41 protein-coding genes and 1 pseudogene (1 of these 42 running past the window's edge) are annotated in these 57671 nt (G+C 46.6%); 12 read left to right on the top strand and 30 right to left on the bottom strand.

Annotated features, from left to right (window positions below):
- From ilvD to BN1234_RS11375, 7 genes are all read right to left on the bottom strand, one after another.
- A protein-coding gene (ilvD, locus tag BN1234_RS11405) for a dihydroxy-acid dehydratase (protein WP_054956787.1) crosses the window boundary here: on the bottom strand, positions 1 to 1158 show its 5' portion. It extends 594 nt beyond the left edge of the window; 1158 of the gene's 1752 nt are visible here — the first part of the coding sequence; it begins with the start codon at positions 1156 to 1158; its stop codon lies beyond the left edge, outside the window.
- The gene (locus BN1234_RS11400) at positions 1155 to 2501 is read right to left on the bottom strand and encodes an aspartate aminotransferase family protein (protein WP_054956786.1); all 1347 of its coding nucleotides are present in this window, start codon (positions 2499 to 2501) and stop codon (positions 1155 to 1157) included. The genes ilvD and BN1234_RS11400 overlap by 4 nt, the downstream gene beginning before the upstream one ends.
- Complete coding sequence (locus tag BN1234_RS11395) at positions 2498 to 3997, bottom strand: M81 family metallopeptidase (RefSeq protein ID WP_054956785.1); 1500 nt, start codon at positions 3995 to 3997, stop codon at positions 2498 to 2500. The genes BN1234_RS11400 and BN1234_RS11395 overlap by 4 nt, the downstream gene beginning before the upstream one ends.
- Positions 3994 to 5319 (bottom strand): GH39 family glycosyl hydrolase, encoded by a 1326-nt coding sequence (locus BN1234_RS11390; protein WP_054956784.1) that lies wholly within the window; start codon positions 5317 to 5319, stop codon positions 3994 to 3996. The genes BN1234_RS11395 and BN1234_RS11390 overlap by 4 nt, the downstream gene beginning before the upstream one ends.
- Entirely contained in the window at positions 5312 to 6961 is a 1650-nt protein-coding gene (locus BN1234_RS11385; RefSeq protein ID WP_082423169.1) for a response regulator, read from the bottom strand. Before BN1234_RS11385 ends, BN1234_RS11390 begins: the two co-directional genes overlap by 8 nt.
- Positions 6936 to 8702 (bottom strand): sensor histidine kinase, encoded by a 1767-nt coding sequence (locus tag BN1234_RS22240; protein ID WP_054956782.1) that lies wholly within the window; start codon positions 8700 to 8702, stop codon positions 6936 to 6938. Before BN1234_RS22240 ends, BN1234_RS11385 begins: the two co-directional genes overlap by 26 nt.
- A 120-nt stretch (positions 8703 to 8822) precedes the next feature.
- Positions 8823 to 10541: an extracellular solute-binding protein gene (locus BN1234_RS11375; protein ID WP_054956781.1), complete on the bottom strand. Its 1719-nt coding sequence runs from the start codon at positions 10539 to 10541 to the stop codon at positions 8823 to 8825.
- Positions 10542 to 10767: 226 nt separating this feature from the next.
- Between BN1234_RS11375 and BN1234_RS11370 the strand changes: the two genes are divergently transcribed.
- Both BN1234_RS11370 and BN1234_RS11365 read left to right on the top strand, forming a co-directional pair.
- Positions 10768 to 11727, top strand: coding sequence for an ABC transporter permease (locus BN1234_RS11370; protein ID WP_054956780.1), 960 nt, complete (start codon positions 10768 to 10770; stop codon positions 11725 to 11727).
- Positions 11728 to 11742: 15 nt separating this feature from the next.
- Positions 11743 to 12621, top strand: a complete 879-nt coding sequence (locus tag BN1234_RS11365; protein ID WP_054956779.1) for a carbohydrate ABC transporter permease — start codon at positions 11743 to 11745, stop codon at positions 12619 to 12621.
- Between the two features lie 326 nt (positions 12622 to 12947).
- Here the strand turns inward: BN1234_RS11365 and BN1234_RS11360 are convergent, their stop codons facing one another.
- From BN1234_RS11360 to BN1234_RS11345, 4 genes and pseudogenes are all read right to left on the bottom strand, one after another.
- Positions 12948 to 16181 carry a CehA/McbA family metallohydrolase gene (locus BN1234_RS11360; protein ID WP_054956778.1) on the bottom strand — a complete coding sequence of 1078 codons (3234 nt, stop codon included), beginning with the start codon at positions 16179 to 16181 and terminating at the stop codon, positions 12948 to 12950.
- Between the two features lie 323 nt (positions 16182 to 16504).
- Positions 16505 to 17920, bottom strand: coding sequence for an alpha-L-fucosidase (locus BN1234_RS11355; protein ID WP_054956777.1), 1416 nt, complete (start codon positions 17918 to 17920; stop codon positions 16505 to 16507).
- A 256-nt stretch (positions 17921 to 18176) separates the two neighbouring features.
- Positions 18177 to 18689 (bottom strand): annotated as a pseudogene (locus tag BN1234_RS11350) (formylglycine-generating enzyme family protein); the annotation flags it as partial.
- A 205-nt stretch (positions 18690 to 18894) separates the two neighbouring features.
- Positions 18895 to 19725 (bottom strand): MerR family transcriptional regulator, encoded by an 831-nt coding sequence (locus BN1234_RS11345; protein WP_054956776.1) that lies wholly within the window; start codon positions 19723 to 19725, stop codon positions 18895 to 18897.
- A 233-nt stretch (positions 19726 to 19958) separates the two neighbouring features.
- Between BN1234_RS11345 and BN1234_RS11340 the strand changes: the two genes are divergently transcribed.
- On the top strand, positions 19959 to 21923 hold the full coding sequence (locus BN1234_RS11340; RefSeq protein ID WP_211751802.1) for an FAD-dependent oxidoreductase: 1965 nt from the start codon (positions 19959 to 19961) through the stop codon (positions 21921 to 21923).
- Positions 21924 to 22029: 106 nt separating this feature from the next.
- On the opposite strand, the gene BN1234_RS11335 is transcribed toward BN1234_RS11340, so the two are convergent.
- Together BN1234_RS11335 and BN1234_RS11330 are read right to left on the bottom strand one after the other, a co-directional pair.
- Positions 22030 to 24750, bottom strand: a complete 2721-nt coding sequence (locus BN1234_RS11335; protein ID WP_170308028.1) for a glycoside hydrolase family 2 protein — start codon at positions 24748 to 24750, stop codon at positions 22030 to 22032.
- A gap of 288 nt (positions 24751 to 25038) precedes the next feature.
- Positions 25039 to 25944, bottom strand: a complete 906-nt coding sequence (locus BN1234_RS11330; protein WP_306455060.1) for an ArsR/SmtB family transcription factor — start codon at positions 25942 to 25944, stop codon at positions 25039 to 25041.
- Between the two features lie 283 nt (positions 25945 to 26227).
- On the opposite strand from BN1234_RS11330, the gene BN1234_RS11325 reads away from it, so the two are divergent.
- Positions 26228 to 27208, top strand: coding sequence for an Ldh family oxidoreductase (locus BN1234_RS11325; RefSeq protein ID WP_054956773.1), 981 nt, complete (start codon positions 26228 to 26230; stop codon positions 27206 to 27208).
- Between the two features lie 103 nt (positions 27209 to 27311).
- Here BN1234_RS11325 and BN1234_RS11320 read toward each other — a convergent pair whose 3' ends face one another.
- Positions 27312 to 28121 (bottom strand): nucleotidyltransferase domain-containing protein, encoded by an 810-nt coding sequence (locus tag BN1234_RS11320; RefSeq protein WP_054956772.1) that lies wholly within the window; start codon positions 28119 to 28121, stop codon positions 27312 to 27314.
- Positions 28122 to 28335: 214 nt separating this feature from the next.
- Between BN1234_RS11320 and BN1234_RS11315 the strand changes: the two genes are divergently transcribed.
- On the top strand, positions 28336 to 29718 hold the full coding sequence (locus BN1234_RS11315) for a WG repeat-containing protein (protein WP_054956771.1): 1383 nt from the start codon (positions 28336 to 28338) through the stop codon (positions 29716 to 29718).
- Between the two features lie 280 nt (positions 29719 to 29998).
- Entirely contained in the window at positions 29999 to 30814 is an 816-nt protein-coding gene (locus BN1234_RS11310; RefSeq protein ID WP_082423168.1) for an AraC family transcriptional regulator, read from the top strand.
- A 93-nt stretch (positions 30815 to 30907) separates the two neighbouring features.
- On the opposite strand, the gene BN1234_RS11305 is transcribed toward BN1234_RS11310, so the two are convergent.
- The 3 genes from BN1234_RS11305 to BN1234_RS11295 all read right to left on the bottom strand — a co-directional run bounded on the left by BN1234_RS11305 (position 30908) and on the right by BN1234_RS11295 (position 34447).
- Positions 30908 to 31489, bottom strand: coding sequence for a histidine phosphatase family protein (locus BN1234_RS11305; protein ID WP_054956769.1), 582 nt, complete (start codon positions 31487 to 31489; stop codon positions 30908 to 30910).
- 56 nt (positions 31490 to 31545) lie between these two features.
- Positions 31546 to 32958, bottom strand: coding sequence for an MBL fold metallo-hydrolase (locus tag BN1234_RS11300; RefSeq protein ID WP_054956768.1), 1413 nt, complete (start codon positions 32956 to 32958; stop codon positions 31546 to 31548).
- Positions 32959 to 33040: 82 nt separating this feature from the next.
- On the bottom strand, positions 33041 to 34447 hold the full coding sequence (locus BN1234_RS11295; protein WP_054956767.1) for an FAD-dependent oxidoreductase: 1407 nt from the start codon (positions 34445 to 34447) through the stop codon (positions 33041 to 33043).
- Between the two features lie 280 nt (positions 34448 to 34727).
- On the opposite strand from BN1234_RS11295, the gene BN1234_RS11290 reads away from it, so the two are divergent.
- The 6 genes from BN1234_RS11290 (at position 34728) to BN1234_RS11270 (ending at position 40907) form a co-directional block, all read left to right on the top strand.
- Positions 34728 to 36347 (top strand): extracellular solute-binding protein, encoded by a 1620-nt coding sequence (locus BN1234_RS11290; RefSeq protein ID WP_054956766.1) that lies wholly within the window; start codon positions 34728 to 34730, stop codon positions 36345 to 36347.
- Between the two features lie 75 nt (positions 36348 to 36422).
- A complete protein-coding gene (locus BN1234_RS11285) occupies positions 36423 to 37388 on the top strand; it encodes an ABC transporter permease (RefSeq protein WP_054956765.1) in 966 nt (321 codons plus the stop codon).
- A gap of 29 nt (positions 37389 to 37417) precedes the next feature.
- Complete coding sequence (locus BN1234_RS11280) at positions 37418 to 38326, top strand: carbohydrate ABC transporter permease (protein ID WP_054956800.1); 909 nt, start codon at positions 37418 to 37420, stop codon at positions 38324 to 38326.
- A 140-nt stretch (positions 38327 to 38466) separates the two neighbouring features.
- Positions 38467 to 38709 carry a 4Fe-4S cluster-binding domain-containing protein gene (locus BN1234_RS22755; protein WP_245640153.1) on the top strand — a complete coding sequence of 81 codons (243 nt, stop codon included), beginning with the start codon at positions 38467 to 38469 and terminating at the stop codon, positions 38707 to 38709.
- 33 nt (positions 38710 to 38742) lie between these two features.
- Positions 38743 to 39171, top strand: a complete 429-nt coding sequence (locus BN1234_RS22750; RefSeq protein WP_370733907.1) for a radical SAM protein — start codon at positions 38743 to 38745, stop codon at positions 39169 to 39171.
- A gap of 179 nt (positions 39172 to 39350) precedes the next feature.
- The gene (locus tag BN1234_RS11270; protein WP_054956764.1) at positions 39351 to 40907 is read left to right on the top strand and encodes a flavocytochrome c; all 1557 of its coding nucleotides are present in this window, start codon (positions 39351 to 39353) and stop codon (positions 40905 to 40907) included.
- Between the two features lie 314 nt (positions 40908 to 41221).
- Here the strand turns inward: BN1234_RS11270 and BN1234_RS23195 are convergent, their stop codons facing one another.
- The 13 genes from BN1234_RS23195 to BN1234_RS11215 form a co-directional block, all read right to left on the bottom strand.
- Entirely contained in the window at positions 41222 to 41329 is a 108-nt protein-coding gene (locus tag BN1234_RS23195) for a DUF8617 domain-containing protein (protein ID WP_503121320.1), read from the bottom strand.
- Between the two features lie 476 nt (positions 41330 to 41805).
- Positions 41806 to 43479 carry a DUF262 domain-containing protein gene (locus tag BN1234_RS11265; RefSeq protein WP_245640151.1) on the bottom strand — a complete coding sequence of 558 codons (1674 nt, stop codon included), beginning with the start codon at positions 43477 to 43479 and terminating at the stop codon, positions 41806 to 41808.
- Between the two features lie 241 nt (positions 43480 to 43720).
- A complete protein-coding gene (locus BN1234_RS11260) occupies positions 43721 to 44050 on the bottom strand; it encodes a nucleoside triphosphate pyrophosphohydrolase (RefSeq protein ID WP_054956762.1) in 330 nt (109 codons plus the stop codon).
- 48 nt (positions 44051 to 44098) lie between these two features.
- Positions 44099 to 45121 carry a restriction endonuclease gene (locus tag BN1234_RS11255; RefSeq protein ID WP_082423166.1) on the bottom strand — a complete coding sequence of 341 codons (1023 nt, stop codon included), beginning with the start codon at positions 45119 to 45121 and terminating at the stop codon, positions 44099 to 44101.
- Positions 45122 to 45461: 340 nt separating this feature from the next.
- Positions 45462 to 45575, bottom strand: a complete 114-nt coding sequence (locus BN1234_RS23190) for a PIM7 family immunity protein (protein WP_503121319.1) — start codon at positions 45573 to 45575, stop codon at positions 45462 to 45464.
- 86 nt (positions 45576 to 45661) lie between these two features.
- Positions 45662 to 45841, bottom strand: a complete 180-nt coding sequence (locus BN1234_RS11250; RefSeq protein WP_245640150.1) for a hypothetical protein — start codon at positions 45839 to 45841, stop codon at positions 45662 to 45664.
- 407 nt (positions 45842 to 46248) lie between these two features.
- Positions 46249 to 48144, bottom strand: a complete 1896-nt coding sequence (gene drmB / locus BN1234_RS11245; RefSeq protein ID WP_054956761.1) for an MrfA Zn-binding domain-containing protein — start codon at positions 48142 to 48144, stop codon at positions 46249 to 46251.
- Entirely contained in the window at positions 48141 to 51632 is a 3492-nt protein-coding gene (locus BN1234_RS11240) for a helicase-related protein (RefSeq protein ID WP_054956760.1), read from the bottom strand. The genes drmB and BN1234_RS11240 overlap by 4 nt, the downstream gene beginning before the upstream one ends.
- Positions 51633 to 51653: 21 nt before the next feature.
- On the bottom strand, positions 51654 to 52919 hold the full coding sequence (locus BN1234_RS11235) for a DISARM anti-phage system protein DrmE domain-containing protein (protein ID WP_156337199.1): 1266 nt from the start codon (positions 52917 to 52919) through the stop codon (positions 51654 to 51656).
- Between the two features lie 252 nt (positions 52920 to 53171).
- Positions 53172 to 54155 (bottom strand): hypothetical protein, encoded by a 984-nt coding sequence (locus BN1234_RS11230; RefSeq protein WP_054956758.1) that lies wholly within the window; start codon positions 54153 to 54155, stop codon positions 53172 to 53174.
- 344 nt (positions 54156 to 54499) lie between these two features.
- On the bottom strand, positions 54500 to 55147 hold the full coding sequence (locus BN1234_RS11225) for an iron-sulfur binding domain-containing protein (RefSeq protein WP_054956757.1): 648 nt from the start codon (positions 55145 to 55147) through the stop codon (positions 54500 to 54502).
- A gap of 170 nt (positions 55148 to 55317) precedes the next feature.
- A complete protein-coding gene (locus BN1234_RS11220) occupies positions 55318 to 57159 on the bottom strand; it encodes an AIPR family protein (protein ID WP_054956756.1) in 1842 nt (613 codons plus the stop codon).
- A gap of 15 nt (positions 57160 to 57174) precedes the next feature.
- Positions 57175 to 57671 (bottom strand): PD-(D/E)XK motif protein (locus tag BN1234_RS11215; RefSeq protein WP_156337198.1); only part of this gene is annotated, 497 nt, incomplete at its 5' end.

Here is a 57671-nt window from a genome sequence, read left to right as displayed (position 1 = left end):
CTCCTGCTTGAGTGGCTTACGGAGCGGATAAATGACATCCCGACGGTTCAGCTTGTAGTTAGCCAGAAACATTTCGGCATAATTTCGCATTTCGTTCGTCCGCATCTCTTTCAGGTTTTCACCGACCGTCCGTCCCGTGACCGTCAAAGCGTCCAGATGTAAAAACTCCTGTATTTCATCCATTACAAACGGTACGCCTCCGGCATACCAGAACAGCTCGGTTGGGTATTTCCCGGCCGTTTTCGTATCCACCAGCACCGGAATTTTCCGGTGAATCTCATCGAATTGTTGAGGTGAGAGCGTGATTCCGATCTCCTTCGCAATGGCGATTAAATGCATGACCGCATTAAGCGAACCGCCGATGGCGGAGTGAACCATGATCGCATTTTCAAAGGCTTCCTTGGTCAAAATATGCTCCGGCCGAATGCCTGCCTGCGCCAGCTTCATCACCTGCTGACCCGCTGCCCGGGCTGCCTTGCGGATTTCCGCATTCGTCGCCGGGATCAGTGCAGTCCAGGGCAGTGCAAGACCAAGCGCTTCCGAGATGACCTGCATCGTTGCCGCGGTACCCATGTACTGGCAGGCTCCGCAGGTTGGGCAGCAGGCTCGCTGAAAGGCAAGAAACTGCTCCTTCGTCATCTGATGCCGCTCCATCTCCACGCTCATATGCCACAGCTCTTCATTCGATTTCATGCACGGTCCCGCCCCCATGGCGCCTCCCGGTACATGAACAGCCGGAATATTCAGCCTGGCGATTGCCATCAGATGAGCGGGGACAGCCTTGTCGCCGGCCGATGTCAGCACCATGGCGTCAAATGGTGTTGCCAAGGCGTGAATCTCCACCATGGAAGCGATCATATCGCGGGAGAGAAGGGAATAATGCATGCCATCATGGGCCTGGGCCACCCCGTCGCAGATATCGGTGGTCGTATAAACAGCCGGCTTGCCTCCCTGCTGAAACACCCCTTTTTCCATCTCGCCGACGAGTTCATTCAGATGATAGGAGCTTGGATGGCTCGCCCCGTGCGTGCTTTCTACAAGCACCTGGATCCGGTCCAGATCCTCCACGGTCCAGTCCATGGACATGCGGAGCGCATCCCCTTCAAAGCTGATTTTTCTGACCTTTTGACTGGCCCGTTCCTTATCCAGTGTACTCATCTCCGGCTCCCTTCCTGCACACCACGGCGGGATGCCAATGCCTGAAGGGCACGGTCCGCCGCTTCCAGCGTTTCCCTAATCTCTTCCTCACTGTGGGCCGTTGAAACGTACCACAGTCCATTCGGACGAATCAGTACACCCTCCTCAAGCATCTGCTCCGCAAATTCGAAGTAAAGCGCGGAATCCCGCTCCGAAAATTCAGCAAAGGAAGACACGTCTTCCCGATCAATAAACATCATGTGGAATACCGGACCGAGCTGGTTAACGACTCCCTGAAGGCCATGGCTGCGCAGCCGTTCCCGAATTCCCTCGGCAAGGGTTGCGGCTGCCTGCTCCATCTTAACGAATGCCTCGCCTTGATTCTCGCCCAGAATATCTAGGGTTGCCAGTGCCGCCGATACCGCGATTCCATTACCGTTAAGCGTTCCAAGATGGCTCACCTGACCGCCCTCGATCAGGTCCATCAGCTGACTAGAGCCCGCTACCGCGCTGAGTGCGATGCCTCCAGCCATAGCCTTGCCCATGGTCATCAGATCCGGCTTGATTCCGAAACGCTCATGAGCGCCGCCCAGCCCGAGACGGAAGCCTGTAATGACCTCATCAAATATAAGTACAATACCCAATTCCGCTGTCAGCTCACGCATCCGTTCCAAGTACCCCGGCTGCGGGGTAAGGCAGCCGTTGTTGCACATCACCGGCTCGGTAATAACCGCTGCGATTTCATCCGCCTGCTCGCGGAGCGCCTTTTCAAGTGCCTCCGGATCGTTCCAGGGCAGCAGGATGATTTCCTGCAGGCTGATCTCGCTTTGTCCCCCGGTGCCCGGCAGCACTTCCTGGTCTCCGGCTCCGCCTTCAGTTTCGGCTTTCATATCCGCGCTTGGGAAGGCGGTGAATATCGTGTCCGACCAGCCGTGGTAATGGCCATGAAAGCGGACGATCTTCTTCCTGCCTGTATAAGCGCGGGCAAGCCGAAGAGCCAGCATGACGGCTTCTGTACCCGATCCGCTGAATGCTACCTTTTCGGCACAGGGCAGAATTTCAATCAGCCTTTCAGCCAAATCGATCTCCCCCTGATGCTGCAGACCAAAAGTAAATCCGCGCTGCATGGCCTCATTCACCGCTGTCACGAGCCCGGGATGCGCGTGGCCCAAAATCAGCGGGCCATAGCCGAGCAAATAGTCGATATAGGTATTGCCGTCGACATCCGTCACCCGTGCTCCCTGCCCCCGTTCCGCAAACAGCGGCACAGGCTTCATCGAAGCCCGCAGCGAGCTGGATACGCCGCCGGCAAGCGCCGCGGCAGACTGTTTGAATTTCTGTTCGGAGTGTGTATATGTTTTCATCTCGGGTTCCTCCAATCAAAGTCATCATCAAAAGGATAAAAAGGACGCTGAACCGCCCTGTAATTCAGCTGTTTCAGATTAGCGGGGCTTCTTCCCGGTGTATCCAGAATATAAATGCGGTCGGACAGCTTTTCGTATTCCGCGCGGAACTGATTGGCCGATTTGACCAAAACGATGTCCGCTTCCTCCGGCATTAGCCCCATGCTGCGGTACATCGCAGGATCACCCGAGAAGGTCGGCCGCTCCGAGACAAGCACAGACAGTTTTCCTGTCTCGATAACAGCACAGCGGCCCATAAACGCTTCAGTTCCGCTTGCGTAGCCTCCTCCAAGCATGAAGCGTCCGTCGCCAATCCGCCGCACAACTCCCGTCAACGGGACTTGCAATCCGTCAGGACACAGGGAGTAGCCAAGCTGGAATGATGCTTCCGATCCGACACCCGCCGTGACCGCCGTCTCGACAGCAGCGGGGTCTACGACCAGGTGAAGGCAGCGGTGCTTGTCAGGAACTCCTAACCGGATCAGTTCAGACAGCACATAGCCGCTGTCACCGGATGATCCCGCTCCCGGACTGTCGGCCGAGTCTGACAGAATCATCGGCAAATCCCCATCCCGCCTGGCATCCGCCATGGCCGCGATTTCCGGCATCGTATACAGCCGAATATCAAATTCATGGCGCTTCTGCCAGAACAGCTCCGCAATCCGTTCCGCTTCCGCTTCCGCCCGTTCTGCATCCCAGCCCACCGTTACGACTGTACAGCCGAGCTCTTCGACATCCAGCCAGGGCTGTACGGGAAACAGTGAGGTGACAAGAGAGTCCCCGTACTCCTCCCCCTGGTCCGCTGCTTTCCATAAATCCGCAAACGGCCCGTAAGTCGTCTGGCTGTTCTCTGCCGGCACAATCATCGGGATTTTCCGCATTCTCACCACCGGCCTACTCTCCCTCCCCAGAATCGAGAAGAGGAGACGGGCTGCACGTTTTCCGGTTTCCGCAAAATCCGTATGAGGATAGGTGCGGAAGCCGACCAGCCCATCCACATTGTCCGTCATCGCCTGCGTGATATTGGCGTGCAAATCCAGCGAAATGACAAAAGGAAGGTCGCCGATCACACTGCGGATCATCCGGATCAGATGTCCTTCCACATCGTCACATTCCTCCGCCGCCATCGCCCCGTGAAGAGCAAAATAAACACCATCCACACCGGAGGCAGCAGCTTCCCGCAAGCGCTCCAAAAGAATCGATGTTAGCTCTTCAACCCCTTGTTTGCTGAATCGTCCGGAAGAGATGGCGTTGGCGGCCATGACCGGTACCAGCCCGGCGCCTCTCTCCCTTGCCTCCTTGATAAAGCCCTGCAGCTCACTCTCTGTCCGCTGCTCCAGAAGGTCCGGGCCATATAAAAGACTGTGCTTGCGAAAGTCATCCATATCGCTCATCCGGCAGCTGAACGTATTACTCTCCTGGATGATGGAGCCGATCAGGATTTTCGGACTTTTCATGAGCCGAGCCTCAGCAAGAGAACCGAGTAAGGGTCCAGATGAAGGGTTCGGTTAAGCGACTCAGGCGTTTCCTCAGCCACCAGGCTCAGCTCATGTCCTTCGTCGATTGCGTAAATCTGCAGCGTCCGGCTTCCGGTGTTCTCCAGGAATCCATCCAAGGTAAGTTCGAGCTCTCTTTGCTCGGAATGAAAATTACTGATCAACACTGCAGCATTGCCTTCACGGTCGCCGGCAGCAAGTGCCGCCACACCGTTCATCTCCCCGGAAACCTCACAGTGCATCCGGTGCGGGAATTCACGCAGCAGCTCATAAGCCTGGAAGACAAAATAGGTTTTCTGCGGTACTCCGTGGTAATCGAACATGCCGCAGAAAAGCGCAGTTGGCTGTGCATCATAATAATTCGCCTGATCCACAGGCAAATCCTGAAGCGAGATAAGCACCTGCGCGACGAAGGAAGCGCCCTCCGCATTTTTTTGCCGGTCAAACGTTTCCTTCCGCAAATACTCATTGCCTTTATCCCAGATCGTTGCAAAATCCGCGGTTAAATAGTTCCATTCATTTAAGTGGCTTTCAGTTTCCGAATACCCGTACTCATTCAGCAGGGAACGAATATGATGGGCATGGCGGGCAATTTTGTCCGGATCAGCCGTATAGGTATGCCAGGAGAAGAAGTCCAGCGGGAGTTTTCTCGCACGGCAGTATTCCAGAAACTCAGGGACAAAATCAGCGGTAGGCCTTGCAACCGCAGGTCCGCCGATCTTTAAGGACGGATTGTAAGCTTTAATGGCTGTCGAGGCGGTTTCATACAACGCGTAGTACTGCTCATGCGTACCCGACCACATTTTGACGCTGTAATCCGGTTCGTTCCATATCTCCCAATACTCGATGCCATAGTGGAACCCGTCCGCCCAGCCTTCATTGTAATGGCGGATAATGCCGATGCAGATTTCAGCCCATTTGCTGTAATCCTCCGGCGGATGAACAAAATATTTCTTCTTCGTATGCTCAATGCTTTCACCCAGCCGGTATACGATCTGCGCCCCGGTCTCTTTCACCGTCCGCAGATATTCGTCACTCTGCGAAAAGTTGTAGCTGGCCGGATCTGACGGATCCTTGCTGAAATCCGGAAAAATAATATGAATGTCCACTTCCCGGGGATGCGGCCAGTTCGGGTCATGAAGACGGACAAGCGGAATGCCCGCCGACTTGAAATAATCCGAGACATCGACCAGAGAACCGTAGGTTACAGGGCCGTTATTGACTCCGTGAAGCGGTTTTATTCTCTCCGTTAGACGTTCGGGATACAGCTTGATATCAGACATGTGTACTCCTCCTGATTTCCTGTGCGTGACTTCCATCGCGATATTCTTGAGGGGTTAAACCAAATTCCTTTTTGAAAACTTTAATAAAATAAGCCGCATTCAGATACCCGATCTGATTGGCGATTTCATAAACCTTCATGTCCGTGTTCTTAAGCAAATGCACCGCCCGCTCCATTCGGACGCGAAGCAGATATTCCTTCAGTCCTTCGCCAGTCTCCAGCTTATAGACCTTCGAAAGATACACCGGATGCATATCCACCTGGGCTGCCAGCGTCTGAAGCGACACATCCTCCGCCAGTCGGACATGGATATGCTCTTGAACCTGCTTGATCAGCGCGGCCCGGGCATCGATAATTTCATCCTTGTTAGAACAGGAAAGCCGCCGGCATACCTCCAAAGCCCATCTCTTCAAGGCGGCCACAGACCCGGCCGGTTCAGCCGGGTGAAGAAACCGCGGCTCTCCCTCACAGTCCAGCACCTCGGTCAGAGTTTTTCCGGCGGAATGTGCATAGTGGTAGCAGGCGGCAAGAACCGTATGATAAATTTCAGACATAATATCCGAGTGGATCAGCTGCACAGGCCCCGACTCCAGCTCTTTAAAAATCGCATCCAGCCGGGATACCGCTTCATCCCACAGTCCCGCTTCAAATAAATGCGCTAGGGACGGAGGCGCCTGCAGAGAAAACAGCGCCTTGAATTCCGGCTCCGGCTGGGCCAGAATCGATGACAGCAGAAGGCCGGAGTCATCGCCGATTCTTCTCCTGAGCGTCTGTACAGCGGACTCGTATGCCGTCCTCAAATCGGCCGGGAAATTGTCACAGCGGCCGTAAACAATCGAAATGCTTTTGCCCAAATAATATTGAACATGATGCTGAAGCTGACTCAGCAGGCGGGATACCGAATCGGCCGGACTGCTTCCGGCATGACCCGGATTCACCCGGACAAGCATGACAAGGTAATCATGCACATCCTTGCACGTCCACAGGTCAAAAAATGCACCTACAATTTCCTCCGCCATGTTGAAGATCGCGTATTCCATCAGATAGCGGTCGCGCGCTTCAGGCACATAATCCTCCAGCCGGATGATGACGGGATATACACCGTCCCCTTTACCGTAGGGAAGATTAAGCACCGGAATTTTCTCCTCCATTTCACGGAGATTCGTCCGTCCTTCCAGCACATTGCGGAGCAGCTCCGAACGTAAGGCAGGAATATGCTGTTTAAGATAATCCCTCGTCCGCTGCTGCGAGCTGACAGCCATCCATTCTTCCCGAAGCTCAGTCGTGATGTTATGTATCGCCTGAATAAGCGCTTCATCGCGTACCGGCTTCAGAAGATATTCTGCAACCTGTAATTTAAACGCCTCACGGGCATATTCGAACTCGGCGTGCCCGGTCAGCAGGATAAACCGGCTTCGTTTGGAACGTCTTCTCAGCTCCTTAAGCAGTTCCAGGCCATCCATGCCCGGCATCCGGATATCTGATATGACGATATCGACAAATTGGGATTCGGTCAGGGCCAGCGCTTCCCTCGCAGAATAAGCGCACAGCACCTCTTCAATGTTCAGTTCCTCCCACGGCATGGTGTGGGTAATGGCATCCACTACGGAAGGCTCGTCATCCACAATCAAGATTCTGAACATGCCTCATCTCCTCCTTTACTCGAAAAATCACGGTAACAACCGTGCCTTCCCCGGGAACGGAGGACACACGAAGCCCCGAGCCCTCCTCGAACATCAGCTTGAGCCGTTGATTCACATTCCACAAACCGAAGGAAGCGTTCTCAAGATTGTCCGTCTGCTCCAGTCTTTCCGATAGTCTCGTCAGTGTATTGGCATCCATTCCGTTGCCGTTGTCGCTGATCTGTATCCGGTACTCTTCGCCAAGATCCTCACCGAGAATGGCGATATGACCTGGGCCGTCCTTAGGCTCCAGGCCATGAATAATCGCATTTTCCACGATAGGCTGCAGCAGCAGACGCGGAATTTCCAGGGTTTTGACCGATTCCGGCACATCAATCTCGTATGAGAACCTTTTGGTCCGGAGATTTTGAATCTCCAGATAGTTGATAATAACCTCGATTTCCTCCCGGAGGTAAGCCTCGGGTTTGGCGATTCGGGTTGTATACCGGAAATATTCGCCCAGATTCAGAGCCATGGCCACTACCGCTTCCTCATCGCCCAGCCGCGCCATATTTTTAATATAAAACAGACAGTTATACAAAAAATGAGGGTTGATCTGGGACTGCAGCTGCTTAAGAACCGCCTCGCGGGACCGCAGCCTTTCCTCGTAAACCTTCTCCAGCAGCTCCTGGATTTCGTAGGCCATATCATTAAACCTCCGATAGAGGAAGGAAAATTCCCCGACACCGACCTTGCTTATCCGGGAGGAATAATCCCCTCTTTTAATCCCATACATGCTTCGCATCAGCTCACGGATGGGGACCTGGATCTGCCGGTATAAAATATAAGCGGCGAGAACGCCGAAGCCCAGCACCACAAACGAAAACAGGTAGAACTGGTTTCGGGATTCCGTCACCGGCTCCAGAATCTTTTCGACCGGGATGGAATCGATCAAATACCAGTTCATCCCGTACAGCGGCATCATGCTGATCCGGTACTGCTGATCGTTAAACCTTGTGGATATATGAGCTTCCTCGTCCTTCAGCTCCTGGCTCTCTAGATAGACAGCAATGTCTTTCCTGAACTGTTCGTCAAGTGTCCGGTTGCCGATAATACCGAGTTCCCGGTTATACAGGAGCGGCTCTCCCTGTCCATCTGCCTTGTACCGGTCCAGCATGCTCTGCATGTGCTGCACGGCAAAGGAGGTTTTCACGACGAGCCGTGCTTTTTCCGGATTGTCGTACGCCGATTCGGGGCTGACGGAATACCATACAAAAGTACCAGCACCCTCCTCTTCCTCCTGTTTATATTGCCAGCCCCTCCTTATTTCCCCGAGCAGCTCGGCGTCATCATAACGCAGAATGCGGCTGGAGGTAGATATGACCTCTCCCGCCAAGCGGGAGTATACGCTGATCTCCGTCCGCCATCCATGAACGCCCGACTGCAGCGAAATATGGTCCAGAATCATATTCGTCCACTTGTTGCGGTCAAACCGATTCCCCGACTGCTTCAGATATTCCAGTTCACGGATAGCAGGATCATGGCTTGTCAAAAGAGAGTTAGTCGAGATCTGGTTTACTTTTTCCTCCAGCTCATTTTTCAGAAACCTCAGCTTGTTCAGATGATCGGCCTCAATTTCCTTCTCGATCACCTTTACTGTATTCCGGTTGTAGACGGTGAACAGCACCATCATCAGAAGAATGAGACTCAGAATGAGTACCACAACCTTGGTGAACACCGTTAGTCGACGTTTAATGCCCATTGCTACCACGCCCTTGCAGCAGTATTAAAAGAATTTTTTAAAAACATTCCCTACCCTGCATGGCTATTCCTGTAAGCCCGGGCATAAATGAGCCGGAATACCTTCATTTTCCCATCTTTGTTACTGGGTAACGCTGGTATACCATTCATTAACTTCCTTCGTAATCTGCTCACCGCCCTGCTTATTCCACTCCTCAACGAATTTGTCGAAGGAGTCCAGTGACTCGCCGCCAAATACGATTTTGCTGTAAGTTTCCATCTCGAGCTTCTTCAGATAGTCCCACTTGCTTTCCATTGTTTTCGTTTTACCGCCGGTAAACGCCGTTTTGACGGAATGCTCTCTCGAGTTCCATACATTCGTCGCGGACTGGAGCTCAATCGGTGGAACGAAGCCGCCCCAGATCTTTTCGTATGGTGTTTCCGCCTTGCCCGATTCGGCAATCTTCACGAGAGCCTGAACGTTCTGGGAAGGAATACGCGGACCCTGATCCAGCAGACCGTAGAAGAATACGCGTACGCCGCCGCCTGGAACCTTTTCAAGGTCATAGGTAACCTTGCCGTCCACCATATCCCAGTCATAGCCCTTGGCCCAGCCATTTTCAAACTCGCTTCCCGGCTTCGGATCTGCAACGTTATCGAACATGTAATTTGCATAGTGGAAGAAAATCTCCGGATTCTTCATATCTTTATTGATAAACAATGCGCCATTGTATGGATGGCGGCCATAGTGCATGCTTTTTCCGTCCGGTCCTGTCGGCAGAGTAAAGGTCGTCAGCTCCGCTCCCGGATTATTCTTGGTCAGATCTCCCATTGGCCATGCCTCAGACCAGTAAGGTCCTGCAAAAGTTCCTCCGCTGCCTGCTGACATAAATGCACCTGCCTTCTCGGCGTTCCAGATGCCTGCCTCCTGCGGGATATAGCCTTTCTCAACCCATTCCTTCAGCTTCTGAAGGCCCTGCTTGATCTCCGGCTGAACGGAACCGTACGCGATGGTTCCATCGTCTTTCTTAATCCAGAATGACGGCATGGAGCCATAGGCACCGAACACCCAGCCAAGGCCAAACGAATCGCCGTATGAATCCTTCAGACCTGTTGAGACACCGTACGTATTTTTCTGTCCGTCTCCATCAGGATCGCCGTTAGTAAAGGCATCCAGCATTTTTTCATATTCATCAAGTGTCTTTGGCGGATCCAGATTCAGCTTCTTCATCCAGTCTCCGCGGACCCAGAGGACAGGATCATTGTTGTAGTCGTAATCAAGATTCGGAATGCCGTACCGCTTTCCGTCCCTCGTAAATTCATGCCATACAGATGGATCTTCACTCATAGCCTTCTTCCATGTTTCTCCTGCATACTTGTCAAAAAGCTCGCCAACCTCCATAAACTTGCCTGAGTCGATCAGCATTTGGGCTTCCTGGCCGCTTGCAAACAGCACGTCCGGCATTTTTTCATTCGAAGACAGGGCCAGTTTCAGCTTGGTGGCATAGGCTCCATTCGAATCTTTCACGGACCACAGATTCTTGATCTCAATGCCCAGATTGTCTTTTACCCAGCGGTAATGAACATTGTCGTCAATAGTTTCCCCATTCTTAAACTGTACAGCCCCGGCCATGCGGCGTACTGTCGTGATGGTGACAGGCGGATCGAATTTGCCGTTGACGGGTTTTAGCCCCTCATCTGGTGCCTCGGCCTTTGCTGGTTCGGTCTTTCCTTCTTCGGCTTTTACTGGTTCGGCCGTTTTTCCAGTATCGCCCCCTCCTCCCGAACAGCCGACAACGGTAACGAAGACCAGAAGCATTGTCATTGCTATTACAAGAAATCTGCGAACATGGTTTGCCATTTGCCTTCCCTCATTTCCTAAATAAATTTATCTCTTATCCTAAACTCATTTATCCTTAGAAGAAATAATCCATTATTAACAACCGATACGCTTTTATTAATATGCGGTGTGCTCTTTCTGAAATGGTTAATAAAACGGTATTCCATGTTAATGATCCGTTATTTGGATGCCCTGGAACCCATGCTAGAATTATGGATAACTCTAACAAGTGAAGGATGGTTATGCCATGGACGTGCATGTTGAAAGTGTTCCCGCGACCCCAGCCATCGTAAAAAAAAGGCAGCGCCTGCTTCGTCACCGCAAAGTGACCTGGGCGTTCCATCTCATGCTGCTGCCCGCGGTAGTACTGGCTCTACTGTTCAATTATTTGCCGATGTTCGGCTCTGTTATGGCCTTTCAAAATTTCAAGCCCTGGACGGGGTTCATCAATTCCGAATGGGTGGGCCTGGAGCATTTTGCCGCCATCTTTGAACGCAAGGACAGCACCCAGGTGATTATGAATACGCTGCTGATCGCTGTTCTCAAGATTGTATTCATCATTATTGTCCCGGTCGTTTTTGCCCTGATGCTCAATGAGGTCCGGAAATCCGTATTCAAGCGTACGATTCAGACCTTCGTCTATCTCCCGCATTTCTTGTCATGGGTGATCTTGGGCGGTATTCTGGTGGATCTGCTGTCTCCTCAGGGAGGATTGGTCAATCGCATTATGACGGAATGGTTCGGTCTGAACCCGGTCTTCTTTCTGGGCGACGGCGACTGGTTTCGCTTTACTGCTGTCCTCAGTCATATCTGGAAGGAGTTCGGCTACGGAACGATTATTTATCTGGCCGCCCTCGCCGGCATCAATCCCAATCTGTATGAGGCGGCCGAGGTCGACGGCGCGAACCGCTGGCAGCAAACGCTCTTTATCACACTTCCTGCCCTCGTTCCGATCATTGTGGTTTGCGCAACTCTCGAGCTCAGCAACATCCTGAGCGGGGGATTTGACCAGATTTACAATCTGTACAATCCGATGGTATACGACAAAGGCGACATCATCGATACCTTCGTCTACCGGGTCGGCATCCTGGATCAGCAGCTCAGCTTTTCAGCGGCGATTGGCATGTTTAAATCCGTAGTCAGCCTTGTTCTGGTCGTTCTGGTTTACCGTATCGCCCACAAGGTTGCAAACTATCGAATCTTCTAGGAGGAGGCGCACCTGATGTACTATAAAACAAGATCCTACCGCACGTTCAGCGTGTTCAACTATGCTCTTCTGGCGTTCATCGGCTTTATCTGCCTGCTGCCCCTCGTCCATACGCTGGCTGTCTCATTAAGCGGAAAAGCGCCGGCCAATGCCAATCTGATCGGGCTGCTGCCTGTTGATTTTACCTTTGATGCCTACAAAAAAACACTCAACAACCCGGACTTTCTGCGCTCTCTCGTCGTAGCCGTGCAGCGGACCGTAATCGGTACAGCTTTTGGGATGCTGGTTGTCTTCCTGGCAGCCTACCCGCTGTCCAAGCATAATTCCTCCTTCCGTACGCGACCGTTCTACGCCTGGTTTTTCATCATTACACTGCTGTTCAGCGGGGGCATGATTCCGACCTATATCGTCGTACAGAAGCTGGGCCTTATGAACTCTCTTTGGGCTCTTATACTGCCGTCTGCAATCAACGTATGGCTGCTCGTCCTTATGATGAGCTTTTTCCGCGGCATTCCCCGTGAGCTGGAGGAAGCATCACTCATCGACGGAGCCGGTCATTTCAGGATATTATTTCAGATCTTTTTGCCGATTTCCCTGCCTGCGGTGGCTACGCTGTCCCTGTTTACGATGGTAACCCATTGGAACTCCTGGTTCGACGGGCTGATCTATCTGTCACAGTCGGATAAATACCCATTGTCGACCTTCCTTCAGACGATATTAGTTCAGATTGATGCGACCCAGCTGTCTTCCTCTGGACGTGATCTGGAAAACATCTCGAACAAAACGGTCAAGTCGGCTCAAATCTTCATTGGTGCGCTGCCTATTCTGCTTGTGTATCCCTTCCTGCAAAAGTACTTTGTCAAAGGCATCGTGCTGGGCGCTGTAAAGGAATAAGATGTTTTGTTCTTTTGTGTGAGACGCTCCGCGGACGAAACATCCCTCCAATCGCTCTTGCCCCCGAATTTCCTGAATCATTATCTAACGGGAGAAATTCGGGGACAAAGCTTATGCTTCCGATGTAGCTTTCCTTTGGAAAGCTTTTAGCGATCGCTTCGCTTTTCCAGGATCGCTTCGTCCTCTACGCTGCTTCGTGCAGGTACCACTATAAAAACAAACAGGGCACTCAAGGTTCATCCTTGGGTACCCTGTTTTATTCAGTGAACATTTATCCATACGTTTAAAGCATCTGTGCTTTCGGGGGAAAATCCCTTTAGCTTGAGTTATTCTTCCTCTTGCTCTACAGCCGAATAGTCTTCATGAGATTCGAGCCCTTGCTCGCCGCCCTTACCTTTGCCGGTGCCTGTGCCTTTCGTTCGGTTAACACGAACGGTATAGCTTTTCACAGTCTGTCCGTCCCGTGCTGTTACATCAATTCTAATATTGTTTATGCCAGGATTCAGCTTGACAGGATCCGAGATCTGACCGTCCACAAGTTCAGTACCATTCACTGCAATCTTCGCCTTGATGTCGGAAGCCAATGCAGTGATGCGTACGCTGTTAACGGACGTAGTTACTTCTGTATCATACTCGGTCACATTTGGATGAAAAGCAAGGGATAATTCCCCTTGGCTCAGTGATAAAGCTGACAGATCGGCATTTTTCATGCTCTCGGTATCCAGGGAGATCAGATAACGATAGTCCCGCGCCGTGCCGTCTTCTGCGGTTACGGTAAATTTCAGTATTCCTTGCTTCGCCGTTCCGCTAACCAGCTCTTTAAAGCTCAAATCGGATACCTGTGCATTTTCCCGGGTGACAATCTGCAAATTCTCCACCTGGAAAGCATCCCCGATGATGCCCAGTGTTCCTATCCCAAAGCGGGGCTGACCCTCAAACATTTCCTCTCCGTCATAAGCTAGCGATTCCACGAGCACCGAATTCGGAGTGCCTGCTTCGATCCAAATGGGATTCGAGTAAGCGAAGCCCGTGCCTGTCAAAGGCCCGATGCCTGAACTGTTCTCATTGGATTTCTCGCTGAATACCTCGAGCCTGTAAAACTCCCGGTCCTTCACCGGTATCTCCAGGCTTTTAAGATATAGATTCTTTCCCTGGCCAGTCAGATCTTCCTCAAATACAATTTCACGTTTATCGTAATCCGCCATATCGCCTGTCACCGGATATTTGATGACCTGGACACGGGTCAGGCTGGAGTTGGGATCCATGGCCTCGATGTTCATGACAGCCTTGCCGGACTCATTAATCCGCAATGTCCCGCCCATATCGATGCCATCCAGACTGAACCGGATCTCCGGCCCATTAGTACCGAAATAACTGCCAGTGCGCAGCAGCTCCAGTACATTCTCCTCCGTCAATCCTTCCATGCGGCCTTTACTGTAAGTATCCCCTGCCTTATCCCGGGTATGTGCATCGGTATTCGTTATGCCGTAATACTTGCGGTCTCCACGTATGTTGATTTCATCCCAGAACTTGAACGCCCGTTCATTCACACCGCGGTCCAGCGCATGCCAGGTTCCGTTCCATACCTCCACACCCGTAAAGCCGCGCCATTCATAAGGTGTTTTCAAGGCATAGGTCTGCTCGAACGGATGAGCGAAGTAAAAGAGACTGCCCTGATTCGTGACCTCGTTGATACTGTCCTGCCAGGTATATCGTTGACCGTCAATATCAAAGCGCGGTGCTTGATCGTTGCCATAAACCAGCGCATGACCCATTGAGGTGGTGACTTCTGTACCTGCCAGACTGAGAAAGCGTCCATCGTAGCTGGCCGTTACCTGATCCGCATCAGCCTTATGGGAGAATTTATTATGCTCCTGGCTCCATGCCCAGGACAGCAGCCTTTTGCCATATACGCTTGCCGAGTTCTCCGCGATCGTATTCACGCCGTCACTGTGCTTGGTATGAGTGTGGTTGTCCCCTCCGTAATAGCCTGCACCAAAGGCATCGAAGCTTTGCCGGCTTATTAATTGAAACATTCCTTCTTTACTTGCCGTCGCCTGAATGTCTGAGCGACCGCCTTCCAGAGCTGCGGCCTGGACCTTCCACTCCTTCTGCTCACCAGGTGCCAGCTCCGAAATAGCGCCCTTCCCGCTCTCCAGAAGATGGACGAAATATGGCGCCCTGATTTCCAGCTGAACGTCTTGAATTGGCTGATCCGTCACATTTTTAACAGATACCGTAATTTCAAAAGGCTCCTCAGCGGCAAGCACAGAAGGTAATGTCACCTGCATCTCCGCAAATTTGCGCATCAGAAAATCGGTTTGAAGACGGTCCCCGCCATTCAGCTCCACTGTCCGGCTTTCCATCGAGTAAGCGCTGTTCATCGGCGTGATCTCGTATATGCCTTTTTTGGCGAATATCTGATATTTACCGTTCTTATCGGTCATGGCTCTTGAATACAGAGCACCGCTTCCATCTCTGGCCTCGACTTCTGAAAAAGCGACCGGTTCTCCAGCTTCATTGGTCAGCTGTCCCAGGATACTTCCGTAATCCGCCGGATTCTCGTTATCCCGGATAAACCGTGCCCAGAATTCTGCAACCGCGTAAGGCTTATCACCGGGGCCTGCTACATGAGGCAGATGGTAGACAACATAATCCTTGGATTGACCGTTCGGAATATTGGCCTCAAACCACGTACCCATGAAAATGGCCTCGTGCATAATCGACTTTGGCTGCTGGTCCTGCGGCCAGATGATCGCATGTGCCGTTTTGCCCGAAAACGTGTTGTTAATTCCGCTGAAGAGATAGTTCTCCGTCCAGCCTTCCCGGATCGGATTTTTCTCCTGGCTGTATACCCAGTTCCTTCCCGGAAGATAGCTATGCTGCTCTCCCGGCTGGTCCGGGTCGATAATATAGCCGAAGCTTCCGTTGAAGTCTTTTCCGGTGCGGTTATCCAGCGTGACCTCCATTTTAATCAGCGGCGTGCCTTCAACAATGGAGTAACGTACAGACGATTTCATCTGGTCGTTGAAATCCCAATCCCCGCTGGCGGCAATCGTGCTGCCATCCAGGCGGATATTCGGGAACTCCAGCTTGTGCAGAGGATGGAACCAGGACCATTCCATATGCTTGCCGGCCGCTTCGTCTGCCGGGGTCACTCCGAGATTATCACTCAGCACAAATTCCGTGTAATCAAGGTTTTCCTGCATCGTCTGCTTCGGAACCGCATCCATCATATGTCCTCGGGTCAGCGATCCCCATTTGTTATTACCGGATGCGTTATCTGTCCAGTCCTTGGGATCCATCCCGGCAGTTCTTACCGTCCCGACTGTAAGCTTCACCTCCGGGCTTTCCAGATAGTAATAGTCATTTGCCGGCCACCAGTCTCTGGACGTCCCTTCATACGTAAATCCCGGATCGTCCTTTGTCACGCCCCCGGTTATTCCGCCAGAGCTCTCTTCCGCCGATACAGGCACCCAGTTGAAAGCGCTTACTGAAATCAGTGCTGCGAGCATAGCCATTCCGGCCCTTTTGGCCGTGTTCCCTCGTTTCTTCATCATTTCATGCCTCCTATGTTTTTATCAATGAACAGGTTTGTATCCCGGTGAGATCTCCGCCTTCACCTCCCTTTCCCTCCATCATAGAGAAGCCGTGAAGCCTTCGAAATAAGACTTTTTAAAGATGCGATATGGAATTATAAAGGTGCAGAAAAAGAAAAAAACAAAAAAACTGCCTTTTCAGACAGTTTTAAATATTCCATAACATCTATTCATCCTTTAACGGATCCAATCATCACGCCTTTTATAAAAAACCGCTGCAGGAACGGATACAGGAGAAGCATGGGAATTGATGAAACGAGCTGTGAAATAAGCATTCCATTCAGTTAACCCCGGTATACCTCAAACGCAGAAAGTGTAGGGCACCATCTGGATTCGTTAATCTTTAAGCGGATATACCGGGACTTAAGGTCCTCAAACCGGCATATACGCTTATAACCGATAACCGTACCGTGATATAGCAGCTTCCACTCTCCGTTCTCCAGATATTCCAGCTCAAAGCGCTCAATTCGCTGGCTGTAAGGATTCTCCTTTAGCACAATATGATTGATTATCTTCTCATCCAGCAGATCCACTTCAATCAACGCCTGCTCAGTACCCTCTTCAGGCGACCAGAACGTGTCACGCTTTCCGTCCAGAATATGCTGGACCCCGTAACCTTGCCTGGTCTCCGAAGCCACTGCCGCTGCTCCTTCAGCCAGATTCGTCCTAAAGGTATTGCGGAGTGTCTCTCCGAGCTCCTTCAGGCGTGCGCGGTCATTCTCGTGAATGAGTCCGCGCTGATCCGGAGGTAAATTCAGTAGGAAGGTTGCGTTTCCGCCAACCGAGCCGTAATAAATGTGAAGCAGTTCATCAAGTGACCGTACCTTATCGTCCTCATCCGCGTGATAGAACCAGCCAGGGCGAATGGATGTATTCACCTCCGCAGGATACCACACCAATTTCTGTTCCTTAGAAATAATCTCTCTGCTCCCCAAGTCACGGTCCTGGGAATCATAGCGGCGGGAAAATTCACGGTCATCTGTCTGCTGCGATTTTTCCTGCACTCGCTCACTTGAGCGGAGGGATTCCGGCACGACACTCCATTCCGATTCGCGGCAATACCCCGCTTCGTTTCCGCACCACCGGATATCCGGTCCGCATACGGAAATTACCGCATTGGGTTGAAGCTTGCGGATGACCGAATAGTAGGCGTCCCAATCATATTCCTGACGCTTCCCGTTCGGACCTTCACCGCACGCGCCGTCAAACCAGACGCAGAAAATATCACCGTAATTCGTCAACAGCTCTCTTAATTGATTAATAAAATACGTATTGTACCTTTGCGAGTCCCCGTAGGAGGGTTCATGGCGATCCCACGGAGACAAGTAAATCCCGAACTTAATTCCACCCTGGCGGCAAGCATCTGCAACCTCCCTGACGATATCCCCCTCACCGTGTTTCCAAGGACTGCTCTTGACGGAATGCTCCGTAAACTGGCTTGGCCACAGACAAAATCCATCATGATGCTTACAAGTCAGAATGAGTCCTTTCATGCCGGCATCACGGCAGGACTCCACCCACTGCCTGGCATCAAACTGGGTAGGATTAAATATCGCCGGATCCTCCGTGCCGTCCCCCCATTCTTTATCGGTAAACGTATTCACCGTAAAGTGTATAAAGGCATAGAATTCCATCTCCTGCAAGGCCGCTTGTCTGTCTGAAGGCTTTATCTGTGCAGCATATTGAATCCAATCATTCATGCAATGTTCCTCCCATTTTCCCAACGCTTTCTGGTAGTGCCAAATAAATATCCAATAGGTTCGTACTTTTTCGCAGAGGGATAATTGTAAACGCATTCAGGTATAAACAGGGCTAAGATCACTATATTATAGTATGCTGCTCAGACATCTGTACAGAGTGCACAAGGAGACTTCATCAGAGCTTGGCTGAAGGCGGTCCATTACTCGCCAAGGAATACAAAATGATGATGGAGAAGCAAGATTATGATCCCTTGACTTACAAAGAACGCGCCACACGAAATCCACAGTTCCCTGACGAACTATCTGGCGTATTGGAGCTGCGTGCCGCTACGCGGTAACGGTTGCAATACGATCTGTGACACAAGTAGGATCCGCCGCGCATCGAACGCCTTCCGGTCGGCTTCAGGTATTCCGGATTGCGGTCGGATGTCAGCCGGTGATAGTCCGGGCTAAACCAATCACTGCACCATTCCCATACGTTACCGGAAACATTATATAGGTCATATCCATTGGCCTGGTATGCATCCACGGGTGCGGTTCCTATATAACCATCGAGGGCTTGGTTTCGCATGGGAAATTTCCCCTGCCAAATGTTGCAGCGGTGCTCCCCTTCCGGTTTCAACATATCTCCCCACGGATAGGTTTTGCGAGCGAGACCTCCTCGTGCCGCATACTCCCATTCGGCTTCTGTCGGCAGACGAACGCCGGCCCATTTACAATAAGCCTCCGCATCATGCCACGATATGTGGATCACAGGGTGATTCATTCGCCCCACCGGAAGAGAACCGGTAGCTTGCCTGAGCCACATTTTATAATAGATATAAGAAACCGGGGCCTTCCGTTAGGGAGGCCCCGGTTTCTTATAGATTTCCATCTTTCCTATGTTTCAAGGGGACATTTTCTTGAATATCTGTTCTCCTTACTGTTTCCTGATCTATGCAGAATACATAATCATATCCGCCATGCATCTGCCATCATTCACTCTCCAAGGGGATCATGATTATACGGTGATAATATTTCCCCCCGTTATCGAGCGTTTCAAGTAAAGTACGGATGAGGATATCTCCATTGGGAGTTAATCGATGCTTTTCCAGAACATGCAAAGGTCTTTCCAATACCCGGTTAATGAAGTCTTGTTCTTTGGGATTGCCGCCAACCTGTGAACTCTGATAGATAAGCCCCCAGCTTTCATTGATTTCCTCCACAGGGTCTTCGACATATAGATTAAGGGTTTCAGCATGCTCGCTGTTGATCGAAAGCCCAAAAGTCAGATCACTGTACTTTTTATTATGAAAAGTGATACGGGAACATTGCTCCACGACAGGTATAGAATTGATCCAATTAGATAGCTGATCCCGAACAGACCTGGAAATTGGAGCAAAGTTATATCCTTTGGAATGCGGAAAAAAATAGCGCGAACCTATCTTTCCGATATACCATTTCCCGTCAAAGTTATCATTTTGTATATCCCGTAGCAGCGTACATAGATGTTGAGCATAATGTAAAACAAGCTGTTTGTCGCTAATTTCATCAGCTAGTGCTTCTGTTTTCTCGATCAGGCTGTCAACTAAGGTGTCTATGGAATTATGGTGCAGCATATTCTCAATCTCACGAAGCTTAAAGCCTAGCTTCTGGAATTTTTTACTTTCAAGAATCTGTGGAACTTGAGTTAAGTGATAGTAACGGTACCCACCTTCCCCGCGTTTCTCGCTGTTGATTATATTATGCTTCTCGTAATGTTTTAGTAAGTCGGGAGTTACACCTAAATTAGCAGCGAAATCCCCAATTTTATATTTATCCATCATATTTTTCACCCTGCGTTTAACATATTTTCGATTATTTCACTATGATTGATCCTCTTTATGAAGAGTAGACCTTAATATCCAATATACTATTTGTGAATTTTGTAACAATCTATAGTCTATATCACTCTTTTTCAAATATGCTATACACTTTTTGTCATTTGACCTAAATGTAACACAGGGTTTTACACTATCGATGGAAATTATATTACTCATAGGCTCAAGGGGAGGTTGTAATGGAAAATTCAAAAAAAATGGGGTCAAAGCTTTCAATCATTCTTCTTAGTTGCTGTATCGTTCTTAGTGCATGCACCGGAAATGGAGCGAGTGATACTGCTGCTGCAACAAGTGATACTGCCGTTGCGGCAAAAGGTGAAGAAAGCTACAAAGCCGGAACTTATACGGGCAGTGGAGAGGGTAAAAACGGTGATGTAGCAGTCGAAGTTACTTTCTCTGATACAGAAATCACGAATATTGAAGTCAAACAAGGCTCCGAAACCGAAGGACTTGCTGATCCTGCTCTGGAGAAGATTCCAGCGAGTATCCTGGAAGGTCAATCCTTGGCGGTAGATGCGATTTCTGGTGCTACTGCTACAAGCAATGCCATTATCGATGCTGTTGCCGACTGTGTACAGCAAGCGGGCGGAGATGTAGAGAAGCTTAGGTCCAAAACCATCGTAAAAAATGGGGTTAACGAAGAAATCACAACTGAAATCGTCGTGGTCGGCGGCGGTGCCTCTGGATCTTCTGCAGCTTTAAAGGCTGCTGAGAATGGTGCAAAAGTGGTGGTGGTAGAAACGACTGCAAGTCCTGCAGGACAAGGGACTATGGCAGGCGGCATGTTTGCGACAAATTCTTCGCAGCAAACCGAAAAAGGTGAAACGGTTGATCCGAAGTGGTATTATGATCAATTCGTAGACACAGGAAACTATCAAGTGAATGGCGGTTTGCTGTCTAAAGTGATTCAAAATTCCGGAGAAACGGTAGACTGGCTAATTGAGAACGGAGTAAAGTTAACCCTTGCTCATCCGGCTACTGGCGGTTATTACGAGCATATCGAGACACATCCCGCTTCCACTCTGCATGGGTATACGGAAGGCGGAGTGAAGGGAATTACCGCTTTGCACAATTCGATTCAGAATAAGGGCGGACAAGTGCTGTATGAAACCACAGCTAAAGACATCATCACAGAAGATGATAAAGTTACTGGGATTATTGCCGAAAAAGCAGATGGCGGCACACTGACCATTCATGCCGATGCTGTTATTTTGGCTACGGGCGGATTTGGCGGTAATGAAGAAAAGGTGGCTGAAACCTTTGGTGAAGGATTTGGTCAAAGCCGTGTAGCAACGAATGTGGGAACGGGTATTGAGTTTGCTAAAAAAGCTGGCGGAGACGCTGATTATGATAAAGCGATCATGATGCATTACGGCGTATCCCGTGGCGGAACCAGCTGGAATACGACTTTGAATACAGCGCTGCTGAACCCTTATCTGCATGTCGATGTGGACGGCAATCGCTTTATGAATGAAGAATTTACATTTGAGCCGATTAAATCATCTAACGTCATTAAGTCTCTTCCCCAGCAAACAGCGTACGAATTGTTCGATTCTACATTGATCGAAACAGTGAAGGAAAAAGGCTTTGCTGGTATTACCGATGTATTCGGCGGTGAATTGGCAACCAATCCGACGAAATTCATCGAAGTGGGACATGAGATTGATACCTCTAAACGTTACGAAGATAGCATTACGCCTGTGGATTTAACAGAAGAAATTAACAAGCTCGTAGAGGAAGGTGCCATTATCAAAGCGGAGAGCCCTGAAGAAATGGCAGAGAAGCTTGGTATGTCCAACCTGGTTGACACGATTAACCGCTACAACGAGCTTTGTGCGGAAGGTAAAGATACAGATCACTTTAAGGATGCGAAGTACTTGGATAATCTAGAGGGTACGCTGTATGCGGTTAAGATTACCCCTTCTGTATTCCTGGGTACACTGGGCGGAATTGAAGTCAATCAGAACCTTCAGGTAATCGGTGAAGATGGCAAGACCATTCAAGGACTGTATGCTGCAGGAAGTGAAGTAAGCGGCGTATACAGCGACAGCTATGTTTATCTGGAAGGCGGAACATTGGGCTTTGCCTACGGTTCCGGACGAATCGCTGGAGAGAAGGCTGCTGCTGAAGTGACAAAAAAGTAGATTAACGATAACAGGTACCCACAGACTAAACACTTGTAAAAGGGTCTAAGTCTATGGGTACCTTTTTATACTTGTTTCAGCATATCCAGACGCTTGTTGGTATAACTTACTGCTTCCGGCATTTCCCGAGCAGAGTGTTTACGATTTGTGTAGCAATCGGGTGCTTGCCGTAGTTGTCCTTCAGCTTCCAGGTCGTCAGCGTCAGGCTGCCGCCCGCACTGCGCTGCACGAGCAGCGAGCTTCCGGCCTGGCCGAGCCAGCCCTGGAAGTAGCCAGAGATGATTTCGCTCGTTTCGGTAATATTCTCGTTGCCGAACATATAGACGACGCGACCGATCGTGCCGCCGAGCTTGTTGTAATTGCTTAGCGGGATGACATAGTCGGGATACAATCCCTCCATCTCCCAGCCCATCTCATGTTGAAGCGGAACGCCCTCGAAATAAGCCGGATCCACGTAGTTGAACGAAGAGGTACGGTCCCAGCTTTCGCCCTGCACAAGCTCGCGGAAGGTGAACTGTTCCTTCTGGGACAACCTGTCCCCTTCTTCCGCCAGGAAAATGACATGTCCGCCTCCACGGTAATATTCCATAACCGCTTCATCCAGCACGGAGGTGATGACCACCTCAGCATCCATCAGCGTATCCGTCAGCACCATTCCGCCATCGCTCAGACGGGACCCAAATTCCTTGCTCATAAGATAAGGGTTAACTCTCACCGCTTGTGCTGTCTCTATCTGAACAGGCGGCGATATTGTCAGCTCTTCCTCGTTCACCGCATTCCGTCCGCCTTCCAGCTCCAGACTGAGCTTAAGCGTATAGAAGGAGGCTTCCGGTACATCCGGTGCTTCAAACGAAATGGCGTTCTCCAAACGGAGCAGCGCTTCCTCTCCTGCCTTCACCTTCAGGGTTCCGGCAGCCTCTGTGCCTTCGATACTCCAGCTCAATACACCCTGAAGCGGCACGAGGTCATGATTGGAGATAACGATGTCCCAGGATTCCTGCTGCCCGCTCCACAGATTGTGCGATATCCGGTCTGCCATCACAATCAGTCCGCCATTAAAATCTGCAGCGCGATCCATGCCCAGCTTCAGCTGACGTGTATAGTCGAGCCAGCCGTTCGTTTCCCATTCCACATCTGTAAATTCCGTCACGACATAACCGTTGATACCAGGATGCTTGCGCATTTCCTCGATCAGCGCTTTCACAGCCCGGTGCATCCGTTTCTGGGAATGAACCGACAGGTTCTCCATATCGCCAAATATGCGGTCCAGCTGGTATTTTTCAAATTTCGCTTCAGCATTCAGCGGATTTTTAAAATCCTCACGGTGTGTATCATCCCCTACATTTCCGAACCAGGATGGTTCACCGCCGTAGAATTCTTTCAGTTTCTTCACGCTCGGCAAGCCCCATACTCCGAACTCCGAGACGATGATCGGTTCACCTTTTGGCACGTAGCCCTTCACATAGTTGGCTTCAGGTGTACCAGCCATATATTCTTCAATGTCTGACTTCCACTCATCATGCTGCTCCGGAACCACATAATACCGGTGATAATCGTTGATATCCGTCTTCACATGAATCCAGCCCGAGTTATCACAGATCAGTCTCGTCGGATCGAGCACCTTGATGGCATCATACATTGCCATGACATGCTCCTGCTTCTCCTTATCGTTTGCCAAATCCCACTCCAGTCCCCATTCCTCATTATAGAGGGACCAGATCAGGATGGACGGACGATTGAAGTCGCGAATAATCATGCCCAGCAGTTCATCATAGAAACGCCGGCGGCTCTGGGCGGACCATTTGACCACATTCGGCGGCTCAGCCCAAATCAGCATGCCCATTCGGTCTGCCCAATACAGATAGCGCGGAATTTCCACCTTGATGTGCTTGCGCAAAAGATTAAATCCCATCTGCTTGGCCAGCCGGATTTCATTCCGGATCCATTCGTCCGATGGCGCAGCATAGATCGTATCGGGATAATATGCCTGATCAAGCGCTCCTCTCACAAACAGCGGCTTGTGATTCAGATAAAGCTGACCGTCTGAAAACTCGACCGATCGCATGCCAAAATAAGTCTCGTATTCATCAACCACATCCCCGCCGGCTGTTTTCAACAGTCTAACGCGCAGATCATACAAGTGTGGCTGCTCCGGAGTCCACCACACGGCATCCGGCAGCTCAACATTTTGCATAATTCTTACGTCCGATGCAGGCACCAGTACCTTGGCAACGACTTGCTCAGTTTGAAGATGATTGGTCACGGACAGCTCCAGGATGCTTCCCCCTGCAGGTGCCTCCGACAGCTGCATCCGCACCGCCGCGATCCCTTCATCGATATAAGGATGGACATGCGCATATTGAATAAAGCAGGAGCTGCGTGATTCCAGATATACGTCCTGCCAGATACCGCTGATCCGGGTATACCAGCTCCCCTGCTTGCCGATTGGAATTTCTGCATTGTCCTGCGGATCGTACACACGCACCGTCAGACGGTTCTCGCCTTCAAGGTTGACCGCCTGAGTCACATCGAAATCAAAAGGAGTAAAGCCGCCTTCATGCTCTCCGATAAACTGGCCGTTCAGCCATACCCGGGCCTGAAAATCAACAGCGCCGAAACATAGGTAAATCTGCCCTTCACCGGAAAAATCTGCGGCTCTAAAAGATTTCTCATACCAGGCTGTGCCGCAATAATGCACATACTCCGCTTCTCTCTGCCAGATATGAGGTACCGTTACGCTCTCAGTCCCCTGCAGTTCTCTACTGAACCACGCTTCCCGTTCTCCTTCGCCTTTGCGGTCCGCCGCAAAGCCCCAAACTCCGTTCAAACACAGTTTCTCCCTCATTGTTCTCCCCCCGTTACTGTATTCATGTCATGGATGCTGTAGTGTTATCATGTAGAAGCGCTTTCATATTAGATTTCATTTATACGTTACAGTCATTAAATTCACAGTCATTGTAACATCATTTATTGTTTTATTTCAATATAACTCGTTATAAAAATTATAAGCATACCCATAATTAGCTGCTCCCTCTCGTTATTACTGCAAAAAAAAAGAAAAACCTTCGAGTTTTTCTTTTTTCCTAATGCTATTTATTAAGTTGTGATAAAATACCTAATCCCCATACCTCAGATTCATAATAATCCCCTGTCTGTAATTCCCGAACCCCTTCCCGAACAGGTTGAGCCCCCCGGCGTTATATGCATCGTTCTTAACACCGATTCTCAGAGATATAAACGGCTTGTCCTGCAGATTGATATCTCTCACTGTTACATCTGAAAATCTCGTGCCGTCCAGAAAAGTGCCCTTTTCATTGATTTTCCAATGCTTAAGAAGCCCGTACTGGGTAAAATGGATTGTCCACCATTCCGGAGTGTTAAACCCCCGCTGACCGCCAAAGTCTCCTGGAGATGTCCATGTACCGATCTCGATATCGTTAACCCATAATGTTATATCTGACGGCCAATCCAGCTTATGATAAGGCGCTTCCGAGCAGATTTCCATGCTAAATTCAACCTCGGCGGCATTTTTTCCGTAAGGAATACGGTTTGGGTACCGGTATTCCACATAGCCCAGACGGAAATAGAGCAGCTCGGCCTCTCTTCGGCCCGGCTCATAGAATGCCCGCGGATCGTCCTGCATGCCTATATAGTCAGTTTCACCGACAAGGCCGCAGCTTGGCTCCGCCTGGCAGTCGACATACTCACCGATAGGCATATCGATAGTGATGACATTCTTCTCTTTATCCGTTGATTCCGTAAACAAATCAATAATGATCCGGTCATATATTTTCGTGTTCACCTTTTGCGTTCCGCGTCCGGGAACAAGCTCTGTTGTGATCAGGCAGGCGTCCTCTAAACGCTTCACATGCACCGCTGTCGTTGAAAACGGAAGCCCCAGCTTCTCCGACAGCTCGTTCACATTATGCGGTCCCGTGCTAAGAATTTTCAGAATATTCATGCGGTGCTCACTCGCGATCACCTTGCCGATTTCCACCGCTTCGTCCATCCCTAACTGCAATACTTTGATGGTATCCACCCCCGGGCTTTATTACAATAAATGTTGTAATAATAAATATAGCATATCTGCATTCTGCAAGCCAAGGCGAAGGGCTTCTAAAGATTAATGAAATATATCCATTCAATCTCCAGGCAAGAGAAGGCGCTTCTCCTCATATACTCGTTAAGTATAAATTTTTGTCGGTAAAACATTACTGCGTCTCCATAAATTACTTTCAACTACCGTCAAATAGGGTAATGGAAATATCGAGAGGACAATGATCCAATAAGGAGGGTTTACAACTATGAATATCGTATCCGATAACAGCACTCCAGTGATGCCAGAAACCCTTAAAAGCTTAATAGCCACAATCGGCCGCGAGGCCGGCATGCCGGGCAGCAAAGCTGATTTTCTCGCCGACCTGCTGGTTCGAAATGATCTCCGGGGCGTGTTCAGCCATGGTTCCAAGCAGATTGCAGATTATGCCCGGCTGATGCGCGACGGCTTCATCAATCCTGACCCCGAGATTCAGCTTTCGGACGAGACGCCATCCGTTATTCTTGCAGACGGAGATGGAGGGCTCGGTTATTTTCCATGTTACCGGGCCGTAGAAGAGCTGGCAGATCGTTGCAGCAAGCAAGGTGTCGCAGCCGCCGTTACCCGGAATCACGGTCATATCGGTGCAGCCGGCATCTATTCCCGGCTGCTCGCCGAGAAAGGCTTTATCGCTTATGTCACCTCAGGCCACCAGCTGAATTTGTCGCCGGAGGATTCGATTATGAAAGCGGCAGGCGGATCCCCCATGTCCTTTGCGGTGCCGGCCGGCAGCAAAGCCCCGATGATCCTTGACTTCGGAGCGGTGCATGACCTTTCCCTCGACTCCCCGCATGGCGAAGAATTGTTCCGCATGGCGCCGGGCGTAGTCTTCCGCGGTATGGGACTCGGCTTTATGTGCCAGGCGCTTGGCGGTTTTCTCGCCGGTGTTCCTCTGGATGCCCGGGAAGCGCAGCGGAAATATAACGGGGCTAACCAGGGCTCTCTCATCATCGCCCTGGATGTTGGACGCTTTATAGATCCGGAGGCATTCCGCAAGCAGATGGAATCGTATATGGACTTCACGGCTCAAATGCGCCCGATGCCGGGGCATGACGAAGCGACTCTCCCCGGCGTCCTGGAAGCCCGCCGTGAGGTAGAATGGGCAAAGTCCGGCATCCCTGTCAGCCAGGAAACTGCCGAGCTTCTCAGGGACGTAGCTGAGGAATTCGGTGTGGAGATGCCCTTTTAACCTCTTTAAACATCCATAAAAAAAGACCGGAGCTTAAGCAGCAAAACTGCTTGTGTCTCCGGTCTTCTTTTCTTTCTGGACAACGGTGCAGCGGGCGTTGGTGTCATTCATCTAATTCCAGGCCCCACACTTCCTCCAGAGCCGACCGGAACAGATCATTCAGATGCTGATCCAGCCCTTTCCCGCCCGCTGCCGTTTTCGTAGTCGAGGCGATTTGCGCATAATATGCCATTTTCTCCTCCACAAAATCATTCAGCAGACTTAGACGGGGCTCGTAGCCCAGCTCATCGCCTGCTTTTTTGCGGACCAGAAGCTCTTGAATCAACGCGTTCAGCTCGCTGCCTTCAGGAATCAGATCTCCCACCAGCCGTTCAAACTCAATCGGAGGCATCGTGTCATGCTGTTCGATCCAGACGCAGGCCAGCACCGGACGGAGCACATAGAAATATTTCTTGATTTTGACCTGCTCTCCCTGAAGATAATCCCGGTAGTTCCCCTGCGCCATATGCAAATAATGATGCAGGCATGACCGGGGAGAGAAGGTTTCGGGAGCGATGCGGCGAATCTGCTCCGCCACAGAGTACTTCTCCAGGTACCTGATCGGCGACTGCAGCCATTCCAGCAGCGGAGGATTCGATTTAAGAAACAGACGGAGCGCTTTCTTCAAGTCCCAGCCGACGATGTCCAGCATGCCGCTGATCGGCCGCTCAATCACGTCCCGCTTCTCGAACAGCGACAAATACTCGCTCACCGGCCGGACATAGATAAACCTGACATCATAATCGCTGTCCCGGGAAGGAAACCCCCAGGCGCGGCTGCCCGATTCGCAGGCGTACAGAATCCGCACACCCTCCTCGCTCTCGATCCGCTCCAGCTCGGTGCGAATCGTTGTTTCCATTTGCTTATCAAGCATGGCATCCAACCTCCTTAATCAAGGTGATTATAACGTAATTTATGAATAATGAGTACGGAGAGCAGCGTTCCGGATTACCACCATACATTAAAAGCCTCTCAGTCTAAGTCATCAGACCTAATCTAACGAAACATTTTTACCAAATCTATCATAAAAACATGGTATAATTATCCTACATTTTTATAACACAATTCAACAAGAGAGGGACAAACTTATGAAGAGCAAAGCAGCAGCATCACTATCCTTGGCACTTTTATTGCTGGCGGGGTGTGGTGAGAAGGAAGCGACTGTACAGAGCACCGTAAATGAAGTAAGCACAACACAAGCAGCGGGTGAAGCAACAAAAGAAGAAGAGGCCCAGATGAGGCTCGCTGAACAAGGCTTTGAAATCGAACATCTGTATACATTTAAACATGAGGATGTTGCCTTCCTTGAACTAAACCGTGATGGCGATGATTATTACGCTATGATGAACAGCAGCTTTGATTGGGTGCTGGAACCAACCCATGAGATCAAAGACATTGAATATAATCCTTACTTCTCCCAAACAGAGTATAATCTTGTCATTTTTGAAGGAGAGAAGTCTCCAATGATTCAAGACGGGCTTATTGCATTAGCCGTTCAGGATGAGCGCCCCCGGGAAGACGATGGTCTATTATGGGGTTATATGAATACCAAAGGGGAATGGGCTATTGAGCCGCAGTTTCGCTCCGTCATTCCATTCTCTGAAGGGGTCGCTGTTGTAAAAACCATCGAAAAAGACCGTGATGATCTGCAAAACTCGCGCACCATCGCTATCGATAAAGAAGGAAACGAGCTCTTTGAAATTTCAACATATGAAGAAGGTAAAGATACTAGAGCTGCTTCTGTCAAAGTGGACAGCTTCTGGAATGGATATTTAAAAACAAGCCAAGGTGTCTACAACAAAGCCGGGCAATTATTTGATATGAATTTCATTTCGGGTTTCAACGAGACAGAAGATGGCTTATTTAAGGATTATGAAGTGATCGGCGATCAGGTTGTGACTATTTTTGACAATAAGATTAAGGTGTTTTCATTACAAGGTCAGTTAGTAAGAGAATTCCCTTATCCTCCTTCAGCAGGCGAATCAGAAGAAGAGGCTGACGACATATACTCTACTGACTTAAAGCGATATACACCTAACAGACTTGCTGAATCGAATCAATTCATCGTCGGCAGTAAAATTATGAATGTAGACGGTGAAGTTATTTTTGAAAGTGAAAGCTTCCTCATTCAAGATGAGGTTATTGTTTCGAGGGAGTATAACGAAGATGATGGAGTATGGAAATTCTATGATTTAAAGGGAACGCCCATTACAGATCCAAATATAGTTGGAATCCAATTAGAACAATCTCTATACTACAATGAACCCCACTGGGAAGAGGGCAATGAGTATTACAGATTGATTTCTACACAAGGAGAGGAGTTGATCGGCGAAGACCGTAAAGTCAGCTCTGTATCCCGAATGGGTGACCAAATTGTCCGGGCAGGCGTTACAGATCCAGCCACCTTGGATGAAATCGACGTGTTAATAAATATGGATACTTTGGAGTTCATCAAAGAGGTCGACCTATAAATCTTCTAAGAAAACGATACAAAAGACAGAGAAAAGACTGGAGCATGATTGGGGCAATCCTCAACCAGGCTCCAGTCTTTAATTTAAGGACCGTCTCATCACGACGGCCATCTAAAATATGATCTAATTCGCCTCAGTATTGTTCAAGCTCATTACATAGTATCTTAATCCCATTTAGTAGGGTAGATAGACCTATTAAACTCTTCTATGCATTGAATATTCGGCAGCAATGAATATACAATAAGACAAAATATTTCGGTGAAAAAGGACTCGATAAGGAATGAACACACCAAATTTGTGGAACCATACGCTGCGCCTGGTTTCTCACGCCTATTTTGAACGCAAGGAAAAGTTTGAAATGGATACGGACCGGTATTCCGTCTGGGTGCTGTTTGCCCTGGAAGCGGGCAAATTCTATTACCGGATCGGAGAGGAATGGGGAGAAGCGGGAGCCGGAGACCTGGTATTCTGCCCGCCGGGTTTTTCTTTTGAACGCGAGATGGTTTTGCCGCTGGCGCTTCACTATATTGGCTTTGAAATAGACCACGGGGAACAGACGGTAATGACACCGATGCTTCCGGCGTTTCTGGTACAGCCCCATGATAATAAGCGGCTTGCTTCTGATTTTGCTTATCTGAGGAATCTTCACTTCTCAACCGACACCCGCAGCCTCCTTCGCAAACAGATGATCCTGAACGACATGTGGCAGCTCGCATGCGAGGTCTGGGAAAGAGAGAACCTTCCTGATGACATGCTGCTCCTCAGCGATGTGGAAGATGCACTGATGAAACGGGCGGCGGAGTGGCTCTGTGAGAATGCATACACTCCGTTTAGTATGAGAGCGCTTTCTGATTCGCTGGGCCTCAGTCCCGTTCAGTTTACCCGAAGGTTCCGCAAATCGTTCCGTACCGCTCCTTCGGATTATGTCCGGTCCTTGCGTCTCAGCAAGGTCGGTGAGCTGCTTCTTGATACCGATATGACACTGGATCGGATTGCAACCTGCTGCGGATATGAGAACGGCTTGTACCTGAGCCGGGTATTCTCCAAAAACATGGGAATATGCCCTTCTAGATTTCGAGAGTTAAACCGGCTTTAACAAGTGTGATAACCCAACTGACACACGTAAAAACAATGAGGTGCAGCCCTCCGCAACCGATTGAAGGCATACCCTCATTGTTTATGATCCTGCTTATTCGTCCAAATGCTTAATGCAGTCGTAAAGCGAGTACTTCCAGGCCGGTCCGTCAAGTGAGATTGTCGTCAAGGACGTATTTCGCAGTTTGACGCCAGTGGACTCATCGCACATCAGTTCCTTAAGCGTCTGGCCCAGAAAATAGCCGTGAGTGACCACAAGGATTTTCTTGCCCTCAAACCGCTTCCAGATATCCTCCACAAAGCTGCGGCCGCGAGCACGCATCATCTCATCCGTCTCCTGCTTCATATCCAGCTCATGCCAGCGCTCTCCCCATCGCTGAACCCGTTCCTCTTCGATGGTATCGGCGATCAATCCGCGATCCATCTCCCGCAGACGTTCATCATAGAAGTCGACAGGCTTTCCGATCTCGGAGGCGATAATTTCCGCCGTCTCCCGAGCACGCCGAAGATCGCTGGAAATGAACACATCCCAGCTCTCTTGGGCAAGCCGCCTGGCGACCCGCGCCGCCTGAGCCCTTCCGGTTTCATTCAGCGGATTTTGCGTATGTCCCTGAGCTCTGTTCTCGATATTATGATCCGTGATGCCATGCCTGACGAATGTAATGCTTGTCGTCATTTTCTCATATTCCTCCTTCTTCTGTGATCTATCCTGGTAACCGGTGGTCATCCCTATCAGCTGTTAACGCCGCTTGCGGCTGTTTCCAGAATCGATGATACCGTGACCGTCTCCCCTTTTACCGGATCGTAGGCTTTCACACCTCTTGTGTTTTGCGACTCCGGAAACCGGCTGTGGAGTGTAATTACCGCTTTCGGCGCAATCCGTCCGATGAGATCGGACAGCGCCTCCGGATGAGCGTGTCCTCCGTTGGACAAGGCATGTCCGGTGATGCCGTACGCCTTCAGAAACTTGGCCAGGTGAGGATGTTCGATCTTGACACTGTAATCCGATTGAATGAATACCGATTTGCCCTGAAGGTCTCCGAGCGCTTCCAGTTCAATCATATGTGCCAGATCGGGAAATTTGTAAAAGTATAAATATTTCTCCTTATTCCCGGCCACTTCCTCTAAAGAAATCATCTCATAGGGCAAGTTCAAATGCGCCGGTACCGAGGCATCTATAACCTGTATTGGAATATCCAGAGCAGGGTGGCCTTCCAGACGGGTAACCCCTTCGCTAACTGCTGTATACCATATAGCCGCAAGGGAGGCCTCCATGACAATGCTTCTGCCTTTTCCTGCCGCAATCGAGATCATATCGGCCATTCGTTCCAGATCTCTCGGTGACATCTGCAGATACACCAGCCCTTCCGCTTCGCACACGATATCGGAGAAGCTCGCAAGCAGTGTTTCCTCCGTCATTTGATGAGGCACGGACGATGGATCTGCAGTCAGGCGCGTGCCTTCTGTTATCAATACATCGATCTGCTTGTCCCGGCACAGCTCGATAAAGCGGTCAATCCGCTCCGGCCGCTTGCCCTGACGTCGCCAATCCCCGGTATAAGCGATCGTGTGGGTGCCGTCATCGATAATGATGCCTGAGGCTCCCGTTGCATTATGATCCATCTCAATGATTTGTACTGTAAACTCACCGAAATCAATAATACTGAGATCATCCAGCGCAGTAATCTGAGCCTTCGTATCCAGGCTATGCCCTCCTGCAACCATGCCCTTGAACAGGGCGTGCGAATCGCGGCTCATGTATACCGGCAGATCCGGATGCGCAAACGGAAGCAGCGCCATATGATCCGTATGCATATGTCCTATGTAAAGATGGATTTGATCATAGTGAGGGAAATCGCGGCCGCCCCAAGCCCGCCGAACCGCCGCGGCATCGAGCTCTGTGATTCGGTCCGGATCGTACAGTTCCATCAGCGGGGCGGTCATGCCTCCGAGCAAAAATTGCCGCAGCTCGCGCCCCGGCGTTGCGTTCACCGGCTCGTAAAGCGTAACCTGAGTCGGAAAAAGCAGGCTGCTGTGCTCCACACCGAAATCGAATAATAACGCCTGATTTCCTTTTCCGAAGAGCACTTGAACGCCTCCGGATTTACCCGTGCCTCCAAAAAAAGTGAGTTGTCCTTCCAGCAATATAATCGCCTCCTGTATGGATGTGAGCCGAGGAAAATGACATCAGCTCCCCCCGGCTTCCTTAACTAACATGCACATCAGCCTACGTTGCACTCGCCGCAGCTACGTCTTCCAAGGAGAGAATGGCACCGTATTTCCACAGCTTTTGCCGGATGATCTGAACGTCGACATCTTCCGGAGCGAGCTGCTGCTGAACGGCCAATGCCGCGCCGATGCCCACACCCTCTCCGACCGCCATACATGTAGGCATAACACGAGAAGAACCGAATACGACAGGATCGACGCTGATACAGCGTCCGCTGAGCATCAACCGCTTGACGTCCTTGGAAATCGTTGCCCCGTATGTGATGCCGTAAGGCCCTGCCAGGGAACGGATCACCGTGGAGTCGCCCGACCCGCTGTGAATGTCGATAATGTAGGAACCAAGTGCAATGGTATCGTCCGGAATGACTCCGCCCACCGCAGCCTCCTCGCGGATCATCTGCTTGCCCAGGATGCGGCGTGTTTCACGGATGCCCAGGAATGGCGCAATAGAAGATAAGAAGATATTTTCAAAGCCCGGAACATGTTCCTTAAGCATATTCATCAGCGGCAAAACCTGAAGATGGGACTCGACTTCTCCCCGGCTCAGCTCCTCGACCTTGGTCCCGTCGAAGTTCAGAATGCGAATGCAGTTTAAAGCAATATGGCCCTCTCTAGGCAGATTGATATAAATGATCGTGTCGCGGCTGATCGGGCACTTCCCCTCTTCTCTCAGCTTGGAAACCGTGTTCTTAAGACCGACAAACACATGGTTCTCACTGGCCCGCAAGAATTCCGCCGTGTAACCGGGACGGATCTTCATGGACGAGCCGTGCTTCAGCTCCTCCGGGTGCTCTCCCAGGAAATCCATGAATCTCTCAAGATCAAAACCGCCAACGGTAAACATCAGGGTAGGCGGCTGGGTCTCTCCATTGGCATACTGCCCTTTTTCATAATCAGCACCCGCCATATAGGCAACGTCTCCGTCTCCTGTTGCATCGATGAATACATCGGCGAAAACTTCGATCTCCCGTCCCTTTCCTTTTAACAGAACGGATTTCAACTCCCCGTCTTCCACGTGGGTCCCGATAATCTCGCAGTGGAGCAGCGGCTGGACGCCGTACTTCTTGATCTTCTCGAAAATCACGATCTTCATTAAGCTCGGGTCAATGACCGTTGTCGAATTGTGCAGAGGGCACTCCCGGTGTCCGAAGGATCCGTCCAGCTCAATTAGGCGATCGACAATTTCCTGCGGCAGCCCCCGGGTAACCTGCCGTCCCTGGGCATCCAGAAAGGCCAGCAAAGGCAGACCGATAGTCATATTCCCGCCCAAAAAGCCTTGCCGGTCCACGATGATCGTCTCGGCTCCTTCCCGTGCAGCCGCAATGGCTGCTCCGACACCTCCCGCGCCGCCGCCAAGCACCAGCACCTGTGTCTTGATGATCTCTCTCTTCGAATGTCTCTCCATTTCTTCCCTTCTTTCTGAACGATGTCTTTCAACCCTGCTAGGGATGAGGTTGGTTCCCATTATACGAAGGGGAACAGGCTCTGAACATGCAGTATTCCTTCATCCGGGATGCACTTTGTTTCAGCTGAGGGAAAATTGTCAACGGGCAAAGATTTTACTGAAACAAAGTACATGTACAGGGAAAAGAACGTGCATGGACGCAAAATGGGGGACGTTGCTAACATGTATGTAAGCGCTTTTCCGAGTTAGTCCTAAACCATTCCCTAAGGAGGATCGGATTGTGAGAAATCGTATGAAACGTACAAGTACAACTGCGGCTGCCGCTTTAATGAGCGCTGCCCTGCTGCTGGCAGGCTGTGGCGGAGGCGATTCGAAAAGAGAGTCAAGTTTGGCGGGATTTAATGAGACGGGTCTGCCGATTGTGGAGAAGCCAATCAAGCTGGCCATCGCCGGCACTTACGATGAACGGACAGGAACCAACTGGAACGAGCTGGAGACCATCAAGGCTATCAATGAAGGAACCAACGTCGAGATTCAGTGGAGCCTTTCGCCCGGGACAGACTGGACAACCAAGCGCAATCTGATTATCGCGAGCGGGGACCTTCCCGATGTCCTGCTGGAGCTCAGCAGTTCGCAGGTCGTCACGGGAGGTGCGGACGGAATGTTTATTCCGCTGGAGGATCTGATTGAGAAATATGCTCCGAACCTTACGAACTTCCTGAACAAGTATCCGGAAGTCAGACAGGCGATTACGGCCCCTGATGGACATATTTACTCTCTTCCAATGGCCAACATGTCGGAGTATAAGCATGCCGACGGAAACACGCTGTGGATCAACAAGGAATGGCTGAAGAAAATCGGCATGGATATGCCAAAAACGACCGATGAGCTCAAGAAGGCACTGGAGGCCTTCAAGGAGCAGGATATGGACGGAGACGGCAATCCGAATAACGAAATCCCGATGACCGGTGTTTTCGGCGACGGGCAGTACGGGCTCGGCAACCTGTTCGGTTCCTTCAACACGCTGGATGAAACGTTCATCGTGCAGGATGACAAGGTTGTATTCGTCCGGTCGACAGAAGAATACAAGAACGCGGTCAAGTACATGCATTCGCTGTACAAGAGTGGCTTGATCGACCCCGATACGATGACGCAGAATTCAACCCAGATGTTCGCCAAAATTTCCTCCGGCCAAAAAGCGTCGGTCGGCGCCTTCTTCGCATGGAGTGCGGACCAGATTACGAACGCAGAATACCGGTGGGACTACGGTTCACCGATGATCCCGCTTAAGGGACCGGATGGACATCAGATCACTCCTCGCAACAATTTGCAGATGACGCCGGGCATGTTCGTCATCACAAAGGTCAATAAATATCCTGAGGCGACCATGCGGTGGGTGGACCGGGCGTATGATCCCGAAATGTCGATGCAGCTCCGTGAAGGTCCGAACCGCTTGAAGAAGCTGGATGACGGAACCTATGACATTATCCCGAACCCGGACAATTATACCGCCGGTGAATGGAAGGTCAAAGAGACGCCTTATAATAACTTTGTCTACGGCTTCTCCCAGGAAATGCGGGAAAAGCAGCGTCTTCCGAAAGCAGAACCCGGCGAGCTGGACCCCGACTTCGACGAGTGGTACGAGGCGCTGATTCCCTATATGAAGCCATGGGTGTTTCCGAACATCATGTTCACCGACGCCCAGTATAAGAGCATCGAGCGCTATCAGACGGATATTAAAACCTACACAAGCAAAATGGAAGCCCAGTGGATCGCTAAAGGCGGCATCGACGAAGAATGGGATAACTACCTGAACACGCTGAACAAGATGGGTCTGAAGGATTACATTCAGGTGTATCAGGACGGCTACGACACGAACAAAGCGAATTTGGCCAAATAATAACCGCCGGCTCCCAAGCATTCAGTCAAGCAAGTCGTTCTCTGACTTGCGCCACATAAAGGACGGTCGATAAACATGAACACCAAAATCGAAAGAGCGCCGCTCGCACAGATCAAACGGGAAGCCAAACCGAAGACGGCGACGCTGTGGAGGCGGATGCTTCGCAGCTGGCAGCTCTATGTTTTGCTGCTGCCGCTCATACTGTATTTCATTATATTTCAATATGCCCCGATGTACGGGCTCCAGATTGCATTTAAGGATTTCCGGGCCGTTGACGGCATATGGGGCAGTCCGTGGGTAGGCTTTGAGCATTTTGAACGTTTCTTTCAGTCTTATCAATTCTGGAACACACTGAAGAATACCCTGCTTATTAATCTGTATGAACTGGTCTTTGCATTTCCGATTGCCATCATCTTTGCTCTGATGCTGAATCAGGTCACCCGGCTACGGTTCAAGAAATGGGCGCAGACCATTACCTATGCCCCGCATTTTATCTCAACCGTTGTGCTCGTTGGTATGATGTTCATTTTCCTGAACCCCCGGACCGGGATGATCAACAATATGATCGCGTTCTTCGGCGGCGATCGGATCAATTTTTTCGGAGAAGCGGACTGGTTCAAGCCGATCTATGTCATCTCCGAGATATGGCAGACCACAGGCTGGAGCGCGATCATCTATCTGGCGGCCTTGACGGCTGTCGATCCGCAGCTTCATGAGGCCGCAATTATGGACGGAGCGAATAAACTGCAAAGGGTCCGGCACATTGACGTGCCAACGATCATGCCCGTGATTATGATTCTTCTCATCTTGAGAATGGGGCATTTCGCCTCCCTGGGCTTCTCGAAGGTGCTGCTCATGCAGAACTCCCTGAATATCGATTCCTCCGAGGTCATTCAGACGTACGTTTACAAAACGGGTCTCGTTGGAGCGCAATACAGCTATTCCGCAGCCATTGGACTATTCGATAACATCATCAACCTGATTTTGCTGCTCGCAACCAACCAGCTGGCTAAAAAAATGAAGCAGCAAACCTTGTTCTAGGAGGGACGCCTGTGGCTAAAACGGATACCATGGACCACACATCGAGAATCGCTCGTTCCCGGGCGGATAAAGTCTTTGATTTATGCAACTATACGCTGTTGTCCGTCATACTGTTGATCGTGTTATATCCCTTGTATTTCATCGTTATCTCTTCCTTCAGCGAACCGACAGCGGTCAATTCGGGGAGTGTCACCTTTTTCCCCAAGGGGTTTACGCTGGAGGGATACCGCATCATCCTGCAAAATAACGATGTCTGGAGAGGATACGCCAATACCATTCTCTATACGATACTAAATGTGGCGTTAAGCCTTGCGATTATGATTCCCGGCGGCTATGCCTTATCCCGCAAGGAACTCGTAGGCCGGAATTTCATCATGATGCTCCTCGTCTTCACCATGTTCTTCAGTGGGGGAATGATTCCTACATACATGATCGTCAAAAATCTGGGCATGATCGATACGATCTGGGCGCTGTTTGTGCCGACCGCCGCTTCGGCTTATAACGTCATCGTGGTGCGGACGTTTTTTCAGAGCTCGCTGCCGGAGGAGATGCTGGAATCTGCCAAGGTGGACGGCTGCTCCATGTTCCGCTTTTTCTTTAAAATGGCGGTGCCGCTGTCGGCTCCGATCATTGCCGTCATGGCTTTATTTACGGCGGTTTCACAGTGGAACTCCTTCTTCAGTGCGCTGATCTATCTGCAGAGCTCAGATTTGTACCCGCTCCAGCTCATTCTCCGGAGCATCCTCATCTCCAGCCAGATGTCCGCAAACGGTGCCGATGCCATCGTCGACCCGGAGTCCATCGTGGAGGCCCAGCGCTATGCGGAGCTGATCAAATATGCGCTGATCATGGTCGCGAGCGTCCCTGTTCTGGCGCTGTACCCTTTCCTGCAGCGGTTCTTCGTCAAAGGGATGATGATCGGATCCGTGAAGGGGTAAGGAAGCAGAATGGATTCAAAAAGCAAAACTGCCGCGGAATGAACCGCGGCAGTTTTTTTTATGTGATGAATTGTTTTATGATTTTAACGTAATCTGAACAGGGTGATATCGCTTGAAATAAATGGAGACGAGGGATTATTTTGTCGAGCAGCTGTATGACAAACCGTAATTCCGGAATCGGAGTTATGTGGAAGACCGTATCGGAAGACTGCAATCTGGCTTGCGACTATTGCTATTACAGTACCTGCGGGGGAAAGCCGGGACCTAAGATCAATCGGATCGAGTCCGCCGTATTGGATAAATTCATCAAAGATTACATGCAGCACAGCCAGGGCAGCGCAATCTTTGCCTGGCAAGGCGGAGAACCTTTGCTGGCCGGATAAGAGTTTTTTGAAGAGGTCATTCATTTTCAAGCCTTGTATGCTCCTCCGAATACGATCATCAGCAACTCCTTGCAGACAAACGGAACACTGATCGACGACCGCTGGGCTTCATTTTTTAAAACATATAATTTTCTAATCGGCGTCAGTTTGGATGGTCCGAAGGAGATCCATGATTCCCGCAGGGTGAATTCCGTCGGTATTGGCAGTTATAATCGCGTAATGGCTGGCATTGAGCATCTGCGTAACCATCAGGTGGATTTCAATATCCTGATGGTCATCCATAAAGGCAATGTCGGTAAAGCCAAGGAATTGATGGAATTTTACCGCCGGACTGGAGTGGGCTCCAGTTTGGCTTTTTATTTCTTGTGCAAGGGCAGAAGTATTCGGATTCGTTTCAGTCTTAGAAGAGACATGAATAATCGAATGAACTTTGGAAAGGAAATCTTGGTACAACTACTGTAAGTTATAAGGGAGCCTTAGGTGATATTTTAAGATATTGTGAAAGTATTCACAAATGAAATGATTAATGCTATACTTTCTGATGTCCAAAAGGATGAGCGAGTACCGAAACCATGTTACTTCCTTTTTTTTTCGGTTTTTTCGTTCGTTCAAGACACTAAAAAGATATTGTGGGGGTTACCATGAGAAAGAAATTATCATCAGTCCTAGTCCTCTTTCTCTCAGTAATGCTTATCATCGCAGGATGCGGCACTGGGAACAGCAGTGAGGACAACAGCAGTAACGGCACCGGTACCAGCAATGTAGCGGAGAACACGGCCAACAAGCAAGAGGAAACGGATTCGACAACGGGTGCATCCAAAGCAAGCTACACTCCGATCGATCAATTGAAGGATCAATATGATGTCATTATTGTCGGCGCCGGCGGCGCTGGAATGACAGCTGCTCTTGAAGCCAAGGCTAATGGCATGAATCCGGTTATTTTCGAGAAAATGCCGGTCGCGGGCGGTAATACATTAAAATCTTCATCAGGGATGAATGCTTCTGAAACGAAATTCCAAAAAGAACAAGGCATAAATGACAGCAATGATTCATTCTATGAAGAGACTTTAGCAGGCGGTAAAAACACTAACGATAAGGAAATGCTGCGTTTCTTCGTTGACAATTCCGCTGATGCGATTGAGTGGCTTGATTCCATCGGCATTCGATTGAACAATCTTACGATCACCGGAGGAATGAGCGAGAAGCGCACTCATCGTCCTGAGGATGGATCCGCGGTTGGACAATACCTTGTAAATGGACTTCTCAAAAATGTACAAGAACAAGAGATTCCTCTTTTCGTCAATGCTAAAGTAACAGAAATTACGCAAAAGGACGGAAAAGTAAACGGAGTTAAAGTTGTCTTCAACGAGACAGACGAGAAAAACATTACCGCTGATGCCGTTGTCGTAACAACCGGCGGATACGGCTCAAATATGGATATGATCACTGATGTCAGACCTGATCTGGAAGGCTCTGTAACAACCAACCAAGAAGGCAGCACGGGTGACGGTATCAAGATGATTGAAGCGCTTGGCGGTACGACGGTTGATATGGATCAAATTCAGGTTCACCCAACGGTACAACAGGAAAAATCCTATCTGATCGGGGAAGCCGTTCGCGGAGAAGGAGCGATCCTCATTTCCAAAGAAGGCAAACGATTTACGAACGAGCTGGATACACGCGATAAAGTGACAGCTGCAATCAATGCACTTCCTGAAAAATCAGCTACACTCATCTTTGATTCTGGTGTTAAGAGCCGTGTAAAAGCGGTTGAACAATATGAGAAAATGGGCTTTGTCATTTCAGCAGATACCATCGAAGCTTTAGCTGAGAAATTGGATGTTCCAGCAGATAATCTAAAAGCTACACTGGATACATGGAACGATCATGTGAAAAACAAAGACGATGCCGAGTTTGGTAGAACTACAGGTATTGATAACGATCTGTCCACAGCACCATACTATGCCATCAAAATCGCGCCAGGGATTCACTACACGATGGGCGGCGTAAAAATCAACACAAACACTGAAGTTCTAGATAAAAACGGCGAGCCAATTACTGGCCTTTTTGCAGCGGGTGAAGTTACAGGCGGCCTTCACGGACAAAACCGGATTGGCGGCAACTCTGTTGCAGACATCATTATCTTCGGTCGTCAAGCAGGTATTAAATCCGCTGAATTCGTAAATGCAAACAAATAGCATTTTGCAAAATGCTGAAATATCTATAGCTAATTAAACAAGCGCTTGGACTTATTAGGGTCCAAGCGCTTTTCGTTTATCCGAATGGAATTCGACAAACCGGATTAATGAAGAAATCAGAGTTTTCGATATATAGAAACCTTCATGGAAGAGATGTCGCACTTAGATTGACAATCCGTCACATACAAAAAGCTCCATACCCTACCATAATTCAAAAGTGGGAGGAGCTTTTCATACTAATCAAGTTGTTTAGGTTGTTAATGTTTGCTTTGTTGATTGTATTGTACAATCTTTTGTCCAGGTTACAAATTCCTTTATTGTTCTTCTACTATATAGACTTTACTAACTGTATTATCCTCGTTAAAAACGTAAATTCTTTCGCAGTTAATACATCTCCATACTTCTTTCTTAGGATCAGGTATTGAAAGTGTTAGATATCCCTCCTAATTAGTTACCTTCCCATCGTTTGTCCATATTTCTACTATCCCTGGAAGTCGCTTATCAGAATATGTCCCCTTAGCACGGTCAATAATATGCTGTGCTTGTTCTTTTGTAAGTCCTGCCTCTCTACCATCAATAATAACTATTTCAGCATGTTGTTTAAATCCATCTTTAATTCTTCCATCTTGATCCGTATGAGGGTTATGATTCGGTGTGTTACATGACTATTGTTGTCGTTGAGGACTAAAAAGGGGTATGTTAAGATAAGAATAGAAATAAGGAGCAGCCGCCCGCTGCTCCCTAGTACAAACATCTTGAGTGGGGATTTCTCCTCCAAAATCATCAAGTTAGAGAAAGTAACCCACTTAGGCGGTAAACCTTAAGAGTGGGTTATTTTCGTTTATCGATGTAAGTCAGCAATTAAACGCATCCATTGCTTGGATGTCTATCGGATAAATTACAATTCCCATTCTTTCTCTAGCAATTTAATTAGCTTATTCTGCCTCGAAAGTAAAACATCCGGAGTCCATTCCGTCTCTTGTATAACCTGAGTAGTTAGAGCAAATGAGCTGACTCCATTACTTGTTTGAAAATAAGAAGTTTTCTTCTTCTGGAAATCATAGTTTCTCGCCTGCGAATTCTTCGCCCGAGTAAGCAGTACCAGATTCCCAAGCTTATGAACATACTCCTCCGGATGAGCAAAATGCTTTAACCATTCACTATCAGGCTTGGGGTTCTGCGGCAATACATGCTCTACGGTAATTACAGAGTGGTCATAATAAGGTTGTCCGTTGGTCAAAAGTGAGTCTAAACGAAGCAAAACATACCTTCTAGCTGTATCCTTCAAATCCGTATAGACATCACCTTTTAGCTTTTCTAAGACTTCTTTTTTATCTTCATCCACGACCTCAATAGAAGACTCTTTAGAAAACAAATCCTTTCCTTGTTCCATTTCCCTTAAGATTAGAGAATATTTCGACATCCTCCAATTGAAATTCTTCCTTAAGATCATGCCTACTCCAGCCAATACCTCTAAGCGCGATAAAAACTTTAATAGCTTCGTGTTGTCGTACTTATAGTTTTTCATAAAATACATAGCAGGTGGAATCCAGTCGTTATTATCAATCCGATTGAGCAAACTCAATATTTTCACAATTTCAGGATCATTATAATAAGCCCTATAATTGATAATTTTTTGAAATATATCCCCATAAGGAATTAGATATTCATCAATAAACTCACAACCGCTGATTTTCTTAAAAATTTCGTGGTATTCTTCCTTATAATTGGCACTACCTTTACGTTTTTGAACAATCATTCGAATATGATCAAACAGCTTGTTGAAATGATCTCTCCCCAGGGAAATCTCAACATCCTCCCATCGCTGGGTGTGATAATCTCTCTGGTTATCTTTTATATCACCAATAACTTTTGCCTTAAAGATATCACTCATCATAAGGTCAAGCCCACGATCATTGAGCACGGTGAAAATGCGGAAAGCAGAGTCAAAATTCGGGGTAGAGACGATAACAAGATAACATAAGGTTGCTATGACGCTAGGTAAGCTCTGAATGGTTTCTTCTTTTAATTCATTCAACTTCTCAATAAAGAATAACGCGTTATCCTTTATGGCTCTCTGACTATCCGTCTTTACCGGTGTTTCAGGAGTAAGTTTGGAGGTGGATCCGAGTATTTGAATATTATTTTTGAAAAAATCATTATCGATATTCCGAAGCTGTAACCGGTACATATCTGACTTATTTAACATTCTATTTCCCTTTTGGAGGATCATAGCTTCGATATTTGAAGCATACTCTCCACCTAATGCATCTCGCAAAACTGCAAGTAAAATAGTCAATGTGGTAAGTCTTTGTTGACCATCTAATACCTCTGAGTCAGGTTTCTCACGCTTTACTAAAACAATACTACCTAAAAAATAGGGTTCTTGCTTCTGAGTCACGTTAGTAGCTGTAATCTCATTCTCTTCAATGAATTGCAATAAATCGTCCAAAAGCTCGCCCGCCTGATCAGTAGTCCATGAGTATGGCCGCTGAACAGCAGGTATAGTAAATAAATAATCATCTGAGAAAACTTTATGCAGCGGCATTTCTTGTGCAGATAGTGTAGTCATAATCTTAGTAGCACCTTAACCTTTCAAAAATCCCTATTAACTTCTCGCAGCCATCGTTGAACAGACTGTTCGAGATTATATTCATTACTATAACTCAATTCTTTTTTAAACAAAAATAAACAACCAGTCCTGTCAGGTCATTATTCAGTTCAGGATTACACCCTATAAATCCCTAGTACCCGCTTCGCTAAATCTACCTGTTCATAAATCATCTGCTAAATGCTATGTGATCAGTTTGACATTAAGCGTTGTCGTCGACATCGATTAAATACACCCGATCCTTGAATCCACCGCGTTTCTCCGCCTTCTTATTCCTCAAAGCTTCAAGTTCTTCCCATGTCGCACCATGAACGGCAGCCAAAGATCGTATAACCTCTAACATATCTGCAAGCTCTTCTAATGCTTCTTCTGAAGTCTGAGCAGTATGGTACTCCTCTGATTCTTCCTTTAGCTTTATATTCAGTTCTTTCTTATACTCTTCTTCATCTAAAATACGTGTGCGACATTGTTTCCCGTCCGAATTAATAACTTGAGGAATAAAATCTCGAACTAGCTTATTGTAAACTGGCACGTTGTCTCATCCTTTATATGGGGAATTCTCTAATCAAAATGTGTAGTACTACACAGGCCAATAAATCTTTCTTAACGGAATAAGAGTTCTAGTCTCTGCATCAAACTGATCATAATACTGAACTACCAGCTCTACCAGTAGATCAAGTTCAATTAAAGATACTGGATTGATGGATCTTTCAGCCTCATACCTTGCCTCTTTAGAAAAACCACCTGTAGAAACATAAATGCCGCGATCTCCAGAACGTAGTCCCCCTGTAAAACTCCGAATTTCATTAGCACCCATGTTTCCTGAACGATGCTTAACTTCCACAATAATCCTTGGCTCCTCTAGACCCAATCCATCTGGAGACGCTAAAATATCCCTCCCCCGATCAGGACCTTTTGGAGATATGCGGGTTTTATAACCCATCCCTCTAAGAATCCCGGCAACAAGTTCCTGCATCTGTTCCCAATCTAAATTTGCGATTTTATCCTTAATAAATTCATTGGACTTCTCGATAACATCTTCCTTGATCATTTCAAGTTCGTCCGCTTCTTCCTCGAACTCTGGCTCAGCCTCTTCATAAGTGATTTTTCCTCGCTTATTGTCTCTACTACCACTATTCATCTGCTCATGTAATTCTTTACGTACTTCTTCTGGAATAGCAATAATCGTCATAATAGAACCAAGTGTATTTCTTGCCCCAGCCGATAACACATCCCTGGATACAGTTCCTTTCCATATAACGTTACGGACATGAGGTTTGTCAGTGATAAACCCAGGTTTATATTCATATTTCGATATAACGCTTCCTAGATGATAAAGACGTTCTTCCGGATTGTAGGTGACAACTTCGTCTTCCTTATTGAACTCGTTGACAAATCGTAATATTTGACCTGCAGTGATATTGATTTTGCCATCTTTATATTCGGGGTAGTTTGTTTTAAGTAGCTTCTTGACTTCTTGTAATGTATGAATAGATTCTATATTCTCTAGCTTCGACCATCCAATCGCTACTGCTTGTTTTTCTATAAACTCATGAATCAGATATGCCCCTTCACCAGCTCGTACCAACCACATTTTTTTCATATAAATCCCCCCATTAAAGTAATCATACAACTATCTCGTATGCGGCAAGTTAGGATTCAACATCATATTTTTGATGCCAGATCATTTCATAACATTCCACTTCTTCCAGGTCTCTTTCAAGGCAGTCTTCCTTAATCATCATAGCGTATTTTGGTTGATTTTTTACCATCATAAATTTCAAATGCATAATTCTTTTTTTGACATACAAAAAGCTCATTCCTACTTATAAAACCAGATGGAAAGAGCCTTCTCTATAATACCTACCTATTAATTTCAATATCCTTACACCATACTTCTAATCAGCTTCCTCAACTGTCACATCATGCAAGAAATAAGGCATTTATGCACGGGTTAAATTTTTGATTGGCATTTCTTTCTCATATTCAATACGGTGTTCAAATATTGTTTTATAGCAACCATTAAACTTATAAGTCACATTTCCCTCCGAGTCCATCATCCCACTCTCTGTCAGTATAAACATGCAATTGAACATCGTTCGCAACTTCTAATAAACTTAGATTTCTATTAAATCCCAAACCTCTAAGATAGTCTTCCCATCAATTCGACCTTCATTAAATAACCCCTCAACGTATAACTATCCTTCCCTCTTGTTAGATAGTATCCTTCCTCATTTGTACTAATCCAATATTGTTCATTTTTATAATAAAACTGGAACTCCTCGCCCCACCCTACTCTTTGAACTAGTTCAGCATATTCCACTTGAGTGCCTCCTTTATTTGCTCATATTTATACAAATACAAAAATTAGAGATATCAAAGCTTAATCGACTATTTCACATGACTATAAGAATAGAAATAAGGAGCAGCCGCCCGCTGCTCCCTAGTACAAACATCTTGAGTGGGGATTTCTCCTCCAAGATCAATCAAGTTAGAGTAAGTAACCCACTTAGGCGGTAAACCTTAAGAGTGGGTTATTTTCGTTTATCGATGTAAGTCAGTAATTAAACGCATCCATTGCTTGGATGTCTATCTATCCGATCCGTGAATCCCCAACACCCGCTTCGCCAAATCCACCTGCTCATTATCCAGTTTTACCGATCAACTGTAATCAGACGGTATAAGATACAGAAGCTATCTTTATAGGTATTTATTTTCTGAAATCAACATTTACCATGATCTAAAGAATCCAATGTCTTTGTGGACCAAAAGCACTCTATCTAAGAATAAATTCCCTAACTCACAGGAAGTTTCAGGTAAATAACAGCAACTATGACAAGCAGCACCGTTTAATAAATGTAATCCCTGACCGTCAGCCATTCCTATTTCAGTACATATAGGGTCGGAGCTGCACCATCCAGCCCTTTCAATAGCTTCTTGCACTAGAGGAAAAAAGGAGTCTTGTTTTCCCATCCGAACTAAACCTCCAAAGGTTCCCTCACTGTCCCCAGAGGAAGTGTAAATAAGAATACCTGCTTGGTCTTTATCTAAATATAACCGTTCTCGGATCGATGTCGAGTTATACCCACAGGTTAAAGCCAATTGATCAATTATCACGTGAGCCAATGTATGCAAGAGAACATAGCTTGGTGACATCATATCCTCAGACACCTTAGAGTTTATTTGAAGAAACCGACGAAGTAATTTGTTAAAATATTTCTGAACCCCAGGTAGTTTCTCCCAAGCTAGAAGTTGTTCTGTATTAATAGTAAAGAATATACCCTCACCATACACTTTAAATGCAGGAAGCCAGTCGTTTGCGGAAAGATTGGGATTCTTAAAAAGATGCTCCCTTCCTTTTTTTACAGTCTGCAATCCAAGTTCCTGCTCTCCCGTATCTAACCTTCCAAATCCCGTTAGCACTATGGTTTCTTTTAGTTTTGTCACCCGGTTAATATTACTAAAAAGTGTTATTGGTCTACTAGCGTCATACGAATGCTGATCCCACTCAGGTGCAATCTTTAAAGTTGGGGTGTTTACTTCTTTTATAAGCATTTCAAATTCCTTCTTTCGCAGTTCGCGTTCCACCCAACGTTCACGAACTCCTTCACTATCGACTAATTCTTCAGAACTCTCAACATAAGCAATAGCAGTTTCTATATCGGAAAGACTGTATTCTTGAATATGCGGCGGACATATTCTTCTAACAAAATTAACCTTACTCTCAATGCTATCGTAGCTTTCCAGCCAAGATACAGTTACTCCGTAAGCCTCAAAAAGTTCTAGCAACTCCTCAACTTGCAAATTCTCACCGGGAAGGTGGATTGCACTTAATGTTCGAGGGAAATAAACGTTAGATGCATTCTTTAATACAGCAATTGGGTAACAAGAACACGGCTCACGATCCTTATCCGATCCAAACCATGGAGTATTCCCTGGACATTGATACAGTTTTTCTTTATCTTTATTTAACATGCGTCCAAGCATACTTATCCCATTATCATCTCCCGTTTCAGCACGAGTCATGATTCCTCTCAAAGAGCGTTCTTCCCCACATCCACTGCACTTCACTTTAAGAGAGTCCAGAGTAGTTCCCCCGGTGGACAACAACTTTAAAGAACCACCACACACGGCATTTTCATCGGAATGTACCCATTCACGCCAAGGGAATTCTGAGATGTGGCCCTGACTGCAGACAATAACAAATGGAACTTGTATCATCTTTTTTCGATCATTACATTCACGGCATTCCAACCAATTGGTTCTACTAGACATTGGAGCCTGGTGCAAGGTTTTGCACTTTGGGCAAAAATGCCATGTGGGAAACCGAAGAAGTGGAATGTAGAGATCAGTGTTCGTTTGTACAAACGAACTTCCTTGTTTTTTGTATTTATACCCTGGGCGGAAATCTGGAGGTAAAAGTAATTTTTTCACATTCAACAGTGACTTTAGCCTAGGCTCTTGTACCTCATACTCATCAAAGGACGCAACCTTCTTCATTTCTTGATTGTAAAACCATTTATCGAGAGAGCCAATAATTGCCGTTTCCCCCTCTGGGCTTACAACCAATGCCCCTGGTCCAAATGTTGTTACGAGCTGGCTTCTTCGCAGTGGTAGATCTTTCATTCAAATAAATCCTCCCAGCTACTTTTAGTTTGACTTTCAGTCTGCTGATAAACGGCTGTAATGTATCCTCGACATTCTGCATCTACATTTCGCATGGAATTAATCATCTGTTTGGCTCCTTGTCGAATTGCAAGTGGGATATGAGTGCCAGCGGGATACATAAATCCACTCACCTGTGCATCTACCTTCCATGAAGTCCACCCACCGTGTTCTATATCTTTTAAGACTGCCATAAATCGTTTTTTCATTTCCTCGGCCTGCTCAGGATCAACCAGCATTGCGCGTTCATGTAATCGGTTATAGAAAGGAATAATATTAGTTCCTAAAATTGGCTCAATCTCTTTCCAATCGGGCACTCGAGAAATTTGTCGGTTGAGGGCTTGCCTCAAATATCCAACCACAATCGCAGGCAATCCCCGATCCATGCATGAATCAGAGAATGGAGTAACGCTGGTCGGCTCAACTTGAGCATACAATCGTTGATGGTACTCCCGAAAATGTTCAAAATGGGATTTATCGCGTGATTTTGTATTAGAATATAGTGTAAACACGACTCCTGGACGCTCTGTCCAGCGGCGGCCTACACGGCCGCTTACTTGAATATACTGAGCGGTCATTTTGGGCTGACCAACAATGGCCATTACTGACAAACGATCGATATCAACGCCGACTTCAATTATATTGGATGCTAAGCATAAGTCGATGGCCTGTGCCTTCTTGTTGTCCACAGGATTATAAGGAGTCTTTAACTCATCAATCGTCTTGGATATTTCGTGGCTCTGCTTACGTGATGTTAACTCAATCCAATGACTTGTATAGCGCGTCTTGTCTGCTTCATTTCTTCGATTTTTTAATGCACGAGAATATTGAGGTATATCCGTTTGAGCAAGTGTTAATCCTCCACCTAACTCCCTTAATGTGTTATAAAAAGCAAGCAGTGTCCAATACGGATCTCTCTCATCAGGTTCGATTTCTAGTACAGCTTGGGAAATTGCAGAAAACGTCATAACTTGCGCCATCATTATCCGGACTGTCGTAGTGTAAACGCCAACATATTTACGTCCAGGCATGAGTTTTCCTGTTTTTTGATCTCTAGCCGGCTTTGAAAAGAATGAATCATCATACTCAAGACCAGGGCTTGGAAAAAGCCGTGCAGTTTTACGGCCAAATAAAGCAAGCGCCTGATCTTCGTACTGCTTAATCGTTGCCGTTGCCGCAATAATTTTAGGTTTAATAGACTGTCCGTTTACTATTTTTAAGCAGAGTTCTTCAACAAGTACTTCAAAAAGACCAGCCAATGTACCGAGAGGACCAGATATAAGATGCAATTCATCCTGAATGATAAGCGAGGGCGGCGAAACAAAGCGCTCTCCATCAAAATTTATGCCAAATAAATTTCTTGCTCTTGGTTCCCATACTAGTTGAACAAATTTATCTACTGTACCTATTATAAATGTCGGTCGCTTTTCATAAATAGTTTCATCAACGATATAAATCGGAAGCTCATCATGAAAAAGGCAGCTTTTATCCGGGCAATGAACAACGAGACGCCCATCGACCATGCGATATCCAAAATACTGTTGTCCCCCTCCTTTTACTGTATAATGACCGAGAGCAGCACCACACCACGGACAGTTATTAACAATGAATCCTTGTGCATGCTGATCATTTTTCTGAAGCAGTAATAGCTGAGCGTTTGCTTCTGTATTTTTGTTAGGCGTTGTTTTCGATCCCACCCATATCCCAATTGAAAATGGTTCACCAAGATCAGGTTCCTTGGTTTTTCTGATATATTCTAAAGAACAGATTAAACGAGAAGAACGTTGAAACTGATCTGCAGTTAACAGACGCAGGGTATAACGCATCATCACATCAACACCAACATCTTTAGGATTTCGAAGTCGGCGAAGAATGATCTGAAATGCGGCTACACCTAAGTAAGCTTCTGTTTTGCCGCCGCCTGTCGGAAACCAAATTAAATCGACTACTTCCCTATCCATGTGAGATTCATCCACCATGCCTTCTATCGACATAAGAATGAAGGCAATTTGAAAGGCTCGCCAAGTGTTAGATGCATTTTTTAAATTTTGTTCATTTCTAACGATTTCATTCAATGCATTATCAAAATGAAGGCCATTATTATCTATCCAACCGGAACGCTTGTTTTTTCCATTTTCTTGCTGAAGCAGCATCGCTAGATTTGCAAGCCGAAATGCTTTCAGAATCTGATCATCTGCAAGAAGCTGATGTCCCCTTTCTATTCTTAACAAACTGTCTTTACAATGATCCATATGTTTTTTTGCCACGGCTTGAAGTTGATTAGGAAGTTCAGGTATGGAATCTTCCTTACCAGCAATCCAATCCCTGTAACCATCAATTAGTGGTTGGAGTATTTCTTTTGGGTGCTTTTTTGTTGATAAACCAGCCATATCACTCATCTTAATTAAGAGAGGTCCATCCTCGGTTCTAATATCTGGAGTCATACTAATCGTTTCATACTGAGGCATAAACGTTGTGTAGATACGCTGAACATACTCTGTTTCCTGATCCCACTCTGCAGCACAGCCATGACCGAATGCATAAACACCTTCTTGACGATACAGAAGCTCTGTGGAAGTTTCGTCCTCGTTCATAGTTTCTTTCATTTGATATGTTTTCGGATATTTTGTAAATATGTGTTCTTCTGGTAAAGTTATATTTAATTCTGACTGGAACAATATAAGTTGATCTCTACGTATGCTACCGGTTTCAGATCTATTGGTAACACTTACTGTAATAACAAATACATCACTAATTCTTCTCAATCTAACCTTAAGTTGTATTTTTAAATATGAAATTGGCATTCCCGCACCGTTTTTCATATCCAACCAAAAAGTATTTTCTTTTTTCCGAGACAATTCTTCAACATTTAGGGTGACCTCACCTAACACACCTTCTCTAAGCCACCACTCATAACCACGGCTATCACTCTCAACTCTTACAGTATGCGGTATATAGATACCTCCGAGGATTTGCACATTTAAACTGGGTGTATCAGTCCCGATACTGAACGTTAGCCCTAACGCTGATGGCTTGAAATCATTGCCTTGTGGAAATAGATCAGCTTCTCCTTCGTTTTCCGTAGATTCAATATCTTCTGCTGTTGTAAATAAATTTTGTACAGCTAGATTGTCGGCAAGATCCGCTTCTTCAATCACTGCAGCTTGTGAATCAAGAACGAGAGGTTCGTCTTTTATATATACGGGAAACAATTGAGCACTGACATATCTCTGAGTAGGAGTTTCCTTCTGTAAAATCTCTTCCTTATCATTTCCTACCACCCAGTAGTAGGGTTTATACATCTCCTCAGATGAAGAAAACACAGTTGTTCCTACAGCGTTGAATTCTTTGTAGCGTTCATCTATAGTAGCAGGCCCAATTATTTCGTCCTTGACGCTTTGGATTATCTTCTCTCTATTTTTTAATGATCCTTCCAATGTAATAGCCATAATATTTATCCTTTCAATTAGTTAATCATTAAAGCTAAAGAGTTTCATAAGATTATACGGCATAACACTATGCTTAGAATGATCTATAGTAACCACTCTTTCTATATTGAATGAGGCTCCATTTAGCTGTTTGGATGTAAATTTACACCACCCTTTCTCTAGTAATTGCAGACTAATATCGGATGTTAACTCACTCATGAGTTTATTAGTGATGTAACGTCCTGCTGAAATATGAGCAGTATGAATTTTCCTCATTGCGAGGTGGATTTTTTCAACTTCATTCTTATCATAGCCGAGTATACTTAGAAGATGAGGAAGCTCTTGTGGACAAATGCTCTCTTCTCCACACCATATACGGAGAGAAGTAGGCGACGCCGTAGTCATGCCTTGCCTAGATAAATGTAAGGCCGTCCGTGTAATACCTCCTTCACCTACCATTTTATTTAGGCTCTGTTTCCACTCTACTTGCATAGCTCGAAGAAGTGGAGCATCTGCTTTTAAAACTTCTTGATCCGCAACTTCGGCAATCAATTTAGAATCACGTTCATTGCGAATAATGATAAATGAATCCTCCTCGAGGTCTTGAAAGGGAATTTGTTTAACAAAATCCTTTGTAATATTAGGGAGAAATGTGCGGATCTTAGAGTCTTTAGAGACAAAGATAAATCTTTCATTTTCTAAATGGATGGTACTCGCTTCTACAGACTGCATATTTGATGATTCGTTTTCGGCTTGATCAGCTAGAACTCGCTGCACTGCTTCCTTGGCAGAGTACTGGAGTTGTTCAATATCTATAGCAAACGACTTTTCCAATCCGTCATCATACTCGATGTTTTTCCCAATAGTACTAACCAGATGACCTTTTGGAAGCTGATTAGGAATAACAGAGCGGGTTACAATTTTGCTTGTAAACATATCGTATGATACAAAATACGTTGTGTCCGCTTTTAAGCAATTTGACGCCCAATCTCCATAATAAGCTGGTGTTCCAATAAAAAATGCATGACTATATGACTCTAGATTATTGCGAAAACCTGCTTCAGTAAAAAATGTAATGTCATATACATACTTAAGTTGATTTGACAATGCACGTTGCTCATGAGAAGTACAAGCTTTCTTTAAGACTATCGCAAGTTCCTTAACACGATGATAATACACCATCTTAGCTATTTCTTCGGTAAGATAATTTCGATGTGTCTTAAAAACTTGACTTAACGCTTTTGCCACTGGAACAACTGCTGAAGTAAATAGATCCGGATATAGATATTTAAGTTGCCCCAGTTTCATTCGTAACTCTTCTTGGCTCGGTTGATCAATGATTTCATGATAAGGAAGAAGACTCGAACATAGCTTATAGAATACATTCCGAAGTGTTGCAAAGATATCCTGTACATAACGATCATCATGGTACCGCGTTGCTTGTACAACCCGAAATTGATCGAGGGATTTGGCTAATTGGGAGAGTTCTATGGAATGAACATGTCTAAGGTGAACGCTTCTTTTAGAGGAACTATATAAAAAGGATAGTTGCTGTAACATTTACTTCTCCCTCCAAGCAATCATCTCAATACTGTGTGGAATCGGAATATGATTTTCCTTTAAATCTTTAATAAGTTCTCGTGTAATGAATTGAGCTTTTCTTTGAACCAGTTTTCGAGATATCTCAGCTTGTGCTTCAAGAATACGGTTACCATGATCCGTGCGACTGAGTAGAATAAGGCTGGGGTTATTAGCAAAGTGTCCTGATAGTCTTCTGAAACCACCAATATCTGAATATATGACAGGAATATTCGAGTCAATATCATTAGTTAAACGTTTGGTTTGACTAGAGATAAATTTTCCGTTTGTATAACTACTGTTATTCTCTAAACCTTCTACATATAAAAAATCCGCAGAAGATCCATTTACATTCCCATACTTAAAACAGGTAATACTTAAAAGTTCTTCTGTCATGCTTTTATTACCAATGAAATAAAATTCGAGTCCAGGAAAAAAAGGAGTTTTGCTCAATTGTGTCTGTGTGTACAGCATATTAATTAGTGGACTGGTAATACCAAGGTTCTTATTCACTCTTCTAGTTCGTTTTATTTCATCAAATTCTTCATCTAATAAAAAAATAGACTCCATCCATAAACGTTCAGGTATCCCATGCTTAACACTTCCATCTTGGACATACAGAAGCATCTCATCTGTATATGGGTTCTTTTCTACAGATACAACAGAAACTTCTTTTGTCTGCCCCGAGAGTGTAAGAATGACTCGACTGCCCGGATTAAGTCCAAGGATTTGCTTTCGTATTGAACGGATTTGCTTTCTTTCAGAAAATGCTTTATCTGCAATCCCACAAGCAGCAAAAACTGCAAAAAATCGATCTGAAGGCAACGAGACTGCAATATTGGTATGGCGGTTATATTTCACTCCTTCCCGACTTAAAAATGAACCAAGACCAAAGGCAAATTTTATCCAAGGCGGCAAAGCATACGTTTTATTGTTGTGCAAAAGTTTTAATTCAAAAATTGACACTAAAATACCTCCAATTCTTCCGCAATACATACTAAATGAGTAATTATTGGGCCTAGGATTAAAGTAGGTGTATTTCTGCGTAAAGGCCTAAAAGTATAGTTCTTTTTTCTTAATTCGATATTAACCATCTTTTTCCTCCATTTATATTCTTTAATATCATGATTTTTTCTTCTACCCTATAATGAAAAGTCCGTTTCTGATTTCTGTATGTGTTATTAAATAAAACTAATTTTATGTAATACTATCGAAAGAAAAAAACAGTCGAAGTGTAATCGACTGTTTTTTTTCTTTCGTAAAGTTAAATTGTTCTTTTCACGAGAAAATGAATGTTAAAATTCAACTCTTTAAGAATTGAAATACTTGCAATGTCTTGACAGTGGACAGAGTAAATGTTCTGGATTTCTAGCAGTACACACTGCACCCGCAAAATCAAGCACTGCTAAGTTAGCCTCTCGTGTGCTTTTCATCACCTCGAAATGAGCCCTTATTTTTGAGGCTAACTCTTTATCCATACGAGGTCTAGGATTATTCGATGTATATCCGAAATATCTGGTAAAGAGTCGAATCACATTAGTATCAATTGGAACAACTGGATGGTCATATGCATAGCACAATACAGCATTTGCAATATAGTCACCTACACCAGGTAGCTTTATTAACTCTTTATAATCATTTGGAACTTTTCCGTTATGCTGAGTACTAATTATGCCGGCTGTATTTATTAATCTTTGAGCGCGGTATCTTAATCCGATAGGAGCTATGATTTCTTCCACTATTTCAATATTTGCTCTTGCTAATTCATTTAAGTCAGGATATTTAAACAATATCTGTTCATACACTTCTTCAACTTTACGTACGTGGGTTTGCTGAAGCAAAAATTCTGTCAATAATATTCGATACGGATCCTTCGTATTTCGCCAGGGAAAATGATGTCGCCCATTATTAGAATACCAAGCCAGCAGTTCCCACCAAAAGCAAGAATCTTCATTCATTTTATCACCAAATTTTCTTCTTATTTCTTACTATCCTTACCCCTAATTTGCGTATACATAATCCTCCCAAGCTAATTACTAATTTTCTTTATAATCCATAAAAATAAACAAAACACTCAATACCTGCTAACCAGCTTGGTAATTGAGTGTTTTACTATACTATACGCAATTCAGATGATGTTGCTAAGCTGCTTAGTATATTCCTCTTTAAATTGAACCCAGCATGCTTCTTGTTTAGCCCATTGAGTTACATTTCGATCTCCTGCAGAATCGCGAAGGTAAAATAATGATTTTTCTGCAATTATCCGTATTACCTCGTCCCATTTATCTGACATTGCTTGCCTATTCCATACATCTAGAAGGCCAACTCTGGCTCCATATATATGCATCAACATAGCTGTAGTGTAATAAATTACATTGGCTCTATAGCCTTGAAGCCCCATAGATTCCACAATATTAGTTACATGAAAATTAATAATCGTCCTTGCTATAAGTTGCTGATAGACTTCCTGAGTAACTTCGCTCAACGGAATAATATCATCATTCTGATCTTTTTCGTATTTCCAATATTGTTTATTGTGCTCCATAAACCGCTTAAAGGCCTCTTCCCCGCCTTTGCTTGATACATGAGGGAAACCTTCACACGACATAAAATGTTTAGCTAGATTAACTTTAGTAATCACTTTTTTACTTGGGTACTGCTTCTTAAAATCATTCTGTTCCTTCCCGCGCTTCCGTCTATTCAAATCAACTGCGTATTGACCTCTTGCACGCTCAAAGTACCATTTGCTCTCTGCTCTACGTCCATCTTTTGCCGGAATCCATGTATCTCTAGAGAACTTCTCTAAATCAGACATAAACCTTGAATTAGCCAACAGATCAGAGTTATTGATTTTATTTTGTGTATTTGCATATTTGGAGATATTTGAAACCATCTCATCTTCAAGCAACTGTTGATCTTTCTCTTCACTTGCTTCAATATGAAGAATAGTCAATTTAGCCTGAACATACACGTCAGTTAGATCAACGCCACTCTTATAGGCCTGGTGAATGGATGCTGTAGTCTGCCCACCATTAACTATCTGCCAGCCGGTCAGTCCATTAATACGGTATAGATTAATACCTTCTTGTATTTTCTCAATATCTCCCGAATGAGCTACACTTGATATACCATTATTATAGCTAACAAACATGCGCCGCTCATCTGGATCTTTTAATGTTTTCAATATCCCTTTATTAGTACCACCTTTTGCCTGCAGAAAAGATCTTACATTCCGTTCTACGAGTTTTGATCCCCATTGATTATATGCTTTTGCCAGCAATTCAGCAGGTAGATATCCTACATAGCATGAAAAAAAGGTTTTATTTTCCTCACGCTGGGTACTTGGAATATACATCATTTCAAAAGTCTGTCCTAAATCTCGTTCAAAATCTATATGAATTGTTTGAATTCCCTGCTCAGCTAATATCATTTGAAGAATACGATCTAGATCCCACACCTGAACATTCACAGTTTCGATTCCGGGAATCGAAAGTTCAATAGGTTTATTAGTATTATAGAACATGTTAGTCAGGACAAAAATGTTCACTTCATCTATATCACTATATTTTTCAGAAATAAGTAAAGCTAGTTCTTGGGCTTGAAGGGAATGATCTATTGTTTGAGCTAATGATTTAGCATTGGTTATAAAACGTTTAGCCTGGTTCGCTAAATCAACGAGCGTCGTCATATTTATTGATAGTAAATCATTCTCATTTTGATCAAAGTTGTAATATGCTACGTACATATCAAGCACACTTTGGCTTTCATCAAATGAATAAGCATTGACAGCAATCTTTTTTTGAGTGTCTATATATGGAGGAATTAAAATATCAGGCTCTATATCTCGTTCCATAAACAACAGCATTTTTTCTAAAAAAGGGATTAGATAAACGCCTGTTTTCGCTGCTCTTTCTTCTATTTCTTCAAGAAATTCCTTCAAAAATTGACTTCTTTGTCTGCTCTCCAGCATTGAACAAGTCCCCCATTACAAATCAAATACCTTATCTACTTCTCGTTCAAATTCAGTACAATGTGTAAGGTCTATACTGTAGCTAACATGAGATATCCCCTTAGGAAGATTTTCCTGTAGTATTCTCGGGAACTTTTCCCCAGCTTCATATACCTCTACTTTATCTACAAAGAAGAAGTTATCCGTATAATCGTCTTCTTTAAACCTTAAATCCTCAAGAAGGTCATTAAATTTTAATAGCATGCGATCAGAACGGCTTGCGATTATTTTTCGGATCCTATCCACAAGGCATTGCAGAGATATTCCATGAGTTTTGCTCGGCTCTACAAAGCAAACATAGAGATATATACTAGAAACAGCATTGGTCAGTCTTAACTGATTCTCACTAGAAATTTTAATTGTCTTTGTTAACTTATTGATTGCAGTCTTAATTTCTATACCACGCTTAGAATGCTTAAAGTCGATTCGACCGCTAGTCGGACCTTCCCACTGTTCAATTATTAATGGCGGGG

The sequence above is a fragment of the Paenibacillus dakarensis genome, from assembly GCF_001373415.1.
Classification (GTDB): domain Bacteria; phylum Bacillota; class Bacilli; order Paenibacillales; family Paenibacillaceae; genus Paenibacillus_AQ; species Paenibacillus_AQ dakarensis.
The sequence above is the reverse complement of the archived record's forward strand: the minus strand, read 5'-3'. Positions and strand labels throughout refer to the sequence as shown.

Bases quoted from the DNA above. Each gene is read 5' to 3' on its own strand.
- BN1234_RS11400 (WP_054956786.1), bottom strand. From the start codon at position 2,501: ATGAAAACATATACACACTCCGAACAGAAATTCAAACAGTCTGCCGCG.
- BN1234_RS11395 (WP_054956785.1), bottom strand. From the start codon at position 3,997: ATGAAAAGTCCGAAAATCCTGATCGGCTCCATCATCCAGGAGAGTAAT.
- BN1234_RS11390 (WP_054956784.1), bottom strand. From the start codon at position 5,319: ATGTCTGATATCAAGCTGTATCCCGAACGTCTAACGGAGAGAATAAAA.
- BN1234_RS11385 (WP_082423169.1), bottom strand. From the start codon at position 6,961: ATGTTCAGAATCTTGATTGTGGATGACGAGCCTTCCGTAGTGGATGCC.
- BN1234_RS22240 (WP_054956782.1), bottom strand. From the start codon at position 8,702: ATGGGCATTAAACGTCGACTAACGGTGTTCACCAAGGTTGTGGTACTC.
- BN1234_RS11375 (WP_054956781.1), bottom strand. From the start codon at position 10,541: ATGGCAAACCATGTTCGCAGATTTCTTGTAATAGCAATGACAATGCTT.
- BN1234_RS11370 (WP_054956780.1), top strand. From the start codon at position 10,768: ATGGACGTGCATGTTGAAAGTGTTCCCGCGACCCCAGCCATCGTAAAA.
- BN1234_RS11365 (WP_054956779.1), top strand. From the start codon at position 11,743: ATGTACTATAAAACAAGATCCTACCGCACGTTCAGCGTGTTCAACTAT.
- BN1234_RS11360 (WP_054956778.1), bottom strand. From the start codon at position 16,181: ATGATGAAGAAACGAGGGAACACGGCCAAAAGGGCCGGAATGGCTATG.
- BN1234_RS11355 (WP_054956777.1), bottom strand. From the start codon at position 17,920: ATGAATGATTGGATTCAATATGCTGCACAGATAAAGCCTTCAGACAGA.
- BN1234_RS11345 (WP_054956776.1), bottom strand. From the start codon at position 19,725: ATGATGGATAAATATAAAATTGGGGATTTCGCTGCTAATTTAGGTGTA.
- BN1234_RS11340 (WP_211751802.1), top strand. From the start codon at position 19,959: ATGGAAAATTCAAAAAAAATGGGGTCAAAGCTTTCAATCATTCTTCTT.
- BN1234_RS11325 (WP_054956773.1), top strand. From the start codon at position 26,228: ATGAATATCGTATCCGATAACAGCACTCCAGTGATGCCAGAAACCCTT.
- BN1234_RS11320 (WP_054956772.1), bottom strand. From the start codon at position 28,121: ATGCTTGATAAGCAAATGGAAACAACGATTCGCACCGAGCTGGAGCGG.
- BN1234_RS11315 (WP_054956771.1), top strand. From the start codon at position 28,336: ATGAAGAGCAAAGCAGCAGCATCACTATCCTTGGCACTTTTATTGCTG.
- BN1234_RS11310 (WP_082423168.1), top strand. From the start codon at position 29,999: ATGAACACACCAAATTTGTGGAACCATACGCTGCGCCTGGTTTCTCAC.
- BN1234_RS11305 (WP_054956769.1), bottom strand. From the start codon at position 31,489: ATGACGACAAGCATTACATTCGTCAGGCATGGCATCACGGATCATAAT.
- BN1234_RS11295 (WP_054956767.1), bottom strand. From the start codon at position 34,447: ATGGAGAGACATTCGAAGAGAGAGATCATCAAGACACAGGTGCTGGTG.
- BN1234_RS11285 (WP_054956765.1), top strand. From the start codon at position 36,423: ATGAACACCAAAATCGAAAGAGCGCCGCTCGCACAGATCAAACGGGAA.
- BN1234_RS11280 (WP_054956800.1), top strand. From the start codon at position 37,418: ATGGACCACACATCGAGAATCGCTCGTTCCCGGGCGGATAAAGTCTTT.
- BN1234_RS11270 (WP_054956764.1), top strand. From the start codon at position 39,351: ATGAGAAAGAAATTATCATCAGTCCTAGTCCTCTTTCTCTCAGTAATG.
- BN1234_RS11265 (WP_245640151.1), bottom strand. From the start codon at position 43,479: ATGACTACACTATCTGCACAAGAAATGCCGCTGCATAAAGTTTTCTCA.
- BN1234_RS11255 (WP_082423166.1), bottom strand. From the start codon at position 45,121: ATGAAAAAAATGTGGTTGGTACGAGCTGGTGAAGGGGCATATCTGATT.
- BN1234_RS23190 (WP_503121319.1), bottom strand. From the start codon at position 45,575: ATGGACTCGGAGGGAAATGTGACTTATAAGTTTAATGGTTGCTATAAA.
- drmB (WP_054956761.1), bottom strand. From the start codon at position 48,144: ATGAAAGATCTACCACTGCGAAGAAGCCAGCTCGTAACAACATTTGGA.
- BN1234_RS11240 (WP_054956760.1), bottom strand. From the start codon at position 51,632: ATGGCTATTACATTGGAAGGATCATTAAAAAATAGAGAGAAGATAATC.
- BN1234_RS11235 (WP_156337199.1), bottom strand. From the start codon at position 52,919: ATGAAACTGGGGCAACTTAAATATCTATATCCGGATCTATTTACTTCA.
- BN1234_RS11225 (WP_054956757.1), bottom strand. From the start codon at position 55,147: ATGAATGAAGATTCTTGCTTTTGGTGGGAACTGCTGGCTTGGTATTCT.
- BN1234_RS11220 (WP_054956756.1), bottom strand. From the start codon at position 57,159: ATGCTGGAGAGCAGACAAAGAAGTCAATTTTTGAAGGAATTTCTTGAA.